This window comes from Streptomyces sp. NPDC048462, from assembly GCF_043200175.1.
Taxonomy (GTDB): domain Bacteria; phylum Actinomycetota; class Actinomycetes; order Streptomycetales; family Streptomycetaceae; genus Streptomyces.
This window is the reverse complement of record NZ_JBICXG010000017.1, coordinates 55,705-113,375: the sequence shown is the minus strand read 5'-3', so window position 1 is coordinate 113,375 and position 57,671 is coordinate 55,705. Positions and strand designations below refer to the sequence as shown.

Annotated in this window: 50 protein-coding genes and 3 tRNA genes (2 of these 53 only partly in view); 23 read left to right on the top strand and 30 right to left on the bottom strand. The window is 68.6% G+C overall.

The genetic code is table 11. The annotated features are described in order from the left end of the window. Nucleotides 1-65: transfer RNA gene (locus ACGFU6_RS26250), tRNA-Leu, on the bottom strand (it extends 18 nt beyond the left edge of the window). 317 nt (nt 66-382) lie between these two features. Between ACGFU6_RS26250 and ACGFU6_RS26245 the strand changes: the two genes are divergently transcribed. The 6 genes from ACGFU6_RS26245 to pknB all read left to right on the top strand — a co-directional run bounded on the left by ACGFU6_RS26245 (nt 383) and on the right by pknB (nt 8,480). After that, a complete protein-coding gene (locus ACGFU6_RS26245; protein WP_393614349.1) occupies nt 383-1,276 on the top strand; it encodes an FhaA domain-containing protein in 894 nt (297 codons plus the stop codon). A 10-nt stretch (nt 1,277-1,286) separates the two neighbouring features. Further along, a complete protein-coding gene (locus ACGFU6_RS26240; RefSeq protein WP_123524894.1) occupies nt 1,287-1,802 on the top strand; it encodes an FHA domain-containing protein in 516 nt (171 codons plus the stop codon). Nucleotides 1,803-1,931: 129 nt separating this feature from the next. After that, nucleotides 1,932-3,428, top strand: coding sequence for a Stp1/IreP family PP2C-type Ser/Thr phosphatase (locus ACGFU6_RS26235; RefSeq protein WP_393614347.1), 1,497 nt, complete (start codon nt 1,932-1,934; stop codon nt 3,426-3,428). Between the two features lie 23 nt (nt 3,429-3,451). Next, nucleotides 3,452-4,861 (top strand): FtsW/RodA/SpoVE family cell cycle protein, encoded by a 1,410-nt coding sequence (locus ACGFU6_RS26230; RefSeq protein WP_393614346.1) that lies wholly within the window; start codon nt 3,452-3,454, stop codon nt 4,859-4,861. Continuing rightward, nucleotides 4,858-6,318 carry a peptidoglycan D,D-transpeptidase FtsI family protein gene (locus ACGFU6_RS26225; protein WP_393614344.1) on the top strand — a complete coding sequence of 487 codons (1,461 nt, stop codon included), beginning with the start codon at nt 4,858-4,860 and terminating at the stop codon, nt 6,316-6,318. The genes ACGFU6_RS26230 and ACGFU6_RS26225 overlap by 4 nt, the downstream gene beginning before the upstream one ends. Before the next feature lie 167 nt (nt 6,319-6,485). Next, entirely contained in the window at nt 6,486-8,480 is a 1,995-nt protein-coding gene (pknB, locus tag ACGFU6_RS26220) for a Stk1 family PASTA domain-containing Ser/Thr kinase (protein WP_393614342.1), read from the top strand. Between the two features lie 176 nt (nt 8,481-8,656). Here pknB and ACGFU6_RS26215 read toward each other — a convergent pair whose 3' ends face one another. The 6 genes from ACGFU6_RS26215 to ACGFU6_RS26190 all read right to left on the bottom strand — a co-directional run bounded on the left by ACGFU6_RS26215 (nt 8,657) and on the right by ACGFU6_RS26190 (nt 13,428). After that, nucleotides 8,657-9,385, bottom strand: coding sequence for a class E sortase (locus ACGFU6_RS26215; protein ID WP_393614340.1), 729 nt, complete (start codon nt 9,383-9,385; stop codon nt 8,657-8,659). A 34-nt stretch (nt 9,386-9,419) separates the two neighbouring features. Next, nucleotides 9,420-10,868, bottom strand: a complete 1,449-nt coding sequence (locus ACGFU6_RS26210; protein ID WP_393614339.1) for a class E sortase — start codon at nt 10,866-10,868, stop codon at nt 9,420-9,422. After that, nucleotides 10,865-11,503 (bottom strand): aminodeoxychorismate/anthranilate synthase component II, encoded by a 639-nt coding sequence (locus tag ACGFU6_RS26205; RefSeq protein ID WP_393614338.1) that lies wholly within the window; start codon nt 11,501-11,503, stop codon nt 10,865-10,867. The genes ACGFU6_RS26210 and ACGFU6_RS26205 overlap by 4 nt, the downstream gene beginning before the upstream one ends. Continuing rightward, entirely contained in the window at nt 11,500-11,685 is a 186-nt protein-coding gene (locus ACGFU6_RS26200; protein ID WP_393614337.1) for a hypothetical protein, read from the bottom strand. The genes ACGFU6_RS26205 and ACGFU6_RS26200 overlap by 4 nt, the downstream gene beginning before the upstream one ends. A 221-nt stretch (nt 11,686-11,906) precedes the next feature. After that, nucleotides 11,907-12,635: a class E sortase gene (locus tag ACGFU6_RS26195; RefSeq protein ID WP_393614336.1), complete on the bottom strand. Its 729-nt coding sequence runs from the start codon at nt 12,633-12,635 to the stop codon at nt 11,907-11,909. Nucleotides 12,636-12,660: 25 nt separating this feature from the next. Next, the gene (locus ACGFU6_RS26190) at nt 12,661-13,428 is read right to left on the bottom strand and encodes a DUF881 domain-containing protein (protein ID WP_393614334.1); all 768 of its coding nucleotides are present in this window, start codon (nt 13,426-13,428) and stop codon (nt 12,661-12,663) included. Nucleotides 13,429-13,570: 142 nt separating this feature from the next. Between ACGFU6_RS26190 and crgA the strand changes: the two genes are divergently transcribed. Next, entirely contained in the window at nt 13,571-13,825 is a 255-nt protein-coding gene (gene crgA, locus ACGFU6_RS26185; RefSeq protein WP_371777319.1) for a cell division protein CrgA, read from the top strand. A gap of 320 nt (nt 13,826-14,145) precedes the next feature. Here crgA and ACGFU6_RS26180 read toward each other — a convergent pair whose 3' ends face one another. Both ACGFU6_RS26180 and ACGFU6_RS26175 read right to left on the bottom strand, forming a co-directional pair. After that, nucleotides 14,146-15,045: a rhomboid family intramembrane serine protease gene (locus ACGFU6_RS26180; RefSeq protein WP_393614333.1), complete on the bottom strand. Its 900-nt coding sequence runs from the start codon at nt 15,043-15,045 to the stop codon at nt 14,146-14,148. 153 nt (nt 15,046-15,198) lie between these two features. Next, entirely contained in the window at nt 15,199-15,726 is a 528-nt protein-coding gene (locus tag ACGFU6_RS26175; RefSeq protein WP_123524882.1) for a peptidylprolyl isomerase, read from the bottom strand. A gap of 328 nt (nt 15,727-16,054) precedes the next feature. Here ACGFU6_RS26175 and ACGFU6_RS26170 point away from each other — a divergent pair, with 328 nt between their 5' ends. After that, a complete protein-coding gene (locus ACGFU6_RS26170; RefSeq protein ID WP_393614331.1) occupies nt 16,055-16,798 on the top strand; it encodes a DUF5324 family protein in 744 nt (247 codons plus the stop codon). Nucleotides 16,799-16,909: 111 nt separating this feature from the next. Here ACGFU6_RS26170 and ACGFU6_RS26165 read toward each other — a convergent pair whose 3' ends face one another. Beyond that, entirely contained in the window at nt 16,910-17,497 is a 588-nt protein-coding gene (locus ACGFU6_RS26165) for a TetR family transcriptional regulator (RefSeq protein ID WP_393614329.1), read from the bottom strand. Between the two features lie 313 nt (nt 17,498-17,810). Between ACGFU6_RS26165 and ACGFU6_RS26160 the strand changes: the two genes are divergently transcribed. Further along, nucleotides 17,811-19,094 carry an MFS transporter gene (locus ACGFU6_RS26160; protein WP_393614327.1) on the top strand — a complete coding sequence of 428 codons (1,284 nt, stop codon included), beginning with the start codon at nt 17,811-17,813 and terminating at the stop codon, nt 19,092-19,094. A 63-nt stretch (nt 19,095-19,157) separates the two neighbouring features. After that, the gene (locus ACGFU6_RS26155; RefSeq protein ID WP_393614326.1) at nt 19,158-19,544 is read left to right on the top strand and encodes a nuclear transport factor 2 family protein; all 387 of its coding nucleotides are present in this window, start codon (nt 19,158-19,160) and stop codon (nt 19,542-19,544) included. Between the two features lie 175 nt (nt 19,545-19,719). On the opposite strand, the gene ACGFU6_RS26150 is transcribed toward ACGFU6_RS26155, so the two are convergent. Next, a tRNA-Ala gene (locus tag ACGFU6_RS26150) sits at nt 19,720-19,792 on the bottom strand. A gap of 168 nt (nt 19,793-19,960) precedes the next feature. Between ACGFU6_RS26150 and ACGFU6_RS26145 the strand changes: the two genes are divergently transcribed. Both ACGFU6_RS26145 and ACGFU6_RS26140 read left to right on the top strand, forming a co-directional pair. Further along, nucleotides 19,961-20,509, top strand: coding sequence for a transcriptional regulator (locus ACGFU6_RS26145; RefSeq protein ID WP_024489493.1), 549 nt, complete (start codon nt 19,961-19,963; stop codon nt 20,507-20,509). A gap of 85 nt (nt 20,510-20,594) precedes the next feature. Further along, nucleotides 20,595-22,121, top strand: a complete 1,527-nt coding sequence (locus ACGFU6_RS26140; RefSeq protein WP_393614324.1) for a serine/threonine protein kinase — start codon at nt 20,595-20,597, stop codon at nt 22,119-22,121. Between the two features lie 49 nt (nt 22,122-22,170). On the opposite strand, the gene ACGFU6_RS26135 is transcribed toward ACGFU6_RS26140, so the two are convergent. The 3 genes from ACGFU6_RS26135 to ACGFU6_RS26125 all read right to left on the bottom strand — a co-directional run bounded on the left by ACGFU6_RS26135 (nt 22,171) and on the right by ACGFU6_RS26125 (nt 25,804). Further along, the gene (locus ACGFU6_RS26135; RefSeq protein WP_393614322.1) at nt 22,171-23,535 is read right to left on the bottom strand and encodes a hypothetical protein; all 1,365 of its coding nucleotides are present in this window, start codon (nt 23,533-23,535) and stop codon (nt 22,171-22,173) included. After that, a complete protein-coding gene (locus ACGFU6_RS26130) occupies nt 23,535-25,517 on the bottom strand; it encodes a VWA domain-containing protein (protein WP_393614321.1) in 1,983 nt (660 codons plus the stop codon). Before ACGFU6_RS26130 ends, ACGFU6_RS26135 begins: the two co-directional genes overlap by 1 nt. A gap of 152 nt (nt 25,518-25,669) precedes the next feature. Next, the gene (locus ACGFU6_RS26125; RefSeq protein WP_003958712.1) at nt 25,670-25,804 is read right to left on the bottom strand and encodes a DLW-39 family protein; all 135 of its coding nucleotides are present in this window, start codon (nt 25,802-25,804) and stop codon (nt 25,670-25,672) included. 344 nt (nt 25,805-26,148) lie between these two features. Between ACGFU6_RS26125 and ACGFU6_RS26120 the strand changes: the two genes are divergently transcribed. Continuing rightward, nucleotides 26,149-26,529, top strand: a complete 381-nt coding sequence (locus ACGFU6_RS26120; protein WP_393614319.1) for a DUF6344 domain-containing protein — start codon at nt 26,149-26,151, stop codon at nt 26,527-26,529. 332 nt (nt 26,530-26,861) lie between these two features. On the opposite strand, the gene ACGFU6_RS26115 is transcribed toward ACGFU6_RS26120, so the two are convergent. The 9 genes from ACGFU6_RS26115 to dnaA form a co-directional block, all read right to left on the bottom strand. Beyond that, nucleotides 26,862-26,935 (bottom strand) — tRNA-Ile (locus tag ACGFU6_RS26115). 77 nt (nt 26,936-27,012) lie between these two features. Continuing rightward, nucleotides 27,013-27,609 carry a DUF3566 domain-containing protein gene (locus tag ACGFU6_RS26110; RefSeq protein WP_393614318.1) on the bottom strand — a complete coding sequence of 199 codons (597 nt, stop codon included), beginning with the start codon at nt 27,607-27,609 and terminating at the stop codon, nt 27,013-27,015. Nucleotides 27,610-27,702: 93 nt separating this feature from the next. After that, nucleotides 27,703-30,354, bottom strand: coding sequence for a DNA gyrase subunit A (gene gyrA / locus ACGFU6_RS26105; protein ID WP_393614317.1), 2,652 nt, complete (start codon nt 30,352-30,354; stop codon nt 27,703-27,705). Nucleotides 30,355-30,433: 79 nt separating this feature from the next. Continuing rightward, on the bottom strand, nt 30,434-32,521 hold the full coding sequence (gyrB, locus tag ACGFU6_RS26100; protein WP_393614316.1) for a DNA topoisomerase (ATP-hydrolyzing) subunit B: 2,088 nt from the start codon (nt 32,519-32,521) through the stop codon (nt 30,434-30,436). A 393-nt stretch (nt 32,522-32,914) separates the two neighbouring features. Beyond that, nucleotides 32,915-33,508, bottom strand: a complete 594-nt coding sequence (locus tag ACGFU6_RS26095; RefSeq protein ID WP_393614314.1) for a DUF721 domain-containing protein — start codon at nt 33,506-33,508, stop codon at nt 32,915-32,917. Next, a complete protein-coding gene (gene recF / locus ACGFU6_RS26090) occupies nt 33,505-34,653 on the bottom strand; it encodes a DNA replication/repair protein RecF (protein WP_393614312.1) in 1,149 nt (382 codons plus the stop codon). Before recF ends, ACGFU6_RS26095 begins: the two co-directional genes overlap by 4 nt. A 105-nt stretch (nt 34,654-34,758) precedes the next feature. Continuing rightward, the gene (gnd, locus tag ACGFU6_RS26085; protein ID WP_393614310.1) at nt 34,759-35,637 is read right to left on the bottom strand and encodes a phosphogluconate dehydrogenase (NAD(+)-dependent, decarboxylating); all 879 of its coding nucleotides are present in this window, start codon (nt 35,635-35,637) and stop codon (nt 34,759-34,761) included. A 131-nt stretch (nt 35,638-35,768) separates the two neighbouring features. Next, the gene (dnaN, locus tag ACGFU6_RS26080) at nt 35,769-36,899 is read right to left on the bottom strand and encodes a DNA polymerase III subunit beta (protein WP_024489504.1); all 1,131 of its coding nucleotides are present in this window, start codon (nt 36,897-36,899) and stop codon (nt 35,769-35,771) included. A 983-nt stretch (nt 36,900-37,882) separates the two neighbouring features. Beyond that, the gene (dnaA, locus tag ACGFU6_RS26075; RefSeq protein ID WP_393614309.1) at nt 37,883-39,688 is read right to left on the bottom strand and encodes a chromosomal replication initiator protein DnaA; all 1,806 of its coding nucleotides are present in this window, start codon (nt 39,686-39,688) and stop codon (nt 37,883-37,885) included. Nucleotides 39,689-40,068: 380 nt separating this feature from the next. Between dnaA and rpmH the strand changes: the two genes are divergently transcribed. The 9 genes from rpmH to ACGFU6_RS26030 all read left to right on the top strand — a co-directional run bounded on the left by rpmH (nt 40,069) and on the right by ACGFU6_RS26030 (nt 46,848). Then, nucleotides 40,069-40,206, top strand: coding sequence for a 50S ribosomal protein L34 (gene rpmH / locus ACGFU6_RS26070; protein ID WP_010985740.1), 138 nt, complete (start codon nt 40,069-40,071; stop codon nt 40,204-40,206). A 21-nt stretch (nt 40,207-40,227) separates the two neighbouring features. Continuing rightward, nucleotides 40,228-40,599, top strand: a complete 372-nt coding sequence (rnpA, locus tag ACGFU6_RS26065) for a ribonuclease P protein component (RefSeq protein WP_393614307.1) — start codon at nt 40,228-40,230, stop codon at nt 40,597-40,599. Further along, nucleotides 40,596-40,955 carry a membrane protein insertion efficiency factor YidD gene (yidD, locus tag ACGFU6_RS26060; RefSeq protein ID WP_078617610.1) on the top strand — a complete coding sequence of 120 codons (360 nt, stop codon included), beginning with the start codon at nt 40,596-40,598 and terminating at the stop codon, nt 40,953-40,955. The genes rnpA and yidD overlap by 4 nt, the downstream gene beginning before the upstream one ends. 3 nt (nt 40,956-40,958) lie before the next feature. After that, a complete protein-coding gene (gene yidC, locus ACGFU6_RS26055) occupies nt 40,959-42,224 on the top strand; it encodes a membrane protein insertase YidC (RefSeq protein WP_393614306.1) in 1,266 nt (421 codons plus the stop codon). Between the two features lie 14 nt (nt 42,225-42,238). Next, entirely contained in the window at nt 42,239-42,748 is a 510-nt protein-coding gene (locus ACGFU6_RS26050; RefSeq protein ID WP_024489508.1) for a R3H domain-containing nucleic acid-binding protein, read from the top strand. 107 nt (nt 42,749-42,855) lie between these two features. Beyond that, on the top strand, nt 42,856-43,572 hold the full coding sequence (rsmG, locus tag ACGFU6_RS26045; protein WP_185092267.1) for a 16S rRNA (guanine(527)-N(7))-methyltransferase RsmG: 717 nt from the start codon (nt 42,856-42,858) through the stop codon (nt 43,570-43,572). Nucleotides 43,573-43,863: 291 nt separating this feature from the next. Then, nucleotides 43,864-44,940 carry a ParA family protein gene (locus tag ACGFU6_RS26040; protein WP_393614416.1) on the top strand — a complete coding sequence of 359 codons (1,077 nt, stop codon included), beginning with the start codon at nt 43,864-43,866 and terminating at the stop codon, nt 44,938-44,940. Continuing rightward, nucleotides 44,937-46,028 (top strand): ParB/RepB/Spo0J family partition protein, encoded by a 1,092-nt coding sequence (locus ACGFU6_RS26035; protein WP_393614303.1) that lies wholly within the window; start codon nt 44,937-44,939, stop codon nt 46,026-46,028. Before ACGFU6_RS26040 ends, ACGFU6_RS26035 begins: the two co-directional genes overlap by 4 nt. Nucleotides 46,029-46,230: 202 nt before the next feature. Next, nucleotides 46,231-46,848, top strand: coding sequence for a GNAT family N-acetyltransferase (locus ACGFU6_RS26030; RefSeq protein WP_393614302.1), 618 nt, complete (start codon nt 46,231-46,233; stop codon nt 46,846-46,848). Between the two features lie 91 nt (nt 46,849-46,939). On the opposite strand, the gene trxA is transcribed toward ACGFU6_RS26030, so the two are convergent. From trxA to ACGFU6_RS25995, 7 genes are all read right to left on the bottom strand, one after another. Further along, entirely contained in the window at nt 46,940-47,272 is a 333-nt protein-coding gene (trxA, locus tag ACGFU6_RS26025) for a thioredoxin (RefSeq protein WP_073733236.1), read from the bottom strand. A 43-nt stretch (nt 47,273-47,315) separates the two neighbouring features. Beyond that, on the bottom strand, nt 47,316-48,278 hold the full coding sequence (trxB, locus tag ACGFU6_RS26020) for a thioredoxin-disulfide reductase (protein ID WP_393614301.1): 963 nt from the start codon (nt 48,276-48,278) through the stop codon (nt 47,316-47,318). Between the two features lie 134 nt (nt 48,279-48,412). Then, nucleotides 48,413-49,369: an anti-sigma factor family protein gene (locus tag ACGFU6_RS26015; RefSeq protein WP_393614300.1), complete on the bottom strand. Its 957-nt coding sequence runs from the start codon at nt 49,367-49,369 to the stop codon at nt 48,413-48,415. Beyond that, the gene (sigM, locus tag ACGFU6_RS26010; RefSeq protein WP_393614298.1) at nt 49,366-50,070 is read right to left on the bottom strand and encodes an RNA polymerase sigma factor SigM; all 705 of its coding nucleotides are present in this window, start codon (nt 50,068-50,070) and stop codon (nt 49,366-49,368) included. The genes ACGFU6_RS26015 and sigM overlap by 4 nt, the downstream gene beginning before the upstream one ends. A 26-nt stretch (nt 50,071-50,096) precedes the next feature. After that, nucleotides 50,097-51,791, bottom strand: coding sequence for a protein kinase family protein (locus ACGFU6_RS26005; protein WP_393614297.1), 1,695 nt, complete (start codon nt 51,789-51,791; stop codon nt 50,097-50,099). A 128-nt stretch (nt 51,792-51,919) separates the two neighbouring features. Further along, nucleotides 51,920-54,082 (bottom strand): murein biosynthesis integral membrane protein MurJ, encoded by a 2,163-nt coding sequence (gene murJ, locus ACGFU6_RS26000; protein WP_393614296.1) that lies wholly within the window; start codon nt 54,080-54,082, stop codon nt 51,920-51,922. A 49-nt stretch (nt 54,083-54,131) separates the two neighbouring features. Beyond that, nucleotides 54,132-56,453 carry a DUF6049 family protein gene (locus tag ACGFU6_RS25995; RefSeq protein WP_393614294.1) on the bottom strand — a complete coding sequence of 774 codons (2,322 nt, stop codon included), beginning with the start codon at nt 56,451-56,453 and terminating at the stop codon, nt 54,132-54,134. Between the two features lie 183 nt (nt 56,454-56,636). On the opposite strand from ACGFU6_RS25995, the gene ACGFU6_RS25990 reads away from it, so the two are divergent. Continuing rightward, nucleotides 56,637-57,671: the 5' portion of a CCA tRNA nucleotidyltransferase gene (locus tag ACGFU6_RS25990; RefSeq protein ID WP_393614293.1), read on the top strand. 408 nt of this gene lie beyond the right edge of the window; the window shows 1,035 of its 1,443 coding nt (coding positions 1-1,035); its start codon is at nt 56,637-56,639; its stop codon lies off the right edge, out of view.

Here is a 57,671-nt window from a genome sequence, read left to right as displayed (position 1 = left end):
AACCCCCACGTCCCTAAGGACACTGGCACCTGAAGCCAGCGCGTCTGCCGTTCCGCCACTCGCGCATGAGTGGTGTTTCCAGAAACTCTCACTTTTCGGTGCGAGCCCCTGGCGACATCAGGAAGATTAGCACGCTGGACAGGGCGGATTCACATCCGATTGTTTCGCCGAACGCCTGACGGGAACCGGGAACCCGGACCCGGCGCCCCCCACTCCTCCTGAGTGCACCCAAGGTGCGGGACACTGTCAGGAGGCCGCCTCTACGATCCGTGTGAGGGGGGACACTCATCCGCAGTGCAGACAAGGGGAACCAGCCGATTTCCCGACGCGTGGATACGATCAGTAAGCAGTACAGGGACGACGACACCGGAGGAGGTGCCCCATGGGAGTCATGAAGCGTTTCGAGCAACGTCTCGAAGGTCTCGTCAATGGCACTTTCGCCAAGGTCTTCAAGTCCGAGGTGCAGCCTGTCGAGATCGCTGGAGCCCTCCAGCGGGAGTGCGACAACAACGCCACCATCTGGAACCGCGAGCGGACCGTCGTCCCCAACGACTTCATCGTCGAGCTCAGCGCCCCCGACTACGAACGGCTCAGCCCGTACTCGGGCCAGCTGGGCGACGAGCTCTCGGGCCTGGTCCGGGACTACGCCAAGCAGCAGCGGTACACGTTCATGGGCCCGATCAAGGTCCACCTGGAGAAGGCCGACGATCTCGACACCGGCCTGTACCGGGTACGCAGCCGCACTCTTGCGTCGAGTACGTCACAGCAGGGCCAGCCCGAGCCGCAGGGATTCCAGAGCCAGCCCGGACAGTCGGCCGGCCCCCCTCGTTCCGGCCACGGGCGCCCCGCCGCTCCACAGGCCCCCGGCGGGTACGGCTACCCGCCCACCTCCGCCCCGCCCATGCCCGCGACCCCGCCGCCGGGCGCCGGGCGTCCCGCGGCATCCTCATCCGACCGGCGCCCGCCGGCCAATCCCAGCCCCCTGCCGAACACGCAGGTGCGACGCTGGATCGAGATCAATGGCACCCGCCATCAGATCTCCCGCCCGACGTTGGTGATGGGCCGAAGCACCGACGCCGACGTGCGGATCGACGACCCCGGCGTTTCCCGCCGGCACTGTGAGATCCGGACCGGAACGCCCTCGACGATCCAGGATCTCGGGTCTACCAACGGCATCGTGGTAGACGGGCAGCACACAACCCGCGCTACGCTCCGCGACGGCTCGCGGATCGTCGTGGGCAACACCACCATCGTTTACAGGCAAGCCGAAGGGTGAAGCGGGGGCAATGTCAGAGCTGACCCTTACGGTCATGCGGCTAGGATTCCTGGCTGTTCTGTGGCTGTTCGTGATCGTGGCCGTCCAGGTCATCCGCAGCGACCTGTTCGGAACGCGCGTGACGCAGCGCGGCTCACGCCGCACTGCGAACGACGCACGCCCGCCACAGGCACGCCAAACCGCCGCGGCACCACCGCAGCAACGCCAGCAGCCCGGCCGCCAGCGCCGGGGGGCACCGACAAAGCTGGTCGTCTCCGAAGGCAGCCTCACCGGCACCACGGTGGCGCTCCAGGGGCAGACCATCTCGCTGGGCCGGGCCCATGATTCAACGATCGTGCTGGACGACGACTACGCGTCCAGCAGGCATGCCAGGATCTACCCCGACCGTGACGGTCAGTGGATCGTCGAGGATCTCGGGTCCACCAACGGCACGTATCTGGACCGGACCCGTCTCACCACCCCGACGCCTGTTCCGCTGGGCGCGCCGATCCGGATCGGCAAGACCGTCATCGAGCTGCGGAAGTAGTACGACAATGAGCGAGCGGAGCGAGCGAGCCGCGGTGGCACGGGCATCGGACCCGGCCGGGCTCCCGACCGGAGGGTGGGCAGTGTGGCGCGAGACCGGCTGTACCCCGAACCGACGGGCGAGGTGCGCATGAGTCTTTCCCTGCGCTTCGCCGCCGGATCGCACAAGGGCATGATCCGGGAAGGCAACGAGGACTCCGGTTATGCCGGACCTCGCCTTCTCGCCATCGCCGACGGAATGGGCGGACAGGCCGCGGGTGAGGTCGCCAGTTCCGAGGTGATCTCCACACTCGTCCAGCTCGACGACGACGTACCCGGCTCCGACATCCTCACCTCGCTCGGTACGGCGGTCCAGCGGGCCAATGACCAGCTGCGCATGATGGTCGAGGAGGACCCGCAGCTGGAGGGCATGGGCACCACGCTCACCGCCCTCCTGTGGACCGGTCAGCGCCTCGGTCTCGTCCACGTCGGCGACTCACGCGCTTACCTGCTGCGTGACGGTGTACTGACCCAGATCACGCAGGACCACACCTGGGTGCAGCGGCTGGTCGACGAGGGCCGGATCACCGAGGAGGAGGCCACCACCCACCCGCAGCGCTCCCTGCTGATGCGCGCGCTGGGCAGTGGTGACCACGTCGAACCCGACCTCTCCATCCGCGAGGTCCGGGCCGGCGACCGTTACCTGATCTGCTCCGACGGCCTCTCCGGCGTCGTCTCCCACCAGACGATGGAGGAGACCCTCGCCAGCTACCAGGGGCCGCAGGAGACCATCCAGGACCTGATCCAGCTCGCGCTGCGCGGCGGTGGCCCGGACAACATCACCTGCATCGTCGCGGACGTCTTCGACGTCGACGCCAACGACACCCTGGCGGGGCAGCTCAACGACACCCCGGTCATCGTCGGCGCGGTCGCGGAGAACCAGGCCGCCCAGCTGAACGACGCCGGCGCGATGGAAACCCCCGCCGGACGGGCGGCCGGCCTCGGCCGCCCCGTCCCGCCGCCCGCAGGGGGCTTCGGCCCTCCCGGCAGCGGTGACGACTCCGGCTACGACGGAATGCCGGACGGGTCCTTCGGGTCCTACTCCGACGAGGACTTCGTCAAGCCCGGTGGCCGCAAGTGGCTCAAGCGGTCGCTGTACATCGTGCTCGCGCTGGCGGTCATCGGCGGCGGTCTGTACGGCGGCTACCGTTGGACGCAGACCCAGTTCTACGTAGGCGCGAAGAACGACAACGTCGCGCTGTACCGGGGCATCAGCCAGGATCTGGCCTGGGTCTCGCTCTCGAAGGTGGAGAACGACCACCCCGAGATCGAACTCAAGTACCTCCCGCCCTACCAGCGCAAGCAGGTCGAAGAGACCATCACCGAGGGCAGCCTCACGGACGCCCGCGAGAAGATCGCCGAACTCTCCACCCAGGCGACTGCCTGCAAGAAGGACGCACAGCGCCGCGCAGCCGAGAAGAACGCCCCCAGTGACGAGGGCCAGGCCGGCGGTCCGGACACGGACGCGATCAAGTCGTCCGACAAGTCCGGCACCACCAAGACCAACCAGACTTCAGCGACTCCCACTCCTGGTCCCAGCCTCTCGGAGGAAGAGAAGAAGCTGGTCCCGCAGTGCGGTAAGCAGTAAAGCCGTAGGGGGCCTTCAGCACTATGAGCGTTGTCACCAACACGACCACGATCGGCGCGATCGACGCACCGAGCCGGCGCAACACCGAACTGATGATGATGGTCTTCGCCATCGCCATCTCGGTGTTCGCCTACGCCAACGTGGGCCTCGCCATGGACGGGAGCCTCCCGTCCGGCATGTTCGGCTACGGAGCGGGGCTCATCCTGCTCGGCGGCGTCGCTCACCTCGTGGTGCGCAAGTTCGCCCCGTACGCGGATCCGCTGCTGCTGCCGCTGGCCACCCTGCTCAACGGCCTGGGCCTGGTGCTGATCTGGCGGCTGGACCAGTCGCCGAGGCTGATCCAGCGTGCGGAGTACCTGTACGGGGGGTACAGCCCGGACGCCCCCAAGCAGCTGCTTTACTCGGCGATCGGTGTCGCGCTCTTCGTCGCCGTGCTGATCGTCCTCAAGGACCACCGCATCCTCCAGCGCTACACGTACATCTCGATGGCCGCGGCGCTGATCCTGCTGGTCATCCCGATGTTCTTCCCCGCGGTGAACGGCGCGAAGATCTGGATCAGCGTCGGCTCGTTCACCATCCAGCCCGGTGAGTTCGCCAAGATCCTCATCGCCGTGTTCTTCTCCGGCTACCTCATGGTGAAGCGGGACGCGCTGGCACTGGCCAGCCGCCGTTTCATGGGTCTGTACCTGCCGCGCGGACGCGACCTCGGCCCGATCATCACCATCTGGGCCCTGTCGATCCTGATCCTCGTCTTCGAGACCGACCTCGGTACGTCCCTGCTGTTCTTCGGTCTGTTCGTCGTCATGCTGTACGTCGCCACCGAGCGGACCAGCTGGATCGTCTTCGGTCTGGTGATGTCGGCGGCCGGTGCGGTGGGTGTGGCGTCCTTCGAGCCTCATGTGCAGGAGCGGGTGAACGCCTGGCTCGAACCGTTCTCCAAGGCGACGATGGCGCAGAGCGACCAGATCGCTCAGTCCCTCATGTCCTTCGGTTCCGGCGGCACACTCGGCACCGGACTGGGCCAGGGACACTCGGACCTGATCATGTTCGCCGCCAACGCGGACTTCATCCTCTCCACCGTCGGCGAGGAACTGGGGCTGGCCGGGATGATGGCCGTCCTGCTGATCTACGGTCTGATCGTCGAGCGGGGTGTCCGCACCGCCCTCGCCGCTCGTGACCCCTTCGGCAAGCTCCTCGCGATCGGCCTCTCCGGTGCCTTCGCGATCCAGGTCTTCGTCGTCGCCGGCGGTGTCATGGGGCTCATCCCGCTCAGCGGTATGACCATGCCATTCCTCGCGTACGGCGGTTCCTCCGTGCTGGCCAACTGGGCACTGATCGCCATCCTCATCCGGATCAGCGACACCGCCCGCCGCCCCGCCCCGGCCCCCGCGCCGACCTCCGACGCCGAGATGACCCAGGTGGTCCGACCGTGAACAAGCCCCTGCGCCGGATCGCGATCTTCTGCGGCGTCCTCATCTTCGCCCTGCTCGCGCGGACCAACTACCTCCAGTACGTGAAGGCCGACGAGCTCAACACCCGCGACGAGAACCGCCGCGTCCGCATCGAGCGGTACGCCCACGAGCGCGGCGACATCATCGTCGACGGGGGCAAGGCCGTCACCGGGTCCACGGAGACCAAGGACAGCGACTTCAAGTACAAGCGGGTCTGGCAGGACGGCCCGATGTGGGCACCGGTCACCGGCTACTCCTCGCAGGCGTTCGACGCGTCGCAGATCGAGAAGATCGAGGACGGCATCCTCACCGGCAACGACGACCAGCTCTTCTTCGACCGGACCAAATCGCTGTTCACCGGCGACAAGAAGCAGGGCGGCAACATCGTCACCACGCTCAACTCCGCCGCGCAGAAGGCCGCCTTCACGGGGCTGGGTGACAAGAAGGGCGCCGTCGCCGCCCTGGACCCGCAGACCGGTGCCATCCTGGCGCTCGCCAGCACGCCGTCGTACGACCCCTCCACCTTCGCGGGCAACTCCGACAAGGACTCCAAGGCCTGGCAGGCGCTCCAGAAGGACAAGGACAAGCCGATGCTCAACCGGGCATTGCGCGAGACCTACCCGCCCGGCTCGACCTTCAAGATCGTCACCGCGGCAGCCGCCCTGGAGAACGGGCTCTACACCGACATCGACGCCAAGACGAATTCGCCGGTGCCCTTCCGCCTGCCCCAGACCAGCCAGGACCTGCCGAACGAGGGCAGCATCCAGTGTGAGAACGTCCCGCTCCGGGAAGCGCTGCGGATTTCCTGCAACACCGTCTTCGGCAAGATCAGCGATGACCTGGGCAACCAGAAGATGATCGACCAAGCCAACAAGTTCGGCTTCAACAAGGACGTCTTCACCCCGGTCCGCGCCACCGAGAGCGTCTACCCGAAGGACAACGCGCCGCAGAACGCGATGGCCGGCATCGGCCAGGCGTCCAACCGCGCCACCCCGCTCCAGATGGCCATGGTGGCCTCCGCGGTCGCCAACGACGGCAAGCTGATGCAGCCGTACATGGTCGCCAAGCGGCAGTCGCCCAGCCTGGACGACATCTACACCCACGAGCCGGAGCAGCTCAGCCAGCCCCTGTCGGGGGAGAACGCCCAGAAGCTCCAGGAAATGATGAAGACCGTCGTCGAGTCGGGAACGGGCACCAACGCCAAGATCCCCGGCGTCACCGTCGGCGGCAAGACGGGTACGGCCCAGCACGGTCTGGGCAACAGCGAGAATCCGTACGCCTGGTTCATCTCGTACGCGAAGACCGACAGCGGCTCCCCCGTCGCCGTCGCCGTGGTCGTCGAGGACAGCAAGGCCACCCGCGACGACATCTCCGGTGGCGGCCTGGCCGCCCCCATCGCCAAGGCCGTCATGAAGGCCGTCATCGACGGCAAGAAGTGACGCCCGTCACGCCGGGCACCATATCCGCACGTTGGGATACCGGTCGGATATCAGGTAGGGGCTGCGGGCCGATCACGTAGTACGCGGCCGGTAGCGTATGCGCGAACAGCACACCGCCGGACCGCACACCGGTGCGGTCAGGACTGACGGAGAGGGCTGGAACAGTTATGGAAGAGCCGCGTCGCCTCGGCGGCCGGTACGAGCTGGGCTCGGTGCTCGGCCGTGGTGGCATGGCCGAGGTATACCTCGCCCACGACACCCGGCTCGGCCGCACCGTAGCTGTGAAGACGCTCCGGGCGGACCTCGCCCGCGACCCGTCCTTCCAGGCCCGGTTCCGCCGTGAGGCCCAGTCCGCCGCCTCCCTGAACCATCCGGCGATCGTCGCGGTGTACGACACGGGCGAGGACTACGTCGACGGGGTCTCGATCCCGTACATCGTCATGGAGTACGTCGACGGCTCGACGCTCAGAGAGCTGCTGCACTCCGGCCGCAGACTGCTGCCGGAGCGCACCCTCGAAATGACGGTCGGCATCCTCCAGGCGCTGGAGTACTCGCACCGCGCGGGCATCGTCCACCGGGACATCAAGCCGGCCAACGTCATGCTGACGCGCACCGGCCAGGTCAAGGTCATGGACTTCGGCATCGCCCGCGCCATGGGCGACTCCGGCATGACGATGACCCAGACCTCGGCCGTCATCGGCACCGCCCAGTACCTCTCCCCGGAGCAGGCCAAGGGCGAGCAGGTCGACGCCCGGTCGGATCTCTATTCGACGGGTTGCCTGCTCTATGAGCTGCTGACGGTCCGCCCTCCGTTCATCGGTGACTCACCTGTCGCGGTCGCCTACCAGCACGTACGGGAAGAGCCGCAGACCCCCAGCAACTTCGACCCCGAGATCACGCCCGAGATGGACGCGATCGTGTTGAAGGCCCTGGTCAAGGACCCGGACTACCGCTACCAGTCGGCCGACGAGATGCGCGCCGACATCGAGGCCTGCCTCGACGGCCAGCCGGTCGCCGCCACTGCGGCGATGGGCGCGGCCGGCTACGGCGGCTACGACGGGTACGGCAACGACCAGCCCACCACCGCCCTGCGGTCCGGGGACCAGAACGGCGCCCAGACGTCGATGCTGCCCCCGGTCAACCCGGACGACGGCGGCTACGGCTACGACGACCGGCCGGACCGCCGCCGTCAGAAGAAGAGCAACACCTCGACGATCCTGCTGGTCGTCGCGGGCATCCTGGTGCTGATCGGCGCGGTGCTGATCGGCAAGCAGGTCTTCGGTGACTCGAACAGCGGCCCCGACACGTTCGCCGCGCCCACCATGGTCGGTTCGACCGTCAAGGAAGCTCAGCGGCTCGCCGACAACGCCAACATCGTGCTCAAGGAGGGCCCGAAGGAAGCGTGCAAGGACCAGCCGAAGAACAAGATCTGCCGTCAGACTCCGACGCCTGACGAGCAGATGGCGGAGAACGACACCATGACGGTCTTCGTCTCCACCGGTGCGCCGAAGGTCAGCGTCCCGGACGTCACGGAGAAGTCCGAGGACAGCGCGCGCAAGCTCCTGGAGGACCAGGGCTTCACGGTCAACGTGAAGTCGGTGGAGTCCGCCGACGCCAAGGTGGGCACCGTCCTGGACCAGTCCCCCAAGGGCAACGCCAAGGCCGAGAAGAACTCCGAGGTCCAGATCTCGGTCGCGACGGAGAAACTGCTCACGGTGCCGCCCCTGGACGGCCGCCAGTACGACGACGCTGTCGCCCAGCTCAACTCGCTCGGCTTCACCAACATCGGCAGGTCCGAGCAGGACTCCGAGAAGCCCGCGAACGAGGTGGTCGGGCAGAACCCGGCAGCCAACACGAAGGCCGGCAAGGACACCTCGATCATCCTGAAGGTCTCCAAGGGACCGCCGGAGCCCGAGCAGGTCACGATTCCGGGTGACATCGTCGGCAAGTCCTACCAGGACGTGAAGGGGCAGCTGGAGGGCCTGGGCCTGACGGTCACGCTCGGCCCCAACTCGGTCGACAAGCCCGACGCCAGGGTGATCATCAGCAATCCGCCCCCCAACACCCCGGTGGACAAGGGCAGCGCGGTCCAGCTGACCACCATGGAGGGCGGCGACGGAGACGGCAACATCTTCGGCGGCCCGTCCGGCTCCCGGCACTGACCGACGACACCCCCCGTCCGCGCCTCGGTCCCTTCCGGGCACGGACACAGCGCAGGGCCCCGGCACCGAAACGGTGACCGGGGCCCTGCGCTGTGCCGTGGTGGGTGCGCCCCGCCAGGTACGGAGGCGCGGCCTCACGGGGTACGGGGTACCAGGCGCCGGGCCCCGCGTACGCGTCAGCGCAGCTCTGCCGGCCTGGTGCGGTCGCGGTCGACCTTCTCCGTACGGACCAGCTCGCCCCACACGATGTAGCGGTACTTCGACGTGAAGACGGGCGTGCACGTCGTCAGCGTGATGTAGCGGCCGGGCTTCTTCCTGCCCGAGCCCTTCGGGACCTCTTGGAGCACGTCGACGTTGTACTTCGACGTCTCGGGAAGCTCCTTGAAGACCTTGTAGACGTACCAGGTGTCCTTGGTCTCGAAGACGACCGCGTCCCCGGTCCGCACCTTGTCGATGTTGTGGAACTTCGCCCCGTGGCCGTCCCGGTGGGCGGCCAGTGCGAAGTTGCCCTCCTTGGCCGATGGGAGCGCCGACTTCACCGGGTCGGTGTAGTAGCCGGCGATGCCGTCGTTGAGGTTCTCGGTGTCGGTGCCCTTCTTGACGAGCACCTCGCCGTTCTTCATCGACGGGACGTGCAGGAAGCCGATGCCGTCCTTGGTGTCCAGCGCCCCGGGGCCGTCGGCCCAGCGGTCGCGGACGGTGTGGCCCTGCTTGGTGGCCTCGCGGTCGGCGAGCACGTTGGTCCACCAGAGGGAGTAGACGACGAAGAGTCCGAGCACCAGGCCCGCGGTGATCAGGAGTTCGCCGAAGACACTGACCGCGGTCGCGACGGGATGGCGGCGCCCGCGCCGCACCGGGGGCGCGGACTCGCCGGTCTGCTCTTGGTCCTCGGTCCTCGCTGCCACCGCACCGCCCCTGTCGTGATGATGTTCAGCCGGTTCAGCCCACGAGCACGTCGGGCTTCCCCTTGCTGCGCGGCCGTTCGTCGACCATCTTGCCCCAGACGATCATTCGGTACGTACTCGTGAATTCGGGCGTACAGGTCGTCAGTGTGATGTATCGGCCGGGCTTGGTGAACCCGGACTGCGGCGGCACCGGGCCGATCACCGACACATTGGACGGCGAGGTCTGGGGCAGCACGCTCGTCATCTCGTACGTGTAGTAGGCGTCCTGGGTCTCGACCACGATCGGGTCACCGGGCTTCAGCCGGTTGATGTAGCGGAACGGCTCGCCGTGGGTGTTGCGGTGACCGGCAAGCGCGAAGTTGCCCTGCTTGTCCGCCGGCATCGCCGTGCGCAGCGGCTTCTCGCCGTAGTGGCCGACCATGCCCCGGTCCAGCACCTTCTCCTTGCTGGTGCCCTCGGCGATCGGAGTGACCACGTCCAGTTTCGGGATGTGGATGATGGCGAAGCCCTGACCGGCCTCGAACACACCTGGGGCCCGTTTGCCGCTGGCCCAGTCGTCCTGGATCTTGTGCGTCTCGTTGCCGGCGATCTGGTCGGCGCGCACGTTGGTCCACCACAGCTGGTAGGTGACGAACAGCAGCATCAGCACGCCGAGCGAGATGAACAGCTCGCCGACCACCCGGCTGACCACGACGGCCGGGCTGTCCTTGGCCGCCCTCGCGGCCCTTCGCGCCTCGACGCGCGACATCGGCTTCGCGGGGGCGGCGGACTCCGACGCCGGTCCCGGCCGCTGGTCGCCGCGCCTGCGGCCGCGCCCCTTGGCAGCGCGCCGCCGCTCGGCCCGGCCTCCGGTGGCCGGCACGGTCTCACCGGGGCTGTCCGGCTCCCCCTCGGAGGCATGCGAGGCAGCCGAGTCGTCCAAGGCATCCGCGCCGCCCGACGCACCCAGGACGTCTGCGGCCTCCGGCGCCTCCCGGGCTGCCGTCCGCCTCGCGCCGGGTACGACCGCCATGACTTCCGTGGCGTCCTCGGCAGCCGCGCCGCGCTCCGGCTCCGGGCGGTGCGGCGGCTGCGCGCGGGGCGCTATTCGACTGGTGTCCGCCGTCCGCAGCGCGACGGTCTCGTCGCCCGCGGGGGGCACCTCGGCCGGAGCCGCCGGGGCGGGCCCCTGACGGCCGTACCAGTCCCGTTCGTACCCCTCGGGGTCGTACCACTCGCGCGGGGGGTCCTGGGCCGCCTGCGGCCCGTGTGGCGTCCGCGTCGACGGCGTACCGGCGTTGGCCGGGTCGCTGTCCGGACCGGCCGTTCCGGCGGGGCCTTGCTCCGCGCGGAACCAGGGGGAGGCGTGCTCCCCGGGCAACGGGTCGTTCAACGGGTCCGCCAGCTGGCCGACCGCCGCCTCGAACGCGCCCGCGGCCCCGTCCGTCCCCTCTTCGTGCGGGCCGTCCCGACCGGCGTCGCGTCCGTGGCGCGGTGGGGTCACGCGACGGCCTTGCCCACCACCGGCGCGAGCCCCGCCGACCTCTCGACGGCTCCGGCGTCACCGCACTGCGCAAGCCAGTTGGCCAGCATCAGATGACCGTGCTCGGTGAGCACCGACTCCGGATGGAACTGCACTCCCTCGACCGCCAGCTCACGGTGGCGCAGCCCCATGATGATGCCGTCGGCCGTGCGCGCGGTGACCTCGAGCTCCTCGGGAACCGTGTCCGGTTCGGCGGCGAGCGAGTGGTAGCGGGTCGCGGTGAAGGGGGAGGGCAGACCGGCGAAGACGCCCTTGCCCTCGTGGGTCACGGCGGACGTCTTGCCGTGCAGCAGTTCGGGGGCGCGGTCCACGACACCGCCGTACGCCACCGCCATCGACTGCATTCCGAGGCAGACCCCGAAGACCGGGACGCCGGTCTCCGCGCAGTGCCGCACCATGTCGACGCAGACGCCCGCGTGCTCGGGGGTGCCGGGGCCGGGCGAGAGCAGGACGCCGTCGAAGCCGTCCTGGGCGTGGGCCGTGGTCACCTCGTCGTTGCGCAGCACCTCGCACTCGGCGCCGAGTTGGTAGAGGTACTGGACGAGGTTGAAGACGAAGCTGTCGTAGTTGTCGACGACCAGGATGCGGGCGCTCATCGGCCGGCCCCCGGTGCCGCGGCCGCGCCGTCGACCGTCACATCGCCGAACGGAAGCAGCGGTTCCGCCCACGGGAAGACGTACTGGAACAGCACGTAGACAACCGCCAGGGCGAGCACGAGCGAGATGAACCCGCGTACCCACAAGTTGCCCGGCAGATGACGCCAGATCCAGCCGTACATGCTGACCCCTCCGTATTCGATACGGGACCAGACTAGAGCCTGTCCGGCGGATCAGGGCCGGAAAGGGCGCGGTGCCCGGTGGGGTGCGTCGCAAGGCGCCGGAGCGTCCTCGTCGCGGAGCGATTCGGACGTTCCGGTAACGCGGCGCGGTGCCGTGCCAGGCGCCGCGCCCCGGCCACGATCCTCCGCCCAGGCTCTGAGGGCCGGGGCAGGACCGTGGGTCAGCTGTGGAGAGCTGCCGGCCTTCCGTCGGTCACGGGCTGGGTCGCGTCCAGGTGCGCCCAGGCGATCAGCCGGTGACTGCTGCCCCATTCGGGGTCGCAGGTGGTCAGCGTCAGATAGCGGCCGGGCCCCTCGAAGCCGGACTTGCGCGGCACGGGGTCGATGACGCCGATGTCGCTCGGCACGGTGCGGTAGGGCTTCTTGTCGATGCGGTACGTGAACCACGTCGTCCCGTCCGTCACGAACACCGGGTCGCCGGGGCGCAGCTTCGGGAAGTCCTTGAAGGGATCGCCGTACGTGCGGCGGTGGCCGGCCACCGCGAAGTTGCCGGTGGCTCCGGGACGAGCGGTGCCCCGGTAGTGCCCGAGACCCTTCTGCAAGGTCTTGACCTCGGTGTTCTCCAGGATCGGCCAGTCCCAGCCCTTGCCGAGGCGGGGTATGTAGAGCATCGCGAACGGCTTCCCGTCGCGCAACGCCTCGGGGGCAGGGGTCTTCGGAGCCGGTGGCTTCGGTGAGGTGGGCGAGGCGGGTGAGGCCGATCCCGACGGGGCGGGCGCGGACACCGCGCCCCTCGCCCACTGGCGTTGCAGGTCGTCGATCTGGCCCTCGGTCGCGCCGGCGGCCTTCACTCCGGTCCAGAACAGCACGTACACCACAAAGAGGACGATCAGGGCGCCGATCGTGATGCACAGTTCGCTGAACGTCCTGACGATCAGTCGCACCGACACCGGGCGGCCTCCCCGCAGCTGCTCGCTACTTCACCGGCTCCGCATAGTGGAGATCCACTGTGCCCGAGTAGCCGGGAAGAGTCACCGCCTGGCGCTCATCGACTTTCCAGCCGAGCCCGTACGCCTTCACGTACAGCAGGTAGTTCTGGATCGCCGGGGAGGCGTCCAGCGCCCGCTGGAGCTTTCCGGGGTCACCGACGGCGGTGATCTTGTACGGCGGCGAGTAGACCCGGCCCTGGAGGATCAGGGTGTTGCCGACGCAGCGCACCGCACTGGTGGAGATCAGCCGCTGGTCCATGACCTCGATGCCGCCCGCCCCGCCCTGCCACAGGGCGTTGACGACCGCCTGGAGGTCCTGCTGGTGGATGACCAGGTCGTTGGGCTGCGGATCGGGGTAGCCGGGGTTCGCGGTGGCGTTCGGCGGGGCGTCGTCGAGGGTGACGGACACAGCCCGGCCGGAGAGCTTCGTGGTGCCGGCCGCCCGCTCCAGCGCCTTGAGCCGGGCGTCCTCCGCCTTGGTGCTCCCGTCGTCGCGCTGGGCGAGGGTGTCGATGTCCCGGCGCACGGAGGCGGCGGATTCCTCCAGTCCGGCGTTCTTCTCGCTGCGCTGCTGGATGAGGTCGGAAAGCTTCAGCAGCGAGGAGTCGGTGCGGATGTCGGTGCCCTTGGCCGTGTTCGCGCTGGTGACGAAGATCAGACCGGCGAGGGCGAAAACGGCAGCGGTGAGCACTCTGACCGGGTTCCGGAGGGAGCGCCGGACCGGCCCTGGGGGAGAGTCGGCAGAATTGCTCAACGTACCCTTATCTCCTTCGGCGCCACGGAAGCACTACGCTAACGGACGCCCGGGGGAGGCAGAATTTCCCCCTCGCACCACGCCCGGCGTCAGCCATCAGTTCCCTGCGCGGTAACGCAGCGCATCGACAGGAGAGTTCCTCGTGCCGAAGTCACGTATCCGCAAGAAGGCCGATTTCACGCCCCCTCCGGCGAAGCAGGCAACGGCCATAAAGCTGACCAACCGCAGTTGGGTGGCGCCGGTCATGCTGGCGCTCTTCCTGGTCGGTCTGGCCTGGATCGTCGTTTTCTACGTGACCGACGGCGACCTGCCGATCGAGGCGCTGGGGAACTGGAACATCGTCGTCGGCTTCGGTTTCATCGCCGGCGGCTTCGGCGTCTCCACCCAGTGGAAGTAGCTCCGCCGAGCACGTAGCACCACAGCGGACCCCGGCCCCGCAACCCTTGCCCTGAGTTACCCACAGCGTTATCCACAGGCGGGGGAAAAGGTCAGACGATCTGTGGATAACTCCTTGGCCGTTGACGCCGGTGTGACTGCAGCCGCCCCTCGCCGGGGCGGTACGCCCCTTGTCCCTGCTGGAAAAACCCAGTTCAGCGGCAAGGGGCACAGTTGTACCCACTGAATGCACAAGATCACGTGCACGCTGTGGACAACTTCGATCACAAACGGTCCGTATCGAGCTGACAGTGCGCTTTCGATGTCAGTGAGACTGTCTTGCTACGTCAGCGAGGCCGTTCTGAGGACCACGATCAGGACCACGACGACGAGGGCCGCGGCGCAGGTGCCGTACTGCACCAGGTTCCGCCGCTCGCGCGGGGCGTGCACCATGCCGATCGCGATCAGCGTGCCCGCGATCAGCCCGCCGACATGTGCCTGCCAGGCGATTCCGCCCCAGGGATTGAAGGTGATGATCAGGTTGATCGCGAGGAGCGCGAAGACCGGGCGCATGTCGTAGTTGAGCCGGCGCATGAGCACCGCGGTGGCTCCCAGCAGACCGAAGATGGCCCCCGAGGCACCCAGCGAGGGCTGGTTCGGCGCGGCGAGCCAGTAGGTCAGGGCACTGCCCGCCAGCCCCGAGAGCATGTAGAGCGCGATGAACCGGGCGCGGCCGAGCGCCGCCTCCAGCGGGCCGCCGAGCCACCACAGCCCCAGCATGTTGAAGGCGATGTGCCACACCTCCTGGTGCAGGAACATCGACGTGACCAGCCGGTACCACTGGCCCTCCGCGACCCCCTCGGGCGGACCGCCGTAGTAGAAGTTGGCCCGGCCCAGCAGCACCAGATCGTCGACCATCGCGCTGTTGGCCAGCACCGCGACGAACACCGCGAGGTTGATCCCCAGCAGGATCTTGGTGATCAGCCGGGGGTCCGCGGCGACCGAGCCGCCGGCGATCGTACGCGGCCTGGCGGCGGCCGGGCTGTGCCCCGTACCGGACCCCTGCCGTACGCAGTCCGGGCACTGGAAGCCGACCGAGGCGCTCACCATGCAGTCCGGGCAGATCGGGCGGTCGCAGCGGGTGCAGCGGACGGCCGTCTCGCGGCCCGGGTGGCGGTAGCAGGTGACCGGACCGTCCACGGGAGCGGACGCGTTCTGCTCGCCCGGCGGCTGCTGGTCCATCGGTCCCATCACTTCCCGGTCCCCTCGGTCCTCGTCGTCGCGGCAGGGCGCACCGAGCCGCCCTGCACGTCCGTTCTGTCATCAAGTACGGACGGGCAGGGCGGTTGGTTCCCGGAAGGACCGGAGAGTGAGCGGGCGGATACGTTCGGAAGGTCAGCGCTTCTCGACGACGACCGACTCGATGACCACGTCCTGCAGCGGACGGTCGGTGCGCGTGTTGGTCGAGGCGGCCGCGATGGTGTCGACGACCTTCTGGCTCGCCGGGTCCACCACCTCACCGAAGATGGTGTGCTTGCCGGTCAGCCAGGCGGTCGGGGAGACCGTCACGAAGAACTGCGAGCCGTTGGTCCCCGGGCCGGCGTTGGCCATGGCCAGCAGGTACGGCTTGGTGAAGGCCAGATCGGGGTGGAACTCGTCACCGAACTCGTACCCCGGGCCGCCCGTGCCGTTGCCCAGCGGGTCGCCGCCCTGGATCATGAAGCCGCTGATGACGCGGTGGAAGACGGTGCCGTCGTACAGCCGGTCCTTGGACTTGTTCCCGGTCGCGGGGTGGGTCCACTCGCGCTCACCGGTGGCGAGCTCGACGAAGTTCTTGACCGTCTTGGGCGCGTGGTTCGGCAGAAGCCGGACCTCGATGTCGCCCTGATTGGTCTTCAAGGTGGCGTAAAGCTGCTCGGCCACGATCTGCCTTCCGTGAGTCTTCGATGACGTCCACCGATCCTCGCACGGACCACACCCCGCGTCGCCCGGCCCGCCACGCCGCACGGGTCGCCCGCCACGGCCCCCGGAGAAACGAATGCGGCCAAGTGCGTGACGAAGCGGCGCGTGCCGGGCCGAACCGTGGCATTGTCATCGACAGGCTCCCCTTGCACCTCATTGCCCGAGGGTGTCCCTCATGACCTGAATAACCCGGATGCCCGCCCCGCGTGCCGCACAGGCCCCAGGTAGGCATGATCTCGAATTGGGTGGATAGGCGGAGTACCAACCCGCCACCAAGGAGGAGGATCCCGTGACCCGCATCGACAGCGTGCGCGCCGCAACCGACTCGGCGAGGGACAGCGTGCAGCACGCCGCGGAAGTGGCGGCCCCCTACGCCGACACGGCCAGGGAACAGGCCGTTCACTACGCGCACGAGGCCCGTACGCTGCTCGCGCCGAAGGTTTCGAAGGCAGCTCAGCAGGCCCGCGTCCAGTACGGCGCGCATCTCGCACCACGTATCGAACTCGCCCTGACGCATGTGCCCCCCAAGGTCGACGAGGCCGCGCAGCGCGCCGCGCTCCGCACCCGTCAGGCCGCCCGGAGCGCCGCGGACTACACCGTGCCCCGCGTGGAGCACGCGATGGCCGCGGCCCAGCCGGTCGCCCAGGAGGCGACTGCCCGCAGCTCCGCCGCACTGGCCGCCCTGCGGGGACAGGTCACGGCGAAGGAGATCAGGAAGCTGACCCGGAAGCACGAGCGGCGGGCCAGGGCCGGCAAGGCGTTCAAGGGACTGGCCGTGGCCTCCATCGTCGCGGGCGGCGCGTACGCCGTCTGGCGCTGGTGGGACAAGCAGGCCAACCCCGACTGGCTGGTCGAGCCGCCCGCCCCCACCGAGGTCGACGACCGCGCGCCGCTGACCTCGGTCGACGGAAGCGGCTCGACGGTCCTCGACCCCGACGTACAGGCCAAGCAGGCCGACGCGGAGGCGAACGGACCGGACCCGCTGGACGGACCGGACGCCGTGGACGGCACCGACCTGGACGACCGCCCCTGAGCGGCGGCCGAACAGCACCGGCAACGGGCGGGCGACGGAAGACCGGGCACTGAACACGCAAGGGCGGACGGACCCGCTCCGTCCGCCCTTGCGTGCGTCCGCAGGTGCGCCTCAGGCCTGGCCGGCGATCGCCTGAGCGGCGGCGACAGCGGCCCGCTTGACCCGGTCGACGGCTTCCGCGTCGTCGCCCATGATCATGCGGGTGACCTGTGGAACGGCCAGCGGCCAGCCGACCAGGCCGGTGAACAGCAGCAGCGCGGCCCGGGGGTCCAGACCCTTCCCGTCCGGGCCCGCGAACGCCCCCAGCTCGCCGACCGACCTGGCCTTCTCCTGGTAGTGGGCCGTGCGGGAGACCTCGTCGGGCACGGGCGCCCCGGTGTACTCCAGCGCCTCCCACAGCAGCAGCCGCAGGATCGACGGATGCTCTTGGTGGTAGGTGAAGAGCCGGTCGATGTAGTCGGCGACCTCACCGGCCCCGGACGAGGGCGGCACGGCCTCGGCCAGCTCGTCGAGGGCGCGGCCCAGCACGGTGGAGAAGAGCTTGTCCTTGTCCCCGTAGTAGAGGTAGATGGCCTGCTTGTTGGCCTGGGCCGCCTGCGCGATGCGGTCGACGCGCGCGCCCGCGACGCCGACACGGGCGAACTCCTCCAGCGCGGCCTCGTAGATGCGGTTTCTCGTCTGCTCGGAGCGTGAGCTCACTCGCCGGGTCCTCCTTGAACGGCAGATGTCACATAGTGCCCTCCCACAGCGAGCCGTTCGGATATGACACAGATCACAATCAGGCACTAACTAAACCAACCAGTTGATTTAAACCAACTGGTTGATTTAAACCATAGCCATGAGTTTCCCAGAGTCCGCCCCCGCAGCGCGTCCACCCCGCCCGGACAGGTGGCGGTCCGCCGACCGGCCCGGCCCGGCGGGAGGCCGTACGGGAGCCGTCGAACCGGCCCCTGCCGCACCGGGAGCTGTCCGGTCCGCGCTTCCACATCACCCTCGGCATCCAGGGAATCCCATGCCCGAATCGGACACCGTCCCGGAACCGGCCGTCCCGGAAGCGGCCGTCCCGGAAGCGGCCGTCCCGATACCGGCCCGCGTCGCCACGGACTCGTCGGGCCCCGCCGTCCACCCCGTCCTGTTCCTGATGATGGCGGTCTGCAGCGGTGCCACCGTCGCCAACGTCTACCTGGCGCAGCCGCTCCTCGACCTGTTCGCCCGGAACCTGGGCGTCCCGGACTCGGCGGCCGGGATCGTGGTCACCTGCGCGCAGTTCGGATACGCCGCGGGCATCCTCTTACTCGTCCCGCTCGGCGACGTGCGCCGCCGACGACCGCTGCTGACGGCCATGCTCGCGGCCACCGTCCTCATGCTGCTGACCGCCGCCGCCGCACCCGGCCTGTCGGTCCTCGCCGCGGCGGCCGCCCTGATCGGTTGCGCGACCGTCGTGCCGCAGGTCCTGGTTCCTCTGGCCGCCGAGCTCGCACCGCCCGAGAAGCGGGCCTCGATCCTCGCCAACGTGCAGATCGGTCTGATGAGCGGCATCATCGGCTCCCGCGTCATCGGTGGCCTCGTGGGCGAGGCGTTCGGCTGGCGCGCGGTCTACATCCTCGCCGCCGTCCTGACCGCCCTCACCGGTCTGATCACCCTTCTGTTGCTGCCCCGCGAGCCGGCCCGGCCGGCCATGCCCTACCGCGAGCTGCTGAACTCGCTGCCCCGCCTGCTGCGCCAGGAACCCTCGCTGCGGCACGCCTGCCTGCTGCACGGCGCACTCTTCGGCGCGTACACCGCCACGTGGGCCACGCTCGTCCTGGTCCTCACCGCCGAGCCGTACGGATACAGCAGCGCGACGGCCGGCCTCTTCGGACTGCTCGGCCTCGCGGGAGCCTTCGCCGCCCCCTGGGCCGGCCGGTTCATCGACCGCCGGGGCGCGGGCCCGGTCATCGCCTCCTCACTCGCACTTGCCCTCGTCTCGACCGGGGCGTACGCGCTGGGGGGCAGCACCCCGGCCTTCATGATCGTGGCGATCGTGCTGGTGAACATCGCCGTGCAGTGGAGCCAGATCGCCAACCAGGCCCGGATCTTCTCCTACCTCCCCGAGGCCCGCAGCCGCGCCAACACCGTCTACATGGTCGCGGTGTTCCTCAGCGGGGCCGTCTCCGCGGCTCTCGCCAGCGCCTGTTACGGCGCCTACGGCTGGAGCGGCGTCTGCACCGTGCAGGGCGTGCTGGCCCTGGCCGGCCTCGCCGTACTCCCCGCCGTCCGCCGCTACGACCACCGCAACGCGAGTGCCACCGGCTGACCCGCAGGTCCGGGGAACACACCTCGCATTCACCGGACGACCCATCAGAAACGAAGGAAACTCATGACGTTGCCCGCCATGCCCAAGTCCGTCCTGCAGTTCTTCACCGCCTCCCAGAAGGGGGACGCGGACGCCTGGGCCGACGCGTTCGAGGAGCACGCGACGTTTCACGACCCGGTCGGCACGGACCCGATCGAAGGTCGCGAGGCCATCCGGGCCTTCGTCAGGTCGGTGATCCCCAGCTTCGATCCCTTCCTCGGCCTGACCCCCACCGAGGCCCACACCGTCGGCGACTCCGTGGCCGTCTCCTGGCGCGGGGCCGCCGTCTCGCTCGACGGCAAGCCGGTCAACTGGTCCGGCATCAACATCTACGAGATCGGTGAGACAGGACTGATTCGTGAGGCGAAGGCCTACTTCAACCGGTCGGTCTTCGAAGCTCAGCTCCGGTAGCACCCCCGCAGCCGGATCAGCCTCCCCGCCACCGGGGCCACCGGACAGGTTCCGGCCGGTGGAGGGCGGCATCCACAGCGCCAACAGCACAGCCGTGCTGACACGTCAGCACGGGAAATGGAACAAAATGGCCCCCCTGACCGCGTTTCCGCAGGTCAGGGGGGCCATGTACATGTGGAGCCTAGGAGATTCGAACTCCTGACATCTGCCTTGCAAAGGCAGCGCTCTACCAACTGAGCTAAGGCCCCGGAAAACGGGCACCACCGGACGCACCGGCGTTGTGGTCACCGCCGCAGACCAGAGTACCCGCTGATCCCCCGAATCCTCCAAAAATTGGGGCTCCCGGTCGACGACCACGCTCCGTAAGATGCTCGTCGAGGTTCGCAGCAGCGAAGGCTCGGCGAAGGGGAGACGCTATGGACGCGGCACAGCAAGAGGCAACAGCCAGAGCCAGGGAACTTCAGCGCAGTTGGTACGGGGAGCCGCTGGGGGCGCTCTTCCGTCGGCTGATCGACGATCTTGGCCTGAACCAGGCCCGGCTGGCGGCGGTGCTCGGGCTGTCCGCACCCATGCTCTCCCAGCTCATGAGCGGTCAGCGGGCGAAGATCGGCAACCCGGCGGTGGTGCAGCGCGTCCAGGCGCTCCAGGAGCTGGCCAGTCAGGTCGCGGACGGCAGTGTCAGTGCGGGGGAGGCCACCGACCGGATGGAAGAGATCAAGAAGTCCCAGGGCGGCTCGGTGCTCACCGGTACCGGCCAGACGTCATCGACGAGTGGGGCACCCACGGTGCGCCGGGTGGTCCGCGAGATCCAGTCGCTGCTGCGGTCCGTCGCCGCGGCCGGTGACATCATCGATGCTGCCGACTCCCTCGCCCCGACGCACCCGGAACTGGCAGAGTTCCTCAAGGTGTACGGAGCCGGACGCACCGCGGACGCGGTGGCGCACTACGAGGGACACCAGAGCTAAGCCGGGCCACGGGCCGGGCACCGCATGATCCGGGCACGGGCAAACGCACCGGCCGAGAGCAGGAACGGGGAGCGAGCGCAGCGCAATGGGTGAGGTCTTCGCTGGTCGGTACGAGCTGATCGATCCGATCGGACGTGGTGGGGTCGGTGCTGTCTGGCGTGCCTGGGATCACCGGCGCCGCCGCTATGTCGCAGCCAAGGTTCTCCAGCAGAGCGACGCACACACGCTGCTGCGTTTCGTCCGCGAACAGGCACTGCGGATCGAGCATCCGCATGTGCTCGCACCGGCCAGCTGGGCCGCGGACGACGACAAGGTCCTGTTCACCATGGACCTCATCACCGGCGGATCGCTGGCCCATGTCATCGGTGACTACGGCCCGCTGCCCCCTCGGTTCGTCTGCACGCTGCTCGACCAGCTGCTGTCCGGGCTGTCGACGGTGCATGCCGAGGGGGTCGTGCACCGGGACATCAAGCCCGCCAACATCCTTATGGAGGCCACCGGCACCGGCCGGCCGCACCTGCGGCTCTCCGACTTCGGCATCTCCATGCGCAAGGGTGAGCCGCGCCTCACCGAGACCAACTACGTGGTGGGCACACCGGGTTACTTCGCGCCCGAGCAGATGATGGGCGCGGAGCCGGACTTCCCCGCAGACCTCTTCGCGGTCGGGCTCGTCGCCCTGTACCTGCTCCAGGGGAAGAAGCCCGACTCGCAGGCGCTCATCGAGCACTTCGCCGCGCACGGCACACCCGGTGCTCCGCAGGGCATCCCCGAGCCGCTCTGGCAGGTGCTCGCGGGGCTGCTGCAACCGGACCCGCAGGCCCGCTTCCGTACTGCCACGGGCGCCCGGAAGGCGCTGACGGCCGCCGTCGAGATGCTGCCCGAGCCCGGCGCCGAGGACGAGCCGGTGGAGGTCTTCGACCAGATCGGCCCGCTGCCCGCCGGCTTCGGCCCCACCGGCCCGGTGCCTGCTCAGCCGAAGCCCGGCGTCCCGGACGCCCCGACCGGACAGCCGCCGGCTCGGGGGCAGGAACAGGGCCTGAGCCAGGTCCAGGACCAGGGCCAGGCGCACGAACCAGGACTGGCGCAGGCAGGTCAGGGAACCGGGCAGCAGCCGGGTCTCCAGTCCGCGGAACAGCCGTACGCGCAGCCCCGCGCCTCGATGTCGGAGACGGGCAGCTTCCACCTCCCCCCGCCCCCGCAGCACCCCGGCTCCGCACCCCAGGTGCCGCAGCCGGCCGCTCCGGCCGCTCACCACCCGGCGCAGCCCGGCATTCCGGCCGCTCCCACCGGCACTCCCGACCCGCAGCACCCGGCACATGCGGCATCTCCCTTCCCTGCCGCCGCGCCGAACCATGCACAGGCCCCCACGGCGGCGGTGCGGCACGAACAAGCTCTCACCCGTCCGTACACCGCCCAGCCGGCGCAGGCTCCCGTTCCCGGAGCCTCGCCGTACTACGCCCAGGCACCGTCGCCGCAGGTCATGTCCCCTTCGCACACCTCGGCACCCGCTCCGCAAAAGCGACCGGGACCGTCCACGAAGGTGGCGGTCCCGGTGTTGCTGGTGGCGCTGGTCTGCTTCGCCGTGGGGATCTGGGCCCTGACCCAGGCCTGAGCGACGGCTGCGGCCCGGTGCGGGGCGGGCGTCGCGCGCCCGCCGACGGCTACCAGGCCTGTGGCGGGCCTCCGTACGGATGCTGCTGCCCGCCGTCGGCGCTCCCGGCCGGTGCCCCGGCCGAGGCCCGCCCGCGCCTCGCGAGCAGCATCCACCCGCCCAGTCCGAGCACCAGCACGGCGCCCGCGCCGATGCCGGCCGCGCCGAGCAGCTTCATGTTGCTGCTCTTGCTCTCGGCCGCCTGGGCGCCGCTCTGGCCGCTGCGTGCCATGTCCTTGTCGCCCTGTGAGACGCCGAAGATCCCCGCGTCGCCCCGGTACGGGGTGGCCGCGGCCTTCCCGTCGACCTTGACCGTGAGGGTCAGCGGGAACGGCTTGGAACCGTAGGCCTTGGCGACCTCCGGGCTCAGCGTGACGGACAGGTAGTACCAGCCCGCGAAGCGCATCGCGCTGACGCCGGTGTCCGAGGCGAACCTGTTCTCGTACGCCACCGGAGGCACCGGGTCCAGGGACACCGAGGCCGGTTTGCCCGAGTAGGCCATGGGGGAGGCGTTGCCGACATGGCCGTGCGCCGGATTGTCCAGGGCCAGGGCGAGCGCCCCGCTGACGTACTCGTCCGCGTCCGGGACGGTGCTGTTGCCGAGCGCGGCGGTGGCGAAGATCTGCTGCCCCCAGTCCACCGGAACCCGGTAGAACAGGGTCTGGCCGGGCTCGACCTCGTCCTTCCACTCACCGGTCTGCAGGCTGGTGGCGTCGTAGTAACTGCTGCCGCCGTGCCTGCGGTTGTCCGCCACCGCGGCGGGCGGCTCCGGTGACGCGGACGGCCAGTCCTCCGGTGCCTCGGTCGGCGTCGTCCCGCCCTTGGCGAGCTCCGGCTCCGAGTCGTACCGGATCTCCAGCTCCCACTCGCCGCGCCCCGAGGTCTCCTCGCTCTCGCGCTCGATCAGGACGTTGTACACACCGGCGCCCTGGCAGCTGCTGCTGTCCTTGTCCACGTTGCGGTAGGCGTACGCGGCGATGGGACGCAGGTACTCCGCGGCCCCGAAACGGGCGCTCTCCGAGCTGCACTGCAGGTCCGACTTGTCCCTGATGCTGATCGCGATGCCGTCCCCGTAGTCGACCTTGCCGCCGCCCTTGGGCACGACGACGGCCGAGACGTACGCGTTCGTCGTCGCCTTCAGGTCGAGCCGGTAGTAGAGCTTCTGGCCGTACTTGATCGAACTCCGGTAGACCGAACCGGTCGTGAGCGTCGTCGCGTCGGTACTCACGTCGGCGCCGCTGACCGTCTTCGCCTGCGGGTCGAAGGCGTACGCGGCAGCCTCGCCGGCCCCGTACGCCTGCCCCGGCAGCGCCGCCACCGCGCACATCGCCGCGGCCGCGGCCAGCACCGCCCGGCCCCTGCTGCGCTGCCTCATCACGCGCTTCCCCTCGTCGACCGTGCGGCTGCCCCGCGGCGGTTGCGTACATATACGAACACGGCGATCAGCACAGCCATGACGGCCGCCCCGGCAGCAGCCGCGATGCCGGTCCATCCTGCCCCTCCAGCACCACCGTTGTCTGCGGACGCGGTCGAATCGTCCCTGTTGTCCGCGTCCTTACCGGTGCCCTGACCAGTGCCCTTGTCGCTGCCCTTGTCGGGACTGCCGTCGGAGCCGGCCCGCACGGGCGCCCCGTGCTGCGGCCCGGTGCGTTCCGCACCGAGGACCGAAACGCGCAGCACCAGACCGATCTGCGGGTTCTCCGCGATCTCGGCGGCCCGCGCGCCCAGCGTCACCGAGATGTAGAAGCCGCCCCTGGCATGAACCGGCCGCACATTGGTCCGGCTCTCGTAGCGGTTGGTCCAGGAGACCGGGACGCCGCCCATCCGAAGCGCCGTGGGCCGCCCGTCGTACATCGTGCTCGGGGTGAACTCGCCGCCTCCGGTGAGGGGATGGCGGGCCGGTGTGTAGAGCTGGGTCGCCCCGTAGGAGTACGTGGCGGAGGCGCGGTCCACCGTGGGCTCGTTCGCGAACTCCACGTCGTAGCGCACCTGCTGGCCCCAGCCGGCCGGAACCTTGTACCAGAGCGTCTGGGAGGGCAGGATCCGGTCGCGCCACACGCCCTTGCCGATCTCCCTGGCATCGTTGAAGCCGGTGCCGCCCCGCACGTCGCGGGGATCGCCCGCCGGCAGCGTGGCCTCCTTGCCGCCGCTGCCGTACTCCGCCTGCGACTCGGCGGGCAGCACGCCCTGCTTCAGTGGCTCCTCGACCCCGTACACGAGCTCCAGCGGCCAACGCGCCGCGTCGGAGCCCCTCTTGCTCTGGCGCTCCACCACCAGCCGGTAGCCGCCCGCGCGGTCGCAGGTCCGGGTGCCGTCCTCGGAGCGGATCCGGGCGACCGCCGAGGTAAGCGGAGCCGCCCCCTCCTTCTGCAGGAAGCGCTCGGTGTCCGTATCGCAGGAACCGTGCTCGTCGTACTCGATCCTGGTGCTCAGCGCGTCGAACGTGTCGACGGCAGCACCCGGCTGCGGCACCGCGGTTGCCGCGAAGTCCACGGTGGACACCGCGTCCAGATCAACCCCGTAGTAGCGCTTCTCGCCCGGCCCGATGGTGTCCAGATACTGCCCGGGTACGAGCACGGGTGCCCGGTCGGCCGTGGCCGCACCCGTCACCCGCTCGCCCCGGAAGCGGTACCCGTCGGCGGAGAGCTGCGCGGCGCGCTGGAGCTGGCGGGCCAGCGCCTCGGCGTCCGGGGCGTCGTAGTAACGCCCGTTGCCGGACCGCGCGATGCATTCGAGCTGTTCGCGGGCCGCGCCCTTCACCTGGAATCCGACGGTGTCGATCCGCAGCCCGACACCCTCCTTGCCGAGCTCCTCGGCGACCTCGCAGGGCTGCGGCGTACCGCAGTTGTCCTCGCCGTCGGAGATCAGCAGGATCGTGCGCGTGCCGACGGCACCGTCCGCAGGCCGTGGCAGATCCTGTGCCGCCTTACGGAGCGACAGACCGATGGGGGTGTCGCCCCTGGGCCGTACAGCTGCTACCGCCCTCTTCAGCGCGGCCCGGTCGAGCTTCTGCACCGGGCGCACGAGCCGGGTGTCCGTGCAGCCCTGCGGCCGGTCGGCGCCGTACACCCGCAGGCCGGTCGGATGGCCGTCGGGCAGGCCGTCCACGACCGTGCCGACAGCCGCGCGGGCGCTCTCCATCCGGGTCCGGCCCGTCCCGTCGTCGTCCCCCATGGAGCCGGACGAGTCGAGCACCATGACCAGGCCGCCGCTCCCGCCGTCCGCGCGGGCGGCGGAGACCGCGCCCGACCCCCCGGGCGCCGCCGCGGCCGGCAGGGCGCCCGCCACCAGGGCGAACAGCGCCCCGCCGATCAATGTCCCCGCCCGCACAGTGCGGCGGTGGCTGCCAGCCCTCATCCGTTCCCCCTAGACCGAAATCCCCGGCTCCTTTGCTCAAGCAACCTATTGATTTGCGTAGGTGAACTCAAGAGCACAGGTGTCACGGTCCCGCAACAGCACGAAGCCCCGGCCGCTCAAGCGACCGGGGCTCGCAAACAGGCTGTTCTGTCTCACACACCCGAACCTGCGGGCACGGAGTCAGTCGCCTCCGTCCACAGATCCTGCTCGGCGCGATCCGCCTGGATCTGGCGGTACACGAGGAGCCCGCCGATGGCGGCCAGTGCGACCAGGAGAAGCTTCTTCACCGCGCGACCTCGTCTTTCGTTGGCGTAGGGGACTTCTGCCGCCCGACTATACACACCGGCCGATATCGACCGGTGACCTCCCCGCAACCCAACTGGGGCCTGCGGAAAAGCGATCGTCGGAGGATCGGGTCAGCCCTGCCGACGCCCTGTCACGGCACTACCACCACGCCGTCACCGACGCCTGTAGAGGGCCCCGCCCCGGCCGATCGGGGCCGGTTGCACCATACGAGTGGTGTTCATCTGAACATCGGCACATCGGCTGCGTCGGTCCGTGAAATCGCGCCCCGGATCCACATCATCAGGAAGGTAAGCAAAACGGACCACCTGAAAGTGAGTGAGGGGCCATGAGCACCTACCGGGCCAAGAACATCTGGACCGCCTTCATCACCGCGTTCTTCGCACTTCTCGCGGCGCTGGGCCTCGCGGCCTCCACCGCCTCGGCCACGGAAGCCACGGTCACGGAGCCGGCGACCACGACCCACGAGCACACGGGTGCGACCGCGGCAACCGCGACCACCCCGTCGGTGCGATGGACCCTTCCGCGTGACCGGTCGCTGCCGCCCACAATGAAGCAGCGCATCCGCGCCGAGGCACACGGCTCCTCACCCTCCACGCGCCACCTGTCCTCCGACACCACGGACACCACGGACACCGTGAACACCACCAGCACCGCCCGCGCCTCGCACGGAGCCCCGGCGGGGGACGCGTCCCTGCTGCCCCCCTGAGAGCGGCGCACCTGACACACCCAGAGCCCCCGGGCCGGTTCACACCGGACGGGGGCTTTCCCGTGCTCCCGCGAACCCGGTACGCCCGTCGCCCCGCCCACCCCGGTACGACCAGCGCAACCGCCGACCCGCACGCCACCGACCCGTAACGCCCGCAGCCCCGGCGACCCCGACGACCCCGGCGACCCCGACGGCCCCGGCGACCCCGACGACCACCAGCGGAACGTCCGGATCCCGCCGGAGCCCGCCGAGCCCCACCCGCCCCCACCAGGCTCCGCCCACGCAGAAGGCCCGGTCTCTCCGAAGAGAAACCGGGCCTTCTGTCGTCACTGTGGGGCTAACAGGATTTGAACCTGTGGCCTCATCCTTATCAGGGATGCGCTCTAACCAACTGAGCTATAGCCCCGCCGCGCTTTTGTGTCGCGCTGACGTGAAGAAGATTAGCGCACGTCGGGGCCAGTCCCAAAATCGATAGATGAGCCGCTACTCGTCCTCGGCCAGCGTGAGCTCGACACCGCCCACGAAGCCGGCCGACAAGTTGTAGATGAAGGCCCCGAGCGTCGCCAGCGCGGTCGCCAGCACCACATCGATCACGGCGATGACCGAGGTGAAGATGAGGACCCTCGGCAGCGACAGGAACGACTGCAGGTCGAAGCCGCTGCCCTCGTTGGAACCGGTCGCCTCGCTGATCGTGCCGCCCACGGTGGAGAAGACACCCATCGCGTCCATCACCATCCACAGGACCGCCGACGCGACCACCGTGCAGATGCCGAGCGCGATGGACAGCAGGAAGCTGACCTTCATCACCGACCACGGATCAGCCTTGGCCACCCGCAGACGCGCCTTACGGGTACGCGGAGTGGTCCGCGCCCCCGTCCGCGGCTTGCGGGACGCCTGAGCCGCGCCCGCGCCCTGCTGGCCCCCCTGGGGGCGGCCGCCGTGGGTCCCGCCCGGAGGCGAGGGGTAGGCCTGCGGCGGGTGGTACGGCCCCGCCTGGCCCGGTGCGGGCTCGCGCTCGCCGGGCAGCGGCCCGGCCGCGTAGCCCTCGTACTGGGGTTGAGGACCCCGGGTATCCGTCACAGTGCCCCCTTGGGAGTCCGTGGCAGGGCCACGGGCACCGTTCGCGCCGGCTCCGGAAGCGGCCGAACCGGCGCCCGTGGCTCCACTCACGCTCTACTCCTCGTGCTCCCCGGTCGAGGGCGTCGTGCCCTCGACAGTGCTCTCACCAGCCGCGTCGGCCATGGTGGCCTCAGCTGTCACTGCCTCGGCCGTCTCGCCATCGGCGTCGACCAGACCGTCGACCTCTTCGGCCTCACGACCCGCCTCGGCGTTACGAGCGATCCCGACAACGGCATCGCGCTTGCCCAGGTTGATCAGTTGGACGCCCATGGTGTCACGGCCCGTCTCCCTGACTTCATTGACTCGCGTACGAATCACACCGCCGCCGAGCGTGATGGCAAGGATCTCATCCGTAGCCTCGACCACCAGCGCACCGACCAGTGAGCCCCGGTCCTCCACGATCTTGGCGGCCTTGATGCCCAGGCCACCGCGACCCTGGACGCGGTACTCGTCGACGGGGGTCCGCTTCGCGTACCCGCCGTCAGTGGCAGTGAACACGAAAGTACCGGGCCTGACGACATTCATCGAGAGGAGTTCGTCTCCCTCGCGGAAACTCATGCCCTTGACGCCCGAAGTGGCACGGCCCATCGGGCGCAGCGCGTCGTCCGTCGCGGTGAACCTGATCGACTGGGCCTTCTTGCTGATGAGCAGCAGGTCGTCCTCGGACGACACCAGCTCCGCACCGATCAGCTCGTCGTCCGAGCCGTCCGGCGTCTCGCGCAGGTTGATCGCGATGACGCCACCGGAGCGGGGCGAGTCGTAGTCCTTGAGCACGGTCTTCTTCACGAGACCGCCCTTCGTGGCCAGAATCAGGTACGGCGCCGCGTCGTAGTCACGGATCGCCAGGATCTGCGCGATCTGCTCGTCCGGCTGGAAGGCCAGCAGGTTGGCGACGTGCTGACCGCGCGCGTCACGGCCGGCGTCCGGGAGCTCGTACGCCTTCGCCCGGTAGACGCGGCCCTTGTTCGTGAAGAACAGCAGCCAGTGGTGCGTCGTGGAGACGAAGAAGTGGTCGACGATGTCGTCTTCCCTGAGCTTCGTGCCGCGCACGCCCTTGCCGCCGCGCTTCTGCGAGCGGTAGTCGTCCGTCTTCGTGCGCTTCACATAACCGCTGCGGGAGATCGTGACGACGATGTCCTCCTCGGCGATCAGGTCCTCGATGGACATGTCACCGTCGAAGGGCACCAGCTTGGAGCGCCGGTCGTCGCCGAACTTGTCGACGATCGCCGCAAGCTCCTCGCTGACGATCTGCCGCTGCCGCTCGGGCGAGGCGAGGATCGCGTTGTACTCGTTGATCTTCGCCTGGAGCTCGTCGTGCTCGGCGGTGATCTTCTGGTGCTCCAGCGCGGCCAGCCGGCGCAGCTGCATCTCCAGGATCGCGTTCGCCTGGATCTCGTCGATCTCCAGAAGGCCCATCAGGCCCTCCCGCGCGATCTCCACGGTGTTGCTGCGCCGGATGAGGGCGATGACCTCGTCGATCGTGTCCAGGGCCTTGAGCAGGCCGCGCAGGATGTGCGCCCGCTCCTCCGCCTTGCGCAGCCGGAACCGCGTACGCCGGACGATGACCTCGATCTGGTGCGTCACCCAGTGGCGGATGAACGCGTCGATCGACAGGGTGCGCGGCACCCCGTCCACCAGCGCCAGCATGTTGGCGCCGAAGTTCGTCTGGAGGTCGGTGTGCTTGTACAGGTTGTTCAGGACGACCTTGGCGACCGCGTCCCGCTTGAGCACGACGACCAGGCGCTGGCCCGTACGCGACGAGGTCTCGTCCCGGACGTCCGCGATCCCGCCGACCTTGCCGTCCTTCACCAGGTCGGCGATCTTCTGCGCGAGGTTGTCGGGGTTGGTCTGGTACGGAAGCTCCGTGACCACCAGGCACTGGCGGTTCTGGATCTCCTCGACCGCCACGACCGCGCGCATCGTGATCGAGCCACGGCCCGTGCGGTACGCCTCCTCGATGCCCTTGCGGCCCACGACGAGCGCACCCGTCGGGAAGTCCGGACCCTTGATCCGCTCGAGGAGAGCGTCGAGCAGCTCCTCCGGCGAGGCCTCGGGGTGCTCCAGGTACCACTGGGCGCCGGACGCCACCTCGCGCAGGTTGTGCGGCGGGATGTTGGTCGCCATGCCGACCGCGATGCCCGCCGAACCGTTGATCAGCAGGTTCGGGAAGCGCGCCGGCAGAACGACCGGCTCCTGGTTGCGGCCGTCGTAGTTGTCCTTGAAGTCGACGGTCTCCTCGTCGATGTCGCGGACCATCTCCATGGACAGCGGCATCATCTTGCACTCGGTGTACCGCATGGCGGCGGCCGGGTCGTTGCCCGGGGAACCGAAGTTGCCGTTGGAGTCGACCAGCGGCATGCGCATCGACCAGTGCTGCGCCAGGCGCACCAGTGCGTCGTAGATCGAGGAGTCGCCGTGCGGGTGGTACGTACCCATGACGTCACCGACGACGCGGGCGCACTTGTAGAAGCCCTTCTCGGGCCGGTAGCCGCCGTCGTACATCGCGTAGAGCACCCGGCGGTGGACGGGCTTGAGGCCGTCCCGCACGTCGGGCAGGGCACGCGACACGATGACGGACATCGCGTAGTCGAGGTAGGAGCGCTGCATCTCCGTCTCGAGCCCGACGGGCTCGACACGCATGCCCACGCCCTCGACGGGCGGAACCTCTTCGGGCGTCACGGGGACAGGGGTGTTCTCGTCGGCCATTGCTGGTCAAAGTCCTTTCGCGCTGCGGCTTGGAGGGTCCGCGTCTCGGTCGCCGGACCCTCCTCCTTGTACGGCCGACTCAGATGTCGAGGAAGCGGACGTCCTTGGCGTTGCGCTGGATGAACGAGCGCCGTGCCTCGACGTCCTCACCCATCAGCACCGAGAACAGGTCGTCGGCCTGCGCCGCGTCGTCGAGCGTGACCTGGCCGAGGACGCGGTGGTCGACGTCCATCGTGGTGACACGCAGCTCCTCGGCGTTCATCTCGCCGAGGCCCTTGAAGCGCTGGATCGAGTCTTCCTTGATCCGCTTGCCGTTCTGCTTGCCGAGCGCCACGAGGGCGTCGCGCTCGCGGTCCGAGTACGCGTACTCGAAGTCGTCCCGGCCCCACTTGATCTTGTAGAGCGGCGGGCGCGAGAGGTAGACGTGCCCGGCCTCGACCAGCGGCCGCATGAAGCGGAAGAGGAAGGTGAGCAGCAGGGTGTTGATGTGCTGGCCGTCGACGTCGGCGTCAGCCATCAGAATGATCTTGTGATAGCGGAGCTTCTCGATGTCGAAGTCCTCGTGGACCCCGGTGCCGAAGGCCGAGATCAGCGCCTGGACCTCGGTGTTCTGCAGGATCTTGTCGATCCGGGCCTTCTCGACGTTCAGGATCTTGCCGCGGATCGGCAGGATGGCCTGGTACATCGGGTTACGGCCGGACTTCGCCGAACCGCCGGCGGAGTCACCCTCGACGATGAAGATCTCGCACTTCGTCGGGTCGTTGGACTGGCAGTCGCTCAGCTTGCCCGGCAGCGAGGCGCTCTCCAGGAGCCCCTTGCGACGGGTCAGGTCACGCGCCTTGCGGGCAGCCACGCGGGCGGTCGAGGCGGCGATGCCCTTGCGGATGATGTCGGCGGCCTCGTTGGGGTTCCGGTCGAACCAGTCCGTGAGCTGCTCGTGGACCACCTTCTGCACGAAGGTCTTGGCCTCCGTGTTGCCCAGCTTGGTCTTCGTCTGGCCCTCGAACTGCGGCTCGCCCAGCTTCACCGAGATGATCGCCGTCAGACCCTCGCGGACGTCCTCGCCGGTGAGGTTGTCGTCCTTCTCGCGCAGCAGCTTCTTGTCGCGCGCGTACCGGTTGACCAGCGAGGTCAGCGCCGCACGGAAGCCCTCCTCGTGCGTACCGCCCTCGTGCGTGTGGATCGCGTTGGCGAAGGAGTAGACGCCCTCGCTGTACTGCGTGTTCCACTGCATGGCGATCTCGGCCGAGAGGAGACGGTCCTTGTCCTCGGCCTCGATGTCGATCACCGACTGGTGGATGACATCGCCCTTGCGGGAGTTGAGGTACTTGACGAAGTCGACGATGCCGTTCTCGTAGTGGTACGTGACCGTGCGGGTCGTCTCCTCCTCGGGGACGTCGGCAGCCTCGGCACTGTCCGCGCCCGCCGTCGCCTTCGCGGACTCCCGCTCGTCCGTCAGGTTGAGCGTGAGGCCCTTGTTGAGGAACGCCATCTCCTGGAAGCGGCGCGAGAGCGTCTCGAAGGAGTACTCGGTCGTCTCGAAGATGTCGCCGTCGGCCCAGAACGTGACGGACGTGCCCGTCTCGTCGGTTTCCTCGTTCTGCTTCAGCGGGGCGGTCGGGACGCCGAACTTGTAGTCCTGGGTCCAGCGGTAGCCGTCGGTCTTGACCTCGACGGCGACCCGGGTGGACAGGGCGTTGACGACGGACACACCGACGCCGTGCAGACCACCGGAGACGGCGTAGCCGCCGCCGCCGAACTTTCCGCCCGCGTGCAGCACGGTGAGCACGACCTCGACGGCCGGCTTGCCTTCCGACGGCACGATGCCGACCGGGATGCCACGGCCGTTGTCGATCACGCGCACGCCGCCGTCGGCGAGGATCGTGACGTCGATCGTGTCCGCGTGGCCGGCCATCGCCTCGTCGACGGAGTTGTCGACGACCTCTTGGACGAGGTGGTGGAGACCTCGGTCACCGGTCGAGCCGATGTACATGCCGGGTCGCTTGCGGACCGCGTCCAGGCCCTCCAGCACGGTGATCGCGCTGGCGTCGTACGAGGCTGTCACCTCGCCCGGGGCGGGAGCCGCGTCGCTCCCGTCGGGGGTGGACGGAATGTTCTCGTTGGGGTTGCCGGAATCGGCCACGAAGCGCCCTTTCTGGCACAGCACAGGCCGTTCTCCGGGCAGGCGGGAGCGGCTGCGTCGTTCGGCTTGTATCGACGAATCCCGCAAGGACGCGGGATTGTCCACCAGTCTACCGGTAGCGCCGACCCGAATGGGGGTTTGCCGGTACCTGAGTCCGCATGTGCCGCCCTGAATCCACGGCTGACGACTCCCCATATTCGGGAAGGGGCCTCAAGCGGCTCACACGGGCGTTGAGCGCTTCGAGCTGTCAACCTCTCGCTACGGTGAGGGACGTCCACTCGGCACCCCGCGGTTTCAACCACCGCAGACCCGCACAACACGGAGTCCGAAGGCATCGGGGACAACCGGGGCACACCTCACCGCCGCCCTCTGGGGCAGTGCGGCCGAAACGGCCTGGAGAAGGGGTAAAAGTGCAGGTCAGCCGTAGGTGTCGCCGGGTCCCTTGCTGCCCGGCGCACGCAGCGGGCCGAACCTGCGCTGCGGTCCTCCCGGCCCGAGGACCTTGATCATCCGTACGGTGCCGTGTCCCAGATCCGCGTTCAGCCGGGCCACCAGCTGGGGCGCCAGCAGCCGCAGCTGGGTCGCCCACGCCGTCGAGTCGCACTGCACCGTCAGTACGCGCTCGTCGGGATCCTCGTCGTAACGCAACGGCACACAATGATTGGCCAGATCATCACCCACGATCTGCGGCCAGCGGCCCATCACACCGCCCACCGCCGCAGGTGCCTCCCAGCCGCGCTCGGTGATCAGCCGGTTGATCGCCGCTCCCAGCGGCAGCGGATCACGGCCGTCCGCCCGCGCCCCGGACCGCAGCCCGCCGCCGCGCCGGGCCTGCTTCTTCTGCTGCGCCGCCGCACCGCGTGCCCGCGCCTGCTCCTTCGCCGCCCGCAGGGCCACCCGCGCCAGGTCCACCCCCGAGGGCTCCGGCTGCTTCGCCGCCCCGGACGACGGCTCCCGCGGTGACTCCGGGCCGTCCGGAAGCGGCTCCGGGCCGTCCGCAGCGCCGCTCACAGCCGCTCCACCTCGCCGGCCGATACCGCGTACCTGGTACCCGCGAGCACCCCGGGCACGTCGTCGTCCACCGCGGCCGTCACCAGCACCTGCTCGCCCGGGGCCACCAGCTCGGCCAGCCGCTCACGGCGTCGCGCGTCCAGCTCGGCGAAGACGTCGTCCAGGACCAGCACGGGCTCGTTGCCCTCGCTGCGCAGCAGATCGTAGGAGGCCAGCCGCAGGGCCAGCGCGTACGACCACGACTCCCCGTGGCTCGCGTAGCCCTTGGCCGGCATCCCGCGCAGCCCGAGCACCAGGTCGTCGCGGTGCGGGCCGACCAGCGTCACACCCCGCTCGATCTCCTGCTTGCGCACCTCGGCCAGGGCCGCGATGAGCTGCCCGTACAGCTCCTCCCGGGTACGGGCGGGGTCGGCGCCCTCGACCGCGCCCAGCTCGGTACCCACCGAGCTGCGGTACTCCAGCGTCACCGGGCCGCCGCCGGGCGCCACGTCCGCGTAGGCCTTGTCCGTCAGCGGCTGCATGGTCGCGATCAGGTCCAGCCGCTGCGCCAGCAGCTCGGCGCCCACCCGGCCCAGGTGCTGGTCCCACACGTCGAGCGTCGAGAGGTCCATCGAACGGCCGCCGTGCCTGCGCGCCATCGCCGCCGACTTCAGGAGCGTGTTGCGCTGCTTCAGCACCCGCTCGTAGTCCGAGCGGACCCCGGCCATCCGGGGCGAGCGTGCCGTGACCAGCTCGTCGAGGAAGCGGCGGCGCTCACCCGGATCGCCCTTCACCAGCGCCAGGTCCTCCGGCGCGAACAGCACCGTCCGGACGATGCCGAGCACATCACGGGGTCTGACCTGCGACGACCTGTTGATGCGGGCGCGGTTGGCCCTGCCCGGGTTCAGTTCGAGCTCGACGAGCTGCGAGCGTTCGCCCTGGGTGACGGCAGCCCGGATGACGGCCCGCTCAGCGCCCATGCGCACCAGCGGCGCGTCCGAGGAGACCCGGTGGCTGCCGAGCGTCGCGAGATAGCCGACGGCCTCGACCAGATTCGTCTTGCCCTGGCCGTTGGCCCCCACGAACGCGGTGACGCCCGGGTCGAGAGGCACCTCGACCCGGGCGTACGAGCGGAAGTCGGCCAGCGACAGATGCGTGACATGCATGGTGTACGCCGACCTTCCCGGCTTCCTGCTCCGTGCTCTCTGCTGTGTGCTTCGTCGTGTGTGCTTCGTGATGCGGGCGGGCGCCCGGCCCGCTCCTCGTCGCTGCTACTTCTTGTTCTCGACCGCGTGGCCACCGAACTGGTTGCGCAGCGCGGCGATCATCTTCATCTGCGGGGAGTCGTCCTGTCGCGAGGCGAACCGGGCGAAGAGCGACGCGGTGATCGCGGGCAGCGGGACCGCGTTGTCGATGGCGGCCTCCACCGTCCACCGGCCCTCACCGGAGTCGGCGGCGAAGCCGCGGAGCTGGTCCAGGTGCTCGTCGTCGTCCAGCGCGTTGACCGCCAGGTCGAGCAGCCAGGAACGGATGACCGTGCCCTCCTGCCAGGAGCGGAAGACCTCGCGCACGTCGGTGACGGAGTCGACCTTCTCCAGGAGCTCCCAGCCCTCGGCGTAGGCCTGCATCATGGCGTACTCGATGCCGTTGTGGACCATCTTGGCGAAGTGGCCGGCACCGACCTTGCCCGCGTGCACGGAACCGAAGTCGCCCTCGGGCTTCAGCGCGTCGAAGACCGGCTGGACCTTCGCGACGTTCTCGGCGTCGCCGCCGTACATCAGCGCGTAGCCGTTCTCCAGGCCCCAGACACCGCCGGAGACGCCGCAGTCGACGAAGCCGATGCCCTTGATGCCGAGCTCGACAGCGTGCTTCTCGTCGTCGGTCCAGCGGGAGTTCCCGCCGTCCACGACGACGTCACCGGCCGACAGCAGCTCGGCCAGCTCGTCGACCGTGGACTGGGTCGCGGCGCCGGCCGGGACCATCACCCATACGACCCGGGGGCCCTTCAGCTTGCCCACAAGCTCTTCGAGGCTGTGGACATCGGCGACGTCCGGGTTGCGGTCGTAACCGATGACGGTGTGGCCTGCGCGGCGGATGCGCTCGCGCATGTTGCCGCCCATCTTGCCGAGGCCGACGAGACCGATCTCCATCAGAGATTCCTTAAGCGTTGTGCCGATTCGTACCCAGGACCGAGCCTACGCCCGGCCGGGGACAGGGCGACGGGCATGCTCGGCGCTGAGCGTGCCCGTCGGGGCCTGCCGTGACAGGACCGGTAGCCGGATCAGCCGGAGAGGCGGACCGGCATGATCAGGTACTTGTACGCGTCATCCGCCTCGGCATCCACGGCCGCGCGGCCGCTGAGCAGCGCGGGCTTGGTGGACGTCGTGAAGGAGAGCTGGGCGACCGGGGAGTCGATCGCGCTCAGGCCGTCCAGCAGGAAGGTCGGGTTGAAGGCGATCGAGATGTCGTCGCCCTCCAGGACCGCGTCCACGCGCTCCACAGCCTGTGCGTCGTCGCTGGAACCCGCCTCCAGGATCAGCACACCCTGCTCGAAGCTGAGCCGGACCGGGGTGTTCCGCTCGGCCACCAGCGCGACGCGCTTGACGGCCTCGACGAACGGGGCGGTCTCGATGACCGCGACCGTGTTGAACTCGGTCGGGAAGAGCGTGCGGTACTTCGGCAGGTCGCCCTCGAGCAGCCGGGTGGTCGTCCGCCGGCCGGCGCCCTCGAAACCGATGAGCCCCTCACCTGCACCGGAGCCCGACAGCGCCAGCGTCACCGTGTCGCCGCTGGTGAGCGCCTTGGCGGTGTCCAGCAGCGTCTTGGCGGGGACCAGGGCGACGGCGGATGCGTCGGCGTTCTCCGGCTTCCAGAGGAACTCGCGGACCGCGAAGCGGTAGCGGTCGGTGGAGGCCAGGGTGACCGTGTCGCCCTCGATCTCGATGCGCACACCGGTGAGGACGGGCAGCGTGTCGTCGCGGCCGGCCGCGATGGCCACCTGGGCGGCGGCCGAGGCGAAGACCTCGCCGGGGACCGTCCCGGTCGCCGTCGGCATCTCCGGCAGTGCGGGGTACTCCTCCACAGGAAGGGTGTGGAGTGTGAACCGCGAGGAGCCGCAGGCCACCGTCGCCCGTACACCGTCTGTGGAAATCTCCACCGGCCGGTTGGGCAGGGCGCGGCAGATGTCGGCGAGCAGCCGGCCGGAGACCAGCACCGTGCCGTCCTCCTCGATCTCAGCGTCCACCGAGACCCGGGCCGAGACCTCGTAGTCGAAGCTGGAGAAGCTGAGTGCGCCGTCCTCGGCCTTCAGCAGCAGGCCCGCAAGAACGGGCGCCGGCGGCCGGGCCGGGAGGCTGCGGGCCACCCAGGCCACAGCCTCCGCGAGTACATCGCGCTCCACCCGGATCTTCACCGGAACCGCCTCCTGCTGTTGCTCGCTCGCCCTGCTGGCCTTCGTCGTCTGGTCGGGTCGCTCCACCGATGGGACGGGGAGGACGCCGGGGACCAGTCTGACGTACGGCACCGACACTCGGTGCTGCTCGGGGTCAAGTCGCGACAAGCGGTTCGCGGAGCTCCGGCGCCGAGTTGTGCACAGGCCCCACTTCGAAGCGGATTCCGGGCTAACTAGAGGTAGTAGTAGTAGTAGGGCCTGTGGAAACCGTGGATAACGTCGTTTCCGCAGGTCAGACCCTGTTTTTTGTCCACCGACCCTGTGGGTGGCGCCGGTGGAAAACCCGGGGTTTCTGTGGACACCCGAAAGTTCTGCACAACCGACCCACAGGGCAGGGGGGTTTCTCCCCAGGTCTGTCCCCAGCTTTACCCAGCTTCCCCACAGCCCAACCGACCCTCTTGGTGTGACGCCTTTCACTCGGTGCGGTGAAAGCGGGTGTCGTGTTGCCGAACAGTGGACAGAGGTGTGGAGAAGCCCGCAGAAGCTGGGGACAAGAAGGTCTCTCCTGTGGGCCGCCGGTGGACAACATTGACGTGCCCCTGTGGACGAAAAACTTGTCCACAGGCTGTGGATCATTGTTGACCACAAATCCCCAGGCCTCTGAGCTGGCCTGATGGAGTATCGGCTGCCCTGCCTGTGGAAGCAGTATGGACAACTTTTCAATCCCCAGGCTGTGGAGGGGAGATTGTGCCCAGATCTGTGGAGAACGGCCCGTCCGCGGCAGGTATTCGAACAGCGAGGACGGGGACCGTGCCCCGCGAACCTCGTACACAGCTGCCCGGCCCGAACGAAAAAGGGTGCTCCGGGACCCGATGTGGGTCCCGGAGCACCCTTCTCGGTGCTCGCGGAGGCGAGGCTGCGCGGTTCTGTGGGGCTGTGGCCCTGAGCCACTGTGCCGCCGTGACTCCGTGACTCCGTGGTGCTCTGCGCGCGGTGGCGGCCCGTCAGCCGTTCTTGATGCGGTTGGTGAGTTCGGTGACCTGGTTGTAGATGGAGCGCCGCTCCGCCATCAGCGCGCGGATCTTCCGGTCCGCGTGCATCACGGTCGTGTGGTCGCGGCCGCCGAACTGGGCCCCGATCTTGGGCAGCGAGAGGTCCGTCAGCTCACGGCACAGGTACATCGCGATCTGGCGCGCCGTCACGAGCACGCGGCTGCGCGAGGATCCGCAGAGGTCGTCCACCGTCAGGCCGAAGTAGTCGGCGGTCGCCGCCATGATGGCCGGCGCCGTGATCTCCGGTGCGGCGTCCTCGCCGCCCGGGATCAGGTCCTTCAGCACGATCTCGGTCAGCCCGAGGTCCACCGGCTGGCGGTTGAGACTGGCGAAGGCCGTTACCCGGATGAGCGCGCCCTCCAGCTCCCGGATGTTTCGTGAGATACGGGAGGCGATGAACTCCAGCACCTCCGGCGGAGCGTTGAGCTGCTCCTGCACCGCCTTCTTACGGAGGATCGCGATGCGCGTCTCCAGCTCCGGCGGCTGCACATCGGTGGTGAGACCCCACTCGAAACGATTCCGCAGCCGGTCCTCCAGGGTCACGAGCTGCTTGGGCGGCCGGTCCGAGGACAGCACGATCTGCTTGTTGGCGTTGTGGAGCGTATTGAAGGTGTGGAAGAACTCCTCCTGCGTCGACTCCTTGCTCGCCAGGAACTGGATGTCGTCGACGAGCAGGATGTCGACATCGCGGTACCGCTTGCGGAAGGTGTCGCCCTTGCCGTCGCGGATCGAGTTGATGAACTCGTTGGTGAACTCCTCCGAGCTCACGTACCGCACCCGGGTGCCCGGGTAGAGGCTGCGGGCGTAGTGCCCGATCGCGTGCAGCAGGTGGGTCTTGCCGAGCCCGGACTCCCCGTAGATGAAGAGCGGGTTGTACGCCTTGGCGGGCGCCTCGGCCACGGCGACGGCCGCGGCGTGCGCGAACCGGTTCGACGCCCCGATGACGAAGGTGTCGAAGAGGTACTTCGGGTTCAGCCGTGCGTGCGGCTCACCCGGGCCGGGGGCGGGCGCGGGCTGGGCGCCCATCGGTCCCGGGACCCCGCCGGGCCGGCCCGTTCCGCCGCCCTGCCGGTGCTGGGGCTCCTGCATGTCATGGCGGTCGGGCCGCTGGGACTCGTAGCCCTGGTGCTCGGGAGGCTGCTGGCGGTAGTCGTGCTGGGGCTGCTGGGAGCGGCCGCCGTACGGCTCGCGCCAGTGCTCGCCGGAGGTGTCGCGGTCCTGGTATCCGCCGAGCCGGGGCTGCTGCCAGGAGAGGTCCTCCTGGGTGCGCGGCCAGGCACCGGGCTCGGGGCGCTGCTGCTGGTAGTCGGGGTACGCGGGCCGGGCGGTCGGCATGCCGTCGTCCGAGGGCCGGTGCCCGTAGCCGTCGTAGGAGTCGTTGTGCTGACGCTCGTCGTGCTGCGGTCCCTGGTAGCGGTGCTGCTGCTGGGACTGGTGCTGCTGCGACTGGTGCATCGGGGGCGCCGGCGGGTTCGGCGGCTCGCCCGCGGAGTCGTCGACCGTGATCGCGATCCGGATCGTGCGGCCGCACTCGCGGCTCAGCGTCTCGCTGATGAGCGGAGCGAGCCGCCCCTCCAGGACGCGCTTGCCCCATTCATTGGGGACGGCGAGCAGCGCGGTGTCGGCCACCAGGGCGAGCGGCTGGCAGCGCTCGATCCACTGCTTGTCCTTCGGCTCGATCCCCTGCTGGCCCTCCCCGAGGAGTTGCTCCAGCACTCGTGGCCACACTGCGGCAAGATCGGCAGGTACGTCAGCCACAAGGCACGCTCTCTCGCTGGTCCCACGAATGTGTGTTTCTCGGGACGTATGGGTCGGGATGGGTGAGGACCGGCAGGCGGGAAGAAAAAGAACCGGGGTTCGGCCACGGTAGGCGGGCCGACCCATGCGGTTCAAGTCGTTGTCCACAGGCTGTGCACAATGGGGGGCCCGACAGGGTCGGTTTGACCGGATGGCGTAGCCGCGCGTACCGTGACCAGGTCGAGTTGTCGATGGCTGCTGCCGCCTGCCTCCGATGGGCAAAGATCACGATCTGTGATTGTGAAGCGGTGCAACTAGGGCGTTTACGCGAGTCTCTCGTGGGCGCACGGTGACAGCCAGGCGATGTCCCGCCAACACACGATCATTACTGGAGCCCCCGAGTGAGCAAGCGCACCTTCCAGCCGAACAACCGTCGTCGCGCGAAGACCCACGGTTTCCGTCTGCGTATGCGGACCCGTGCCGGCCGCGCGATCCTCGCGTCCCGCCGTGGCAAGGGCCGCGCCAGCCTGTCCGCCTGATCGCGTACAGGTCGTCATGACGTGCTGCCTACCGAGAATCGGCTGAGGCGGCGCGAGGACTTCGCGACCGCGGTACGACGAGGACGCCGGGCCGGCCGCCCGCTACTCGTCGTCCATCTACGCAGCGGTGCAACGGACCCGCACGTGACTGGGGAGACTGCTCCCCCGCCGCGTGCGGGTTTCGTTGTCAGCAAAGCCGTGGGTGGCGCGGTCGTCCGCACAGCGGTGAAGCGAAGGCTTCGCCATCTGGTCCGAGAACGGCTGTCCCTGCTGCCCCCCGGTAGCCTGGTTGTCGTACGTGCGTTGCCCGGTGCGGGCGACGCCGATCATGAACAGCTGGCCCGAGACCTGGACGCCGCCTTCCAGCGGCTACTGGGAGGGGGCGCGCGATGAAGTACCCGCTGCTGGCTCTCATCAAGCTGTACCAGTGGACGATCAGCCCACTTCTCGGGCCTGTCTGCCGTTACTACCCGTCGTGTTCCCACTATGGATATACGGCGATCGACCGGCACGGAGCGATCAAGGGAACGGCGCTGACAGCCTGGCGCATCCTGCGGTGCAATCCGTGGTCACCCGGCGGCGTGGATTACGTACCACCACGCAAACGTCCGCGTTGGCACGAACTGCTGCGAGATCTCTTCCGCGGCGGTAAGGGCGGGGACTCCGCCGCTGATGTGCCTCCCGGGGGATCGGCCACCGATCTCCCGAGCTCGGCCGCAGAGACTTCGCCCAATGCTCAAGGAGCCTGATTAGTGGACACGATTGCCAGTCTGTTCAGCTTCATCACGTGGCCCGTTTCCTGGGTCATCGTCCAGTTCCACAAGTTGTACGGGACCATCTTCGGCCCCGACACGGGATGGGCCTGGGGTCTGTCCATCGTGTCCCTCGTGGTGCTGATCCGTATCTGTCTCGTTCCGCTGTTCGTCAAGCAGATCAAGTCGACGCGGAACATGCAGGTGCTCCAGCCGAAGATGAAGGCGATCCAGGAGCGCTACAAGAGCGACAAGCAGCGTCAGTCCGAAGAGATGATGAAGCTGTACAAGGAGACGGGTACCAACCCGTTGTCCTCGTGCCTTCCCATCCTGGCGCAGTCACCGTTCTTCTTCGCCCTCTACCACGTGCTCTCGGCCATCGCGTCGAACAAGAAGATCGGTGTGATCGACCAGTCGCTGCTGGACAGCGCGCGTCAGGCACACATCTTCGGTGCTCCGCTGGCCGCCAAGTTCATGGACAGCGCGGACAAGGTCGAGGCGCTCGGCGCCTCGCTGGTGGATGTCCGGGTCGTCACCGCGGTCATGATCGTGATGATGTCGGCCTCGCAGTTCTTCACCCAGCGCCAGCTGATGACGAAGAACGTGGACCTGACGGTCAAGACGCCGTACATGCAGCAGCAGAAGATGCTGATGTACATCTTCCCGCTGATCTTCGCCGTCATGGGCATCAACTTCCCCGTCGGTGTCCTCGTCTACTGGCTGACCACCAACGTCTGGACCATGGGTCAGCAGATGTACGTGATCAACCAGAACCCGACGCCGGGCAGCAAGGCGCAGGACCAGTACCTGGGACGTCTGCTCAAGAGCGTCACCACGCACGGTGAGGTCCGCGGCCGTACCCGCCGCAACACGGTCAAGCGGATCGTGTCCAAGGGCCCGGACCGCAACGACATCGAGCGGAAGTTCGTCACGGGACTGGCCAAGCTCGGCCTCGCTCCGCAGGAGGACGGCTCGGTGGCCAAGAGCGACACCGCTGTCGCCGACGCCGAGGGCGGAGCCGCGCAGCGACGTCAGCAGCCCAAGCGCCAGACCAAGGCGAAGCGTCACACCGGTGCAGTTCAGCAGAGCGGGACCAAGGAAGCCGACTCCAGCGCGTCGGAGACCCCGCCCTCCCTGCAGAAGAAGGCACCGCAGGACGACAAGCCCAAGCCGGCGGGCGGCAAGCCCGCGTCCGGCTCCTCACGCCAAGCCAAGTCCGGACAGCGCAAGGGCCCGCAGCGGCCCAAGCACCCGTCCAAGAAGTAAGAAGGAGTCCATCCGTGACGGAAGGCACCACCTCCACGGCCGCTGAGGGCAGCGACACCTTGACCCGCCTTGAGCAGGAAGGGGAGATCGCAGCGGACTACCTTGAGGGCCTGCTCGACATCGCCGACCTCGACGGCGACATCGACATGGACGTCGAGGCGGATCGGGCCGCGGTCTCGATCATCAGTGAGTCGGCACGTGAACTGCAGAAGCTCGTGGGACGCGACGGTGAGGTGCTGGAGGCGCTCCAGGAGCTGACGCGACTGGCCGTGCACCGGGAGACCGGTGACCGCAGCCGTCTGATGCTCGACATCGGGGGATTCCGGGCGCAGAAGCGCACGGAGCTCGCCGAGCTGGGTGCCAAGGCCGCGGACGAGGTCAAGAGCTCCGGCGAGCCGATGAAGCTGGATCCGATGACGCCGTTCGAGCGCAAGGTCGTGCACGATGCGGTCGCGGCCGCAGGCCTGCGCAGCGAATCGGAGGGCGAGGAGCCGCAGCGCTTCGTCGTCGTCCTTCCGGCCTGACCGGCCCTTCTCCTGTCGGCCCCGTCTGTTCGCAGGCGGGGCCGATCTTTGTCAGCCTGATAGTCAGCCACCATGGTGCGGTAATGCGGTATGGAAGGACGGTTCCCGTGACGGAGGAAGTAGAACTTCCCCAGGCGCCCGACGAGGCCCGGGAGGTATTCGGTGAGTGCTTCCCTGAGGCCGTCCGATACGCGGAACTGCTGGCCGATGCGGGGGTCAAACGGGGGCTGATCGGTCCGCGCGAGGTGCCGCGGCTGTGGGAGAGGCACCTGCTGAACTGTGCGGTGCTCTCCGAGGTGGTCCCCGACGGCGTCACGGTCTGCGATGTGGGCTCGGGCGCGGGGCTTCCGGGCATCCCGCTGGCGCTCGTACGTCCGGATCTGAAGATCACCCTGCTTGAGCCGTTGCTGCGGCGGACGAACTTCCTCCAGGAGGTCGTCGAGCTCCTGGGGCTGGATCATGTGACGGTCGTCCGTGGCCGGGCAGAGGAGGTCCTGGGGACGCTTCAGCCGGTGCACGTGGTGACGGCTCGGGCGGTCGCCCCGCTGGACCGCCTGGCGGGCTGGGGGGTGCCGCTGCTTCGCCCGTACGGCGAGATGCTGGCGCTCAAGGGCGATACTGCCGAGGAGGAGATCAACGGCGCTCGGGCAGCCCTGAGTAAGCTCGGTGTACTGGAGACCGAGGTGCTTCAAGTAGGCGAGGGTGTTGTGGATCCGATGTCCACCGTGGTGCGTGTGGTGGTGGGTGAGAGCCCTGGTGGTGTGAGGTTCGCCGCAAAGAGGGCCAAGGCCGCCAGGGTCAGCCGGACACGCCGTCGTCGCTGATTCGCCGATCACGCTGTGCGCATGACCGTTACGCACCGTTTGGTGTATGTATCGGAGATGCTTCGTGCGGGGAGGTGTGCGTACCCCGCGCGGAGTGTCGTGCCCCTGTAGCTACGCTGCAGGGGCATCGTGTTTCACGTGAAACGTCGCTCTCTGCTGCATGGAATTATCAGCCGCGGTCGTGCGGCTGCCACGCCTCGCCATCGCAGGCCCGTTAGGGCTACGGAGTTGTCCACAGAAGTGGATTCGTCCACAGAAGAGCGGGCCTCGCTGGTTCGCGACCCTGAAAGCATGGCAGGCTCTGCTCATTGCGAGCCTGAAGTCGAGGAGAGTGAATCCTTGCGGTCCGACGCCAACATCGCGGGACCGATGACCGATCCGGTCCCCGGTCCCCGATCCGAATCGGCGGTGGACGGTGTTTCACGTGAAACACCGCCACCGATGGACGACACACCCATTGGCCGGGCGGCCCAGCTGGCGGTGGAGGCCCTGGGCCGCGCCGGCGAGGGTCTGCCACGACCTGACCAGACGCGCGTCATGGTGGTGGCCAACCAGAAGGGCGGGGTGGGCAAGACCACCTCGACGGTCAACCTTGCCGCGTCACTGGCCCTGCACGGTGCTCGTGTTCTGGTGGTCGACCTGGACCCGCAGGGAAACGCCTCCACGGCACTGGGGATCGACCACCACGCCGAGGTCCCCTCCATCTATGACGTCCTGGTGGAGAGCAAGCCGCTCTCCGACGTGGTTCAGCCCGTCCCGGACGTCGAAGGTCTCTTCTGCGCCCCAGCGACCATCGATCTCGCCGGTGCGGAGATCGAGCTGGTGTCGCTGGTGGCGCGGGAGAGTCGACTCCAGCGGGCGATCCAGGCCTACGAGCAGCCGCTGGACTACATCCTCATCGACTGCCCGCCCTCACTCGGTCTCCTGACGGTCAACGCCCTGGTGGCCGGTGCCGAGGTACTGATCCCGATCCAGTGCGAGTACTACGCGCTGGAAGGGCTCGGCCAGCTGCTGCGCAATGTCGACCTGGTACGGGGGCACCTCAACCCCGAACTCCATGTGTCGACGATCCTGCTCACCATGTACGACGGCCGGACCAGGCTCGCGTCGCAGGTCGCGGAGGAGGTACGCACCCACTTCGGTAAGGAGGTGCTGCGCACCAGCATTCCGCGCTCGGTGCGAATCTCCGAGGCGCCGAGCTACGGGCAGACCGTGCTCACTTACGATCCCGGCTCCAGCGGTTCCTTGTCGTATCTTGAGGCGGCACGTGAGATCGCTCTGCGTGGGGTCGGGTTGAATTACGAGGCGCAGCCGGCCCACACGGGCAGTCGGAACAGCCAGCAGAACACTTCGGAGGGGATCCAGTGAGTGAGCGTCGTAGAGGGTTGGGGCGAGGGCTCGGTGCCCTGATCCCCGCCGCTCCGCAGGAGAAGCAGGTTCCTTCGGCCGGCGCTGGTGCGTCCTCTGCCGGGACGGCTCCGGTCCTGACGGCCGAGCGGGGAGTGGCCGCCGCCAAGGTGACCTCGCTCGGTGCCGTGCCGGAGCCGAGTGCTCCTGTTTCGGATTCGATCGGGTCCGGCGAGCCGAGCGAGGTGGCAGGAGCGTATTTCGCTGAGATCCTTCTCGACTCCATCACGCCGAACCCGCGTCAGCCTCGCGAGGTCTTCGACGAGGATGCGCTTGCCGAGCTGGTGACCTCCATCAAGGAGGTCGGTCTCCTTCAGCCCGTTGTCGTACGGCAGATCGGCTCCGACCGCTTCGAGCTCATCATGGGCGAGCGGCGCTGGCGGGCCTGTCGTGAAGCCGGTCTGGAGCGGATCCCGTCCATCGTCCGAGCTACGGACGACGAGAAGCTCCTCCTGGACGCGCTCCTGGAGAACCTTCACCGGGCTCAGCTCAACCCGTTGGAAGAGGCGGCTGCGTACGACCAGCTGCTCAAGGAGTTCAAGTGCACGCATGATCAGCTGGCCGACCGCATCGGGCGGTCGCGGCCGCAGGTGTCCAACACCTTGCGTCTGCTGAGGCTGTCGCCTCCGGTGCAGCGAAGGGTTGCGGCCGGGGTGCTCTCGGCGGGCCACGCGCGTGCGCTGCTTTCCGTGGACGACTCCGAGGAACAGGACAAGCTGGCGCATCGGATCGTGGCCGAGGGGCTCTCGGTGCGTGCGGTCGAGGAGATCGTGCAGCTGATGAGCGCCAAGCCCGCGAGCGCCTCCAAGGCCAAGGGGCCGCGGGCTGGCGGGCGGCTGTCGCCGGCGCTCACTGACCTGGCATCCAGGCTCTCGGACCGCTTCGAGACCCGGGTGAAGGTCGACCTCGGTCAGAAGAAGGGGAAGATCGTCGTCGAGTTTGCCTCGATGGAGGATCTGGACCGCATCCTCGGCAGTCTCGCTCCCGGTGAGGGCCGTGTCCTGGACCGCAGCCCGGCGGAGGAGCCGGCAGAGGACGACGAGAGCTGACCGCTCCGAGCGACGCTGGGCGGGCTGTGTTCCGGAACAACGGAACACAGCCCGCCCTTTGCTTTCTCTCGGTGTCAGCTTGATCCCGTCGTGGATACGATGCGTTCTGGTAGGCCACATCCAGTTGATCCGTCTCCGCGAACGGAGTGCCACCGCCCGTCGCACGCGATGCGGTGGGCGAGGGAAGTGAGGAACAGCCTTCATGGGGCGTCGGCTCGCACCGCTCACGCTGGACAACCTCTCTGATCTCCCCGAGCGCTGTCGCTCCTGCGTGTTCTGGGAACTTGACCCGGTGCGTGGGGCGGCTGCGGTCAAGGCCGGCCGGCCCGAGGCGGAGAAGGAAGCCTGGATCTCCGGTGTCCTGCTGGAGTGGGGATCCTGCGGTCGCGTTGTCTATGTCGATGATGTGCCGGTCGGCTTCGTTCTCTACGCCCCACCGGCCTACGTTCCGCGGGCTGCTTCCTTTCCGACCAGCCCGGTCTCCCCCGACGCCGTTCAGCTGATGACTGCCCTGATCCTGCCGGGGTACCAGGGGCAGGGTCTCGGCCGCGTCATGGTGCAGACAGTTGCCAAGGACCTGCTCAGCCGCGGGTTCAAGGCGATCGAAGCGTTCGCGGACGCCCGCTGGAAGGAACCTGCTTGTGTGCTGCCCGCAGATCATCTGCTGGCCGTGGGCTTCAAGACCGTACGAACGCATCCGTCTCATCCACGGCTGAGGCTCGAGCTGCGTACGACCCTTTCGTGGAAAGAAGACGTGGAGCTGGCCCTGGACCGGCTGCTGGGTGTGGTCCAGAAGGAGCCGGTCCTGCGACCGCTGTGATTCGACTCTTTGCTGGTGCCGGAGAACGTGAAACGGGCCCACCCTCGAGGGTGGGCCCGTTTCACGTGAAACATCGGGCAGGGGTTCTGCCTTATTCGGCGATGAAGCCCTCGAGGTCGCGAAGGATCGCGGCCTTCGGCTTGGCGCCGACGATGGTCTTGGCGACCTCGCCGCCCTGGTAGACGTTCAGCGTCGGGATGGACATGACGCCGTACTTGGCAGCGGTGGCCGGGTTCTCGTCGATGTTGAGCTTGACGATCTCGATCCGGTCGCCGTGCTCAGCCGCGATGGCCTCCAGGGAGGGGGCGATCTGACGGCACGGACCGCACCAGGCGGCCCAGAAGTCCACCAGTACAGGCTTGTCGCTCTTCAGGACGACCTCATCGAACGAGTCGTCAGTCACGTTCTTCAGCGCGCCGGCCACGGCGGCCTCCTTAACTTCGCGGGGTGTGGGGGTGAAGCTTGGATCAGACGGTGGCTGCGGCAGCCTTCTCGTCGTCGGCGAGCGCGGCAAGGAAGCGCTCGGCGTCGAGTGCCGCGGAGCAGCCGGTGCCGGCAGCGGTGATGGCCTGCCGGTAGGTGTGGTCGACGACATCGCCTGCGCCGAAGACACCGGTGAGGTTGGTGCGCGTCGAGGGTGCCTGGACCTTCAGGTAGCCCTCGTCGTCGAGGTCGAGCTGTCCCTTGAAGAGCTCGGTGCGCGGGTCGTGGCCGACTGCGATGAACAGGCCGGTCACGGGGAGCTCGGAGGTCTCGCCGGTCTTGGTGTTGCGCAGGGTCAGACCGGAGAGCTTCTGCTCGCCGTGGACCCCGGCGACCTCGCTGTCCCAGGCGAACTTGATCTTCGGGTCTGCGAAGGCACGGTCCTGCATGGCCTTGGAGGCCCGCAGCGAGTCGCGGCGGTGAACGATGGTGACCGACTTGGCGAAGCGGGAGAGGAACGTCGCCTCCTCCATCGCGGTGTCACCGCCGCCGACCACAGCGATGTCCTGGTCCTTGAAGAAGAACCCGTCGCAGGTCGCGCACCAGGAGACGCCGCGTCCGGAGAGGGCGTCCTCGTTGGGCAGACCCAGCTTGCGGTGCTGCGATCCGGTGGTGACGATGATGGCCTTGGCGCGGTGCACCGTGCCGGCGGTGTCAGTGACGGTCTTGATGTCACCGGTGAGGTCGACGGAGACCACGTCGTCGGGAACGAGCTCGGCGCCGAACCGCTCGGCCTGGGCGCGCATGTTGTCCATGAGCTCCGGGCCCATGATCCCGTCCTGGAATCCGGGGAAGTTCTCCACGTCGGTCGTGTTCATCAGCGCGCCACCGGCGGTGACGGCACCCTCGAAGACCAGCGGCTTCAGCGAGGCGCGCGCGGTGTAGAGCGCGGCTGTATAGCCCGCGGGGCCGGAGCCGATGATGATCACATTACGCACGTCGCTCACGGGTTTCTTCCTCGTCTCTGCAGACTGCCTACTGTCCACGCCTACTGGGGTCGGTTCAACGACTCTCACCCCACCCAACGGATCCTACGGGGGATGCATTCCCGACGTGCCGGGGCGGCATCAGCCCGTGATGCTCAGGGGCGGGCGTAGGCGTGGGTCAGCAGGAGCTTCCCCTTGGCCGCAGGCTCCGCACCGACGCATGCGGCATCGACGACGTAGGCCTCGACACGGCTCGTGTCGGTGGGGTGGGGAAGGACGACGAGGAAGGCATCGGCGCCCTGGTAGGTGCCCTTCTCGACAGCGAGGACGGCGGCGTTCCGCCCTATGCCCTGCTCAACGCAGGAAGGGACGGCAACAACGGGAGCGCGAAGCGGCGTCTGCGGCGACGGGGAACCGGGAGGCTCCGTCTCCGGCGAGGACTTCGTGTCCATGGACGGTGCCTGATTCCGGCCGGCTGAGTTCTCGGGGCTCGACGGGCCCGTGCCGGAGCTCAGAAGGCTGTGGACACGATCTTCGACCGTGGACTGCGAGAACGCCTGCGAGTCGGACTTCTTGGCGCTGACTCCATGGTCTGCGGCACTGACGTCGGCGGAGTTGTGGGACGTGGGGACGTTCTGCAGCAGGAAGACGCTCACACCGACGAAGGCGGCGCCCAGTGTGGCGCCGAGCACTGCCCTGCGACGACGACGCCGCACAGGCCGGCGGCCGGGACCGGTGGCGGCACGTGGGTGTCCGGCGGGGCGGTCCGCGAGTTCCTGCACAGTGGCGGCATGCTCTGTTTCACGTGAAACATCCGCCCCCGCACGTGAACTCTCTGCGTTTTCGTCGGATGCGGTGGCAACGGCACGGGCTTCGTCGGCCAAGGCGGCGTCGATGCGGTCCGCTATGTCGATGGGCATGGCCTGCGGGGCCGGCATGGAGCCCAGCAGGCTGCGGATCTCCTCCAGTGAGGCGCGGACGTCGGAGCAGAGCTCGCAGCCGTCCACATGACGGCGGACATCAGCGGTGCGGGGCGGAGAGAGCACGCCTTCGGTGAGGTCTGAGATCTCTGAGACGTCCGGGTGCTGGGTCGTGTCGGTTGTCGATGTCATGTGCGCCCGCCTCCGCCCTTCACACCAGCTGGATCGCTTGTTCCCGCGTCTCGTGGCCCTGCTGCCGGTGGGACGGATGCTCTTGCCGTCCGGTTCCTTTCGGCCGCCCCTGTCTCACTGTCCCCGGCATCCCTGCGGAGATGGGTGAGCAGCGGGGCCAGGCGGGCTCTGCCCCGGGCGCAACGGCTCTTCACGGTGCCGACCGGCACATCGAGGATGCGACCCGCCTCTGCGACCGGATACCCCTGCATATCGACGAGGACGAGGGCCGCGCGCTGCTCGGCGGGGAGGGTGGCTAGGGCCGCGAACAGTTCGCGGTGCAGGTCCTGCCGTTCTGCCGGCGCCTCGGCGGATTCGTGCGGCTCCAGTAGCTGGTCGAGCCGTTCCGGGTCGTTGACGGGTGAGGTCTTCCGGGAGGACGCCTTGCGGACGCGGTCGAGACAGGCGTTGACAGTGATGCGGTGCAGCCAGGTGGTCACGGCGGACTGGCCGCGGAAGGTGTGGGCGGCGCGGAAGGCGGAGACGAGGGCGTCCTGCACGGCGTCGGCCGCTTCCTCGCGGTCGCCCAGCGTGCGCAGTGCCACGGCCCACAGCCGGTCGCGATGACGTCGTGCTAGCTCACCGAAGGCGTGGGGTTCACCGGCCACGTGGCTGGCCAGGAGGTCCTGATCAGTCGAGTCGGTGAATCTGGTGTCGTCCAACGGTGAGCCCCCCTCCCCTGATGCCGTCAGCCGGTGACCTTGATGTCCGAGATCTTGCCCCGGAAGTTCCCCTCGCTGCTAGGGGGCAGCTGGGTGAGCCAGACCAGAAGGTACCGCGCCTGTACGGGCTCGCCAGGCTTGAGTGCCACGTTTGTGCCCGAACCTTCGGCAACCTTGGTGAAGCTGTCGGGCATCGTCGGTGCGGTGGCGTCGCCGGAGGTGCGCAACTCGGTCGACGTGGTGCCGTCCAGGAACGTCACGTCCACCTTGCTGACCTGTTGAACCTTGCCGAGGTCGAGCAGGACCCCGACGCCCTTCTTCAGCCTGCCGAAGTCGGCGGTGTAGTAGCTGTCGGTGTGCCAGTACGTGCTCGTGTCCCCGTCGTAGACGTGATCTATGTCCTGGGGCTTCTCGGACCCGTCGCCGAGCGGGTCGAAGTCCTTGGCGCTGACGATCTGGACGGGCTTGTTCTTCTCGACCGGCGGGGCTTCGCCGTTCTCCGGGTTGCTCTGCGTGGTATCCGGGTCGCCCGATTTGTTGTCGTGGTCCAGGAGGGTCTCGGCGAGCTGCCAGCTGCCGAGACCCAGTGCGGCGATGAGCAGTGCGGAGACGGCCCACTTGAGCGCCTTGCCCGTGCGGCTCTGGAGCGGGGCAGGCGGTATGGCGTGCACGGACTGGGTGGACGCGGAGCCAGGGCCGGCAGGACGCCCGTAGGTGCCCTGCTGGTAGGTGGTCCGCTGGTACTCGGGCGGTGCGGTGAACGTGGGCTCGGGCGGGCGGATGCGCGGCATCGCAGCGACGGCCTTGGCCAGTTCGTCCGGGGTGGTGCACGGCTGTTCCTGGCGGGAGGCCGTGGCGCCGTCGTTGGCGAGCGCCCGCATGGCGATCTCGGAGAGGCCGCGGTGGACGCCTGCCCGCACCTGGTCGGGTGCGATCAGGCCCACGCCCTTGGGGAGCCCGGTCAGGCCGTAGGCGTCGCTCTCGTAGGGCCAGCGCTGGGTCAGCGCGGCGTAGAGCAGGGCGCCGATCGCTTCGGTGTCGGCGCGCTGGGGACCCTCGGAGGTGATGCCGCGCAGTGCGGCGTTCACCGCGAGGCCGCGGATCCGGTACTGACCCGAGGAACTGCGGAGCACCGCGCCGGGAGTGAGCCGCAGATGGGCCAGCCCCTCGCGGTGCGCGGCCGCCATGGCCTGGGAGATCTGGCTGACGAGCTGGTAGGCGTCGTGCGCGTCCATCGGTCCCGCGCCCAGCAGGGCGGTGAGCTCCGTGGCGTCCGGAAGCCATTCGTGGACGACGTAGACGAGGTCGTTCTCCTCCACGGCGTCGAGGACCTGCACGAAGCGGGGGTCGCCGAGCAGTGCGGAGGAGCGGGCCGCGGCCAGCACGGAGCGGGCTCGTGGGTGGTCGGCGGGGAGGAGATGGACACCCACCGCGCGACGCAGCTTCTCGTCGACGGCACGCCAGCTGCTGAACCCGTCCAGACGGGTGACGCACTCCTCCAGCCGGTAGCGTCCGGCGAGTTTGTGACCGCTGTGCAGATCGGGGGAAGAAATGGTGACGTCGGAGTCCGCCGGTTCGTCCACCGCTTCCTGGGGGCCTGCGCCCGTTGGGTCCTGAGGTTCTGCCGTGCCGTCGGTCGTGGTCTCGTCCGCCTTGGCGGACAGCGGCTTGTCACCGCTGTTGTCGGCCACGTCAACGGCAGCCGTGCTACGTTCCGCCACCGTCGTTCCTGCCTCCCCATCCGTTGCGCGATGCCAGCCAGCTCTGCACAGTCACGCCAATTGTGCCCATACTCCGGCACCATGCACGACACACAGAGACCGGAGATGGTTGTGCGGGCCGGTGATCTTCAGCGGCCGAGCCGTCCCCGGATCATGCCGACCATGCCGTTGATCTCTTCGATCCGCATCCGCTTCGCCGCGACGACGAAGACTCCCAACAGCACGATCCCACCGCAGACCAGCGCCAGAAGCGAGCCCGAGGCGCCGTCGCCCAGCGCGTGGAGCAGACCGAATCCCACACCGCCGCCGAGCAGCGCCGCAGGGATCGCGGCGAGGCAGAGGCGGGCGTAGGTACGCAGGACGTGGGCGCCGTCCAGATCGCCGCCCAGACGGTTCCGCAGCCGGCGCCACGCGATCCCGACCCCTACGGCGTAGGCGAGGCCGTACGAGGCAGCCATGCCGACCACGGCCCACTGGGCGGGCAGGGCGACGTAGCAGATGGCCGAAGCGGCCGCGTTGACCAGCGCGACGATCACGGTGTTGTAGAAGGGCGTGCGGGTGTCCTCATAGGCGTAGAACCCTCGCAGCACCACGTACTGCACCGAGTAGGGGATCAGCCCGAGGCCGAAGGCCATCAGGATGTAGCCCATGGAACGTGCGGCCTCAGGGCCGGTGGAGGCGTACAGCAGGGTGGAGATCGGTACGCCCAGGGCGAGGAAGGTGAAGGCGACCGGCACGATGGCCACAGCGGAGTTGCGCAGGCCCTGCGAGATGTCGTCGCGGACCGCGCCCGGGTCGTTGTCGTGGGCGGCACGGGAGATACGGGGCAGCAGAGCGGCCATGACCGAGACGGTGATGATCGCCTGGGGCATGCCCCAGATCAGCTGGGCGTTGGAGTAGGCGAGGAACCCGGCGCCGTTCCTGCCGGACTCCTTGCCGGCGGAGGTCGCGAGCTGCGTGACGACGAGGACACCGGCCTGGTTGGCCAGGACGAACAGGACCGTCCACTTGGCCAGCTTGACCGTCTTGCCGAGCCCGTGACCCCTCCAGTCGAAACGCGGGCGGAACCGGAATCCGGCCTCGCGCAGGTACGGGATCATGGCGAGGGCTTGGACGATCAGGCCGAGCAGGGTGCCGATGCCCAGCAGCCGCACGCCCTCCGGCGGGATCGTCTGAACGCCCATGTGGGATTCGTGGGAGGTGCCGTAGACCCAGATGAACATGCCGAAGGTGAAGATCATGACGATGTTGTTGAGGACCGGGGTCCACATCATCGCGCCGAACTTCCCGCGGGCGTTCAGGATCTGGCCCATCACGACGTGCACACCCATGAAGAAGATGGTGGGCAGGCAGTACCGGGCGAAGGTGATGGCCACGTTGTTCGCGGCCGGGTCACTGGCGATCGTGTCCGACATCAGCCGGATGAGCCAGGGCGCGGCGAAGACCGCCAGGGCGACGATCACGCCGAGTGTGACCATCACGAGGGTCAGCAGCCGGTTGGCATAGGCCTCGCCGCCGTCCTCGTCGTCCTTCATGGAGCGGACGAGCTGGGGGACGAACACCGAGTTGAGGCCGCCGCCCACGGTGAGGATGTAGATCATCGTCGGCAGCGTGTAGGCGATGGTGAAGCTGTCACCGAGCAGGGCGGCACCGAGCGCCGCGGTGATCACCAGGCTGCGTACGAATCCGGTCAGCCGTGAGACGAGGGTGCCGGCCGCCATGACCGCACTGGACTTCAGCAGGCCGGAGGCCCGGCCGCCGCCACCGGACTTCGGCGGGACGGGAGCCGGGGCCGGCTCGGGCCGGGCAGGGCCGGGGGAGGCGGCAGGGCCCTCCTGGTCCCTGAAGAGGTGGGCGAACGCGTCGGGCTCGTCGCGCCCCGCCGACGCCTGGGTGACGAGGTCGTCCACGCCGACGAACTGGGTGGTCGCCGCGTCGTCGCCGTACGGCAGGTGCCGGGACGGGCCGTCGGGCTCGGGCGGCGGGGTCTGTGCCCAGATCCGCGGGTCGGGCGCGTACGGGGCGGCAGGCGGCTGCTGGTAGAGCGGCTGGGGCTGCTGGTAGGTGCCGGGAGGCGGCGGCGGATGCGCCGCACGGTCGTACAGGGCCTCACCCACCGGATCCTGCGCCGAGAGGTCTTGGGCCCGGTAGGGGTCGTAGTCGTACGCGGCCTGCAGATACGGATCGGGTGCCGGTGGCACCTCCTCCGGCCCAGGGGGCACCGGAGGACCGCCGGAAGACCCAGCTCCGCCCGTACCCTGACCGCGGTCACCGTCGTACGGCGCGTTCATCGAAACCCCACCTCATCGTCCCCGGCCGACCGGCCACGACAGACATCGCTCAACGGTCCACTTTCTCACCCGTGCCCGACGGCTCCGTGCTTTCGGGACCGGTGTCCGGCGTCGGGTCACTCGGCTGCTCGGGTTCACTGCCGTCGTCGCCCGCCGCGCCGCCCGCGTTGGCACGCTTGCGATGTGCATACATCCTGATGCCGGCGAGGACCAGCAGCAGCAGTCCGCCGGCGATCACGAGAAGTACGGTCGGCGTCAGCTCTGACACCTTCACGGTGAAGTTCATCTCCGAGCCGTACGGTGTCCCGTCCTCGGTGTACAGCTGGGCGGTCATCTGGACCTGGCCGTTGATGTTGGCCGCGGCGTCGAACTTCACGGACTGGCTGTGACCGCCGGCGATCTGGATGGGCTGTTCCGACACGGCACCGTCGTCGTTCAGCTTGAGACGGGTCGCGTTCTCCGACCTCAGCCGCAGCACCAGGTGGTCGACGTCCTGCAGCAGTCTGTTCTGCACCGTCACCGGGATCGTGGCGCTCCGGCCGGACAGCGTGACATCCGACTTCGAGATCAGCTGGACCTCGTTGACGAGCCCCTGCAGGTAGGTGCGCACGGAATCCCGGTACTGCTGGGCCTCCAGGGGCCTGCCCCGCCACGACGTCGACATGGAGCGGTTGACCGCGTTGCCGAAGGGGGTCACCACTCGCTCGGGCTGGGTGAGGATGACCTGGAAGTTGTTGAGCGAGGCCTGGGTGGACTTGATGTCCTGGAAGGCCTGCGTGGGCAGCTCCTGGCTGCGCAGCTTCTTCGGGTACCGGGACGTCGGGGGGACCCGTGTGGTCGCCTTCGCGTCGGGCTTGGCCTCCGCCGCCTGGACCAGCCCCTGGGACTGCGTCCAGCGGTCGTCGTCGAGAGTGTGCAGGGCACGGGCCATCGTCTGGGCCTGGGCGACCGTCGGCATCCGCTGGGGTGCGACGACGACGCTTCGGTCCTTGTCCGTGTCCTGCTCGGCCAGGGAGAGCGTGAGGGCGAGGAACTTCTGCACGGCGAGCGTGGAGTCCCCGGCCTTCGTCATATCGCCCTGGAAGGCGGTGGAGAGCCGGGAGTCGGAGACCACCGCGGTCGTGCCGCCGCCGATCGGCCGGGGGGCGGTGGGCGTGTAGACCAGGCCGCCGTTCTCCTGGAGGCTGTCGCTGCGGGAGATCACGTTGTGGGCACCGGCGGAGGTGGCGACATCCACGATGGACGGGTCGATGGCACCGTCGACCGGCCATGCGAAGTCCGTGGACGGCTTCAGGTGCAGGATCGTCTGCACTGTCGTGACGGCCACCTCGCTGGCGTTCTGGAGATGGCTCAGGGTGCCCGACACGTTCTTGCCGCGGTGCGCGATCGATGCCAGATCGGGATCCCCGAACGGCAGCGCGATGACCTTGCCCTCGGTCACCGCCGCTTCGAGCGCGGTCAGCCACTGCTTGGCCACGTTCTGATTCGTACCGGCGATCGTGGTGTCACCGGACTTGACCCGGTAGTCCCGGGTCATCGCGTCGACACTGGCCAGCAGGTCCGGATCGATGACCCAGGTCACCGGCAGCTGGCTGCCCAGCGACACCATCTGCTCCAGGCGACCGCCCGGAGCGATCTCGGCAGCAAGGTCGTCATCGGCGAACACCGGGGTCTGCTGGGAGTCGGAGCCCGTCTCCGCGGTGAGGTGCGCCGCTGCGATCAGGGGCCAGGCGTAACTGATCCGGGGCTTGGAGTCGCGGTCCTCGCTCTGCCAGGGGAGGAACGTCCGCTTGATCCCGAGCACCTGGTCGTACAGGGCATGGGGTGTCCGGCCCGACAGGGTGACGCCGAGCTGGTACACGCCGTCGTCACCGAGTCCCAGCTTGCTGACGGGCACGGACAGGGTGAAGTCCTGGCTGATCCCGGAGGGGAGCTTGGCGATCTTGACCGTGTACTTGCCGCCGACCGGAGACGGATCAGCGCCGGGCAGGTATCCCGTGCGCCGGTTGGCCGCGTCGATCGAGGTCCTGCTGAAGAGCCGGGGCCCCACGCGCAGATCCACCTGGGCCGCGGTGACGGTCTCCTTGCTCTTGTTGGTCAGAGTGCCGGAGACGGTGAGGGTGTCCCCCTTCACCGGGGCGCTCGGAGTCAGCGTGTCCAGGGATACCGCGACCGTGCCGGAACCCGTCGGAGCCTTCGTGCCGGAACCCGTCGGGGCCTTGTCCGCCACGCCGGCCTGCGCCGCCGGGGCGGCCGCCCCGGCCAGCAGGGCGGCGATGAGTGGCGCCCCTACGAGCACGGCGGCTGTGCGCCGGAGCCACCGGCGGGCAGGAGAGGGATTCATCCCCTGGAAGTCTGCCGCCTCGGCCACGCGCCTACCCGTCCCTCGTCGTCGTGAGCTGCTGTCGATCGTCGTCCGTTGCTGCGTCCACGCATGGTAACGATGTGCGCGGGGGCTAAGTGCTGGGGAGTACGGCACATGATCGGGAGAGTCTCGCAGGGCTGAAGGAAACCATGACGTCCGGGCCGGTCCGGGCACGTACCCTTTTCTGTTGTGCCGAATGCCAATGAAGACAACGCCAGTGTCCTGACCCAGGTGCAGCACCGCGCAGTCAGTGAACTGCTCCGGGTGTCCCCGGTCGCCGACGATCTCGCCCGCCGATTCCAGGATGCCGGATTCAGTCTCGCCCTGGTCGGCGGCTCGGTCCGGGACGCACTTCTGGGCAGGCTCGGGAACGACCTGGACTTCACGACCGATGCCCGTCCCGAGGACGTCCTGAAGATCGTCCGGCCGTGGGCGGACTCGGTGTGGGAGGTCGGGATCGCTTTCGGCACGGTGGGTGCCCAGAAGGACGGCTACCAGATCGAAGTCACCACATACCGGTCCGAGGCGTACGACCGAACCTCGCGCAAGCCGGAAGTTTCCTACGGTGACTCGATCGAGGACGACCTCGTACGCCGTGATTTCACGGTCAACGCGATGGCTGTCGCGCTGCCGCAGAAGGACTTCATCGACCCCCACGGTGGCATCGAGGACCTGGCGGAGCGTGTCCTGCGCACCCCTGGCACCCCTGAGGAGTCCTTCTCCGACGATCCGCTGCGCATGCTGCGCGCGGCACGATTCGCCGCGCAGCTGGACTTCGAGGTGGCTCCCGATGTGGTCACGGCGATGACGGAAATGGCGGGCCGGATCGAAATCGTCTCCGCCGAGCGGGTCCGTGAGGAGCTCAACAAGCTCCTGCTCTCCTCGCGCCCCCGGAAGGGACTGGCGCTCCTTGTCGACACCGGACTGGCGCAGCAGGTCCTTCCCGAGCTCCCCGCGCTCCGGCTCGAAAGTGATGAGCATCACCGTCACAAGGATGTGTACGAGCACTCCCTGACCGTTCTGGAGCAGGCGATCGACCTGGAGGAGGACGGCCCGGACCTGGTTCTGCGTCTTGCCGCCCTGCTTCATGACATCGGCAAGCCGAGGACTCGGCGCTTCGAGAAGGACGGGCGGGTCTCGTTCCATCACCACGAGGTGGTGGGCGCCAAGATGGTCAAGAAGCGGATGACCGACCTCAAGTACTCCAACGACATGGTCAAGGAC

Bases quoted from the DNA above. Each gene is read 5' to 3' on its own strand.
- ACGFU6_RS26245 (WP_393614349.1), top strand. From the start codon at position 383: ATGGGAGTCATGAAGCGTTTCGAGCAACGTCTCGAAGGTCTCGTCAAT.
- ACGFU6_RS26240 (WP_123524894.1), top strand. From the start codon at position 1,287: ATGTCAGAGCTGACCCTTACGGTCATGCGGCTAGGATTCCTGGCTGTT.
- ACGFU6_RS26235 (WP_393614347.1), top strand. From the start codon at position 1,932: ATGAGTCTTTCCCTGCGCTTCGCCGCCGGATCGCACAAGGGCATGATC.
- ACGFU6_RS26230 (WP_393614346.1), top strand. From the start codon at position 3,452: ATGAGCGTTGTCACCAACACGACCACGATCGGCGCGATCGACGCACCG.
- pknB (WP_393614342.1), top strand. From the start codon at position 6,486: ATGGAAGAGCCGCGTCGCCTCGGCGGCCGGTACGAGCTGGGCTCGGTG.
- ACGFU6_RS26205 (WP_393614338.1), bottom strand. From the start codon at position 11,503: ATGAGCGCCCGCATCCTGGTCGTCGACAACTACGACAGCTTCGTCTTC.
- ACGFU6_RS26200 (WP_393614337.1), bottom strand. From the start codon at position 11,685: ATGTACGGCTGGATCTGGCGTCATCTGCCGGGCAACTTGTGGGTACGC.
- ACGFU6_RS26180 (WP_393614333.1), bottom strand. From the start codon at position 15,045: ATGGACCAGCAGCCGCCGGGCGAGCAGAACGCGTCCGCTCCCGTGGAC.
- ACGFU6_RS26160 (WP_393614327.1), top strand. From the start codon at position 17,811: ATGCCCGAATCGGACACCGTCCCGGAACCGGCCGTCCCGGAAGCGGCC.
- ACGFU6_RS26155 (WP_393614326.1), top strand. From the start codon at position 19,158: ATGACGTTGCCCGCCATGCCCAAGTCCGTCCTGCAGTTCTTCACCGCC.
- ACGFU6_RS26145 (WP_024489493.1), top strand. From the start codon at position 19,961: ATGGACGCGGCACAGCAAGAGGCAACAGCCAGAGCCAGGGAACTTCAG.
- ACGFU6_RS26140 (WP_393614324.1), top strand. From the start codon at position 20,595: ATGGGTGAGGTCTTCGCTGGTCGGTACGAGCTGATCGATCCGATCGGA.
- ACGFU6_RS26135 (WP_393614322.1), bottom strand. From the start codon at position 23,535: ATGAGGCAGCGCAGCAGGGGCCGGGCGGTGCTGGCCGCGGCCGCGGCG.
- ACGFU6_RS26130 (WP_393614321.1), bottom strand. From the start codon at position 25,517: ATGAGGGCTGGCAGCCACCGCCGCACTGTGCGGGCGGGGACATTGATC.
- ACGFU6_RS26120 (WP_393614319.1), top strand. From the start codon at position 26,149: ATGAGCACCTACCGGGCCAAGAACATCTGGACCGCCTTCATCACCGCG.
- gyrA (WP_393614317.1), bottom strand. From the start codon at position 30,354: ATGGCCGACGAGAACACCCCTGTCCCCGTGACGCCCGAAGAGGTTCCG.
- recF (WP_393614312.1), bottom strand. From the start codon at position 34,653: ATGCATGTCACGCATCTGTCGCTGGCCGACTTCCGCTCGTACGCCCGG.
- gnd (WP_393614310.1), bottom strand. From the start codon at position 35,637: ATGGAGATCGGTCTCGTCGGCCTCGGCAAGATGGGCGGCAACATGCGC.
- yidD (WP_078617610.1), top strand. From the start codon at position 40,596: ATGAAGTACCCGCTGCTGGCTCTCATCAAGCTGTACCAGTGGACGATC.
- ACGFU6_RS26040 (WP_393614416.1), top strand. From the start codon at position 43,864: ATGGCAGGCTCTGCTCATTGCGAGCCTGAAGTCGAGGAGAGTGAATCC.
- ACGFU6_RS26030 (WP_393614302.1), top strand. From the start codon at position 46,231: ATGGGGCGTCGGCTCGCACCGCTCACGCTGGACAACCTCTCTGATCTC.
- ACGFU6_RS26015 (WP_393614300.1), bottom strand. From the start codon at position 49,369: ATGACATCGACAACCGACACGACCCAGCACCCGGACGTCTCAGAGATC.
- murJ (WP_393614296.1), bottom strand. From the start codon at position 54,082: ATGAACGCGCCGTACGACGGTGACCGCGGTCAGGGTACGGGCGGAGCT.